Annotated in this window: 54 protein-coding genes and 1 pseudogene (2 of these 55 only partly in view); 20 read left to right on the forward strand and 35 right to left on the reverse strand. The window is 73.9% G+C overall.

Annotated elements, in window-relative coordinates; translation table 11 throughout:
- Positions 1-713: the 5' end (the start) of an ATP-dependent DNA ligase gene (locus ACGFQ9_RS02425; protein ID WP_393570316.1), read on the reverse strand. It extends 820 nt beyond the left edge of the window; the window shows 713 of its 1,533 coding nt (coding positions 1-713); it begins with the start codon at positions 711-713; the stop codon falls past the left edge of the window.
- A gap of 152 nt (positions 714-865) precedes the next feature.
- On the opposite strand from ACGFQ9_RS02425, the gene ACGFQ9_RS02430 reads away from it, so the two are divergent.
- Both ACGFQ9_RS02430 and ACGFQ9_RS02435 read left to right on the forward strand, forming a co-directional pair.
- Positions 866-3,643, forward strand: a complete 2,778-nt coding sequence (locus ACGFQ9_RS02430; protein WP_393570318.1) for an alpha/beta fold hydrolase — start codon at positions 866-868, stop codon at positions 3,641-3,643.
- Positions 3,640-4,500: an ABC transporter permease gene (locus ACGFQ9_RS02435; RefSeq protein ID WP_393570320.1), complete on the forward strand. Its 861-nt coding sequence runs from the start codon at positions 3,640-3,642 to the stop codon at positions 4,498-4,500. Before ACGFQ9_RS02430 ends, ACGFQ9_RS02435 begins: the two co-directional genes overlap by 4 nt.
- 207 nt (positions 4,501-4,707) lie before the next feature.
- On the opposite strand, the gene ACGFQ9_RS02440 is transcribed toward ACGFQ9_RS02435, so the two are convergent.
- From ACGFQ9_RS02440 to ACGFQ9_RS02460, 5 genes are all read right to left on the reverse strand, one after another.
- Positions 4,708-5,274 carry a DUF4291 domain-containing protein gene (locus ACGFQ9_RS02440; protein ID WP_393570322.1) on the reverse strand — a complete coding sequence of 189 codons (567 nt, stop codon included), beginning with the start codon at positions 5,272-5,274 and terminating at the stop codon, positions 4,708-4,710.
- Positions 5,275-5,417: 143 nt separating this feature from the next.
- Entirely contained in the window at positions 5,418-5,873 is a 456-nt protein-coding gene (locus ACGFQ9_RS02445) for an ankyrin repeat domain-containing protein (RefSeq protein WP_393570324.1), read from the reverse strand.
- Positions 5,870-6,871: a D-2-hydroxyacid dehydrogenase family protein gene (locus ACGFQ9_RS02450; protein WP_393570326.1), complete on the reverse strand. Its 1,002-nt coding sequence runs from the start codon at positions 6,869-6,871 to the stop codon at positions 5,870-5,872. The genes ACGFQ9_RS02445 and ACGFQ9_RS02450 overlap by 4 nt, the downstream gene beginning before the upstream one ends.
- Positions 6,868-7,824, reverse strand: coding sequence for an aldo/keto reductase (locus ACGFQ9_RS02455; RefSeq protein WP_393570328.1), 957 nt, complete (start codon positions 7,822-7,824; stop codon positions 6,868-6,870). Before ACGFQ9_RS02455 ends, ACGFQ9_RS02450 begins: the two co-directional genes overlap by 4 nt.
- 113 nt (positions 7,825-7,937) lie before the next feature.
- Positions 7,938-8,729, reverse strand: coding sequence for a sugar phosphate isomerase/epimerase family protein (locus tag ACGFQ9_RS02460; protein WP_393570330.1), 792 nt, complete (start codon positions 8,727-8,729; stop codon positions 7,938-7,940).
- A gap of 273 nt (positions 8,730-9,002) precedes the next feature.
- On the opposite strand from ACGFQ9_RS02460, the gene ACGFQ9_RS02465 reads away from it, so the two are divergent.
- Positions 9,003-10,100 carry a MerR family transcriptional regulator gene (locus ACGFQ9_RS02465; RefSeq protein ID WP_393570797.1) on the forward strand — a complete coding sequence of 366 codons (1,098 nt, stop codon included), beginning with the start codon at positions 9,003-9,005 and terminating at the stop codon, positions 10,098-10,100.
- A 191-nt stretch (positions 10,101-10,291) separates the two neighbouring features.
- Here the strand turns inward: ACGFQ9_RS02465 and ACGFQ9_RS02470 are convergent.
- Both ACGFQ9_RS02470 and ACGFQ9_RS02475 read right to left on the reverse strand, forming a co-directional pair.
- Positions 10,292-10,882, reverse strand: a pseudogene (locus tag ACGFQ9_RS02470) (MBL fold metallo-hydrolase); the annotation flags it as partial.
- Positions 10,883-10,947: 65 nt separating this feature from the next.
- Complete coding sequence (locus ACGFQ9_RS02475; RefSeq protein WP_393570331.1) at positions 10,948-11,529, reverse strand: TetR family transcriptional regulator; 582 nt, start codon at positions 11,527-11,529, stop codon at positions 10,948-10,950.
- 149 nt (positions 11,530-11,678) lie between these two features.
- Between ACGFQ9_RS02475 and ACGFQ9_RS02480 the strand changes: the two genes are divergently transcribed.
- A complete protein-coding gene (locus ACGFQ9_RS02480; RefSeq protein ID WP_393570333.1) occupies positions 11,679-11,921 on the forward strand; it encodes a hypothetical protein in 243 nt (80 codons plus the stop codon).
- 112 nt (positions 11,922-12,033) lie between these two features.
- On the opposite strand, the gene ACGFQ9_RS02485 is transcribed toward ACGFQ9_RS02480, so the two are convergent.
- Positions 12,034-12,621, reverse strand: a complete 588-nt coding sequence (locus ACGFQ9_RS02485) for a GNAT family N-acetyltransferase (RefSeq protein ID WP_393570335.1) — start codon at positions 12,619-12,621, stop codon at positions 12,034-12,036.
- A gap of 199 nt (positions 12,622-12,820) precedes the next feature.
- Between ACGFQ9_RS02485 and ACGFQ9_RS02490 the strand changes: the two genes are divergently transcribed.
- Positions 12,821-14,128 (forward strand): serpin family protein, encoded by a 1,308-nt coding sequence (locus tag ACGFQ9_RS02490; protein ID WP_393570336.1) that lies wholly within the window; start codon positions 12,821-12,823, stop codon positions 14,126-14,128.
- A 94-nt stretch (positions 14,129-14,222) separates the two neighbouring features.
- Here ACGFQ9_RS02490 and ACGFQ9_RS02495 read toward each other — a convergent pair whose 3' ends face one another.
- Positions 14,223-14,522: a PfkB family carbohydrate kinase gene (locus ACGFQ9_RS02495; protein WP_393570338.1), complete on the reverse strand. Its 300-nt coding sequence runs from the start codon at positions 14,520-14,522 to the stop codon at positions 14,223-14,225.
- On the opposite strand from ACGFQ9_RS02495, the gene ACGFQ9_RS02500 reads away from it, so the two are divergent.
- Both ACGFQ9_RS02500 and ACGFQ9_RS02505 read left to right on the forward strand, forming a co-directional pair.
- Entirely contained in the window at positions 14,512-14,886 is a 375-nt protein-coding gene (locus ACGFQ9_RS02500) for an IclR family transcriptional regulator C-terminal domain-containing protein (protein ID WP_393570339.1), read from the forward strand. The genes ACGFQ9_RS02495 and ACGFQ9_RS02500 overlap by 11 nt on opposite strands.
- A gap of 265 nt (positions 14,887-15,151) precedes the next feature.
- Positions 15,152-16,933 (forward strand): sigma-70 family RNA polymerase sigma factor, encoded by a 1,782-nt coding sequence (locus ACGFQ9_RS02505; protein ID WP_393570340.1) that lies wholly within the window; start codon positions 15,152-15,154, stop codon positions 16,931-16,933.
- 73 nt (positions 16,934-17,006) lie between these two features.
- On the opposite strand, the gene ACGFQ9_RS02510 is transcribed toward ACGFQ9_RS02505, so the two are convergent.
- Both ACGFQ9_RS02510 and ACGFQ9_RS02515 read right to left on the reverse strand, forming a co-directional pair.
- Positions 17,007-17,885: a hypothetical protein gene (locus ACGFQ9_RS02510; protein WP_393570342.1), complete on the reverse strand. Its 879-nt coding sequence runs from the start codon at positions 17,883-17,885 to the stop codon at positions 17,007-17,009.
- A gap of 45 nt (positions 17,886-17,930) precedes the next feature.
- Positions 17,931-18,521, reverse strand: a complete 591-nt coding sequence (locus tag ACGFQ9_RS02515) for a hypothetical protein (RefSeq protein WP_393570344.1) — start codon at positions 18,519-18,521, stop codon at positions 17,931-17,933.
- Between the two features lie 202 nt (positions 18,522-18,723).
- On the opposite strand from ACGFQ9_RS02515, the gene ACGFQ9_RS02520 reads away from it, so the two are divergent.
- Positions 18,724-19,497, forward strand: a complete 774-nt coding sequence (locus ACGFQ9_RS02520) for a maleylpyruvate isomerase family mycothiol-dependent enzyme (protein WP_393570346.1) — start codon at positions 18,724-18,726, stop codon at positions 19,495-19,497.
- A gap of 126 nt (positions 19,498-19,623) precedes the next feature.
- Here the strand turns inward: ACGFQ9_RS02520 and ACGFQ9_RS02525 are convergent, their stop codons facing one another.
- On the reverse strand, positions 19,624-21,012 hold the full coding sequence (locus ACGFQ9_RS02525; protein WP_393570347.1) for a glutamate decarboxylase: 1,389 nt from the start codon (positions 21,010-21,012) through the stop codon (positions 19,624-19,626).
- Positions 21,013-21,259: 247 nt separating this feature from the next.
- Between ACGFQ9_RS02525 and ACGFQ9_RS02530 the strand changes: the two genes are divergently transcribed.
- Positions 21,260-21,685 carry a tyrosinase family oxidase copper chaperone gene (locus ACGFQ9_RS02530; protein WP_393570349.1) on the forward strand — a complete coding sequence of 142 codons (426 nt, stop codon included), beginning with the start codon at positions 21,260-21,262 and terminating at the stop codon, positions 21,683-21,685.
- Positions 21,682-22,527 (forward strand): tyrosinase family protein, encoded by an 846-nt coding sequence (locus ACGFQ9_RS02535; RefSeq protein WP_393570351.1) that lies wholly within the window; start codon positions 21,682-21,684, stop codon positions 22,525-22,527. The genes ACGFQ9_RS02530 and ACGFQ9_RS02535 overlap by 4 nt, the downstream gene beginning before the upstream one ends.
- On the opposite strand, the gene ACGFQ9_RS02540 is transcribed toward ACGFQ9_RS02535, so the two are convergent.
- Positions 22,485-23,207, reverse strand: a complete 723-nt coding sequence (locus tag ACGFQ9_RS02540; protein ID WP_393570352.1) for a response regulator — start codon at positions 23,205-23,207, stop codon at positions 22,485-22,487. The genes ACGFQ9_RS02535 and ACGFQ9_RS02540 overlap by 43 nt on opposite strands.
- Entirely contained in the window at positions 23,204-24,907 is a 1,704-nt protein-coding gene (locus ACGFQ9_RS02545) for an ATP-binding protein (RefSeq protein WP_393570354.1), read from the reverse strand. Before ACGFQ9_RS02545 ends, ACGFQ9_RS02540 begins: the two co-directional genes overlap by 4 nt.
- Before the next feature lie 137 nt (positions 24,908-25,044).
- On the opposite strand from ACGFQ9_RS02545, the gene ACGFQ9_RS02550 reads away from it, so the two are divergent.
- Both ACGFQ9_RS02550 and ACGFQ9_RS02555 read left to right on the forward strand, forming a co-directional pair.
- On the forward strand, positions 25,045-26,403 hold the full coding sequence (locus ACGFQ9_RS02550; RefSeq protein WP_393570356.1) for a cation:dicarboxylate symporter family transporter: 1,359 nt from the start codon (positions 25,045-25,047) through the stop codon (positions 26,401-26,403).
- A 480-nt stretch (positions 26,404-26,883) separates the two neighbouring features.
- Complete coding sequence (locus ACGFQ9_RS02555) at positions 26,884-28,635, forward strand: S8 family serine peptidase (protein ID WP_393570357.1); 1,752 nt, start codon at positions 26,884-26,886, stop codon at positions 28,633-28,635.
- Here the strand turns inward: ACGFQ9_RS02555 and ACGFQ9_RS02560 are convergent.
- The 6 genes from ACGFQ9_RS02560 to ACGFQ9_RS02585 form a co-directional block, all read right to left on the reverse strand.
- Positions 28,632-30,053 carry an alpha/beta hydrolase family protein gene (locus tag ACGFQ9_RS02560; protein WP_393570359.1) on the reverse strand — a complete coding sequence of 474 codons (1,422 nt, stop codon included), beginning with the start codon at positions 30,051-30,053 and terminating at the stop codon, positions 28,632-28,634. The genes ACGFQ9_RS02555 and ACGFQ9_RS02560 overlap by 4 nt on opposite strands.
- A 147-nt stretch (positions 30,054-30,200) precedes the next feature.
- Positions 30,201-30,899, reverse strand: coding sequence for a (2Fe-2S)-binding protein (locus ACGFQ9_RS02565; protein WP_393570361.1), 699 nt, complete (start codon positions 30,897-30,899; stop codon positions 30,201-30,203).
- A gap of 12 nt (positions 30,900-30,911) precedes the next feature.
- Complete coding sequence (locus tag ACGFQ9_RS02570) at positions 30,912-31,385, reverse strand: SRPBCC family protein (RefSeq protein ID WP_393570363.1); 474 nt, start codon at positions 31,383-31,385, stop codon at positions 30,912-30,914.
- A gap of 69 nt (positions 31,386-31,454) precedes the next feature.
- Positions 31,455-31,868: a VOC family protein gene (locus ACGFQ9_RS02575; protein ID WP_393570365.1), complete on the reverse strand. Its 414-nt coding sequence runs from the start codon at positions 31,866-31,868 to the stop codon at positions 31,455-31,457.
- A gap of 85 nt (positions 31,869-31,953) precedes the next feature.
- Positions 31,954-33,195 (reverse strand): MFS transporter, encoded by a 1,242-nt coding sequence (locus ACGFQ9_RS02580; RefSeq protein WP_393570366.1) that lies wholly within the window; start codon positions 33,193-33,195, stop codon positions 31,954-31,956.
- Between the two features lie 86 nt (positions 33,196-33,281).
- Positions 33,282-34,082, reverse strand: a complete 801-nt coding sequence (locus ACGFQ9_RS02585; protein ID WP_393570368.1) for an alpha/beta fold hydrolase — start codon at positions 34,080-34,082, stop codon at positions 33,282-33,284.
- A gap of 140 nt (positions 34,083-34,222) precedes the next feature.
- Here ACGFQ9_RS02585 and ACGFQ9_RS02590 point away from each other — a divergent pair, with 140 nt between their 5' ends.
- Positions 34,223-34,912, forward strand: coding sequence for a GNAT family N-acetyltransferase (locus ACGFQ9_RS02590; RefSeq protein WP_393570369.1), 690 nt, complete (start codon positions 34,223-34,225; stop codon positions 34,910-34,912).
- A 69-nt stretch (positions 34,913-34,981) separates the two neighbouring features.
- On the opposite strand, the gene ACGFQ9_RS02595 is transcribed toward ACGFQ9_RS02590, so the two are convergent.
- Positions 34,982-35,992: a TolB family protein gene (locus ACGFQ9_RS02595; RefSeq protein ID WP_393570371.1), complete on the reverse strand. Its 1,011-nt coding sequence runs from the start codon at positions 35,990-35,992 to the stop codon at positions 34,982-34,984.
- Between the two features lie 194 nt (positions 35,993-36,186).
- Between ACGFQ9_RS02595 and ACGFQ9_RS02600 the strand changes: the two genes are divergently transcribed.
- A complete protein-coding gene (locus ACGFQ9_RS02600) occupies positions 36,187-37,278 on the forward strand; it encodes an alpha/beta hydrolase (protein ID WP_393570373.1) in 1,092 nt (363 codons plus the stop codon).
- Here ACGFQ9_RS02600 and ACGFQ9_RS02605 read toward each other — a convergent pair.
- Positions 37,250-38,890 (reverse strand): carboxylesterase/lipase family protein, encoded by a 1,641-nt coding sequence (locus ACGFQ9_RS02605; RefSeq protein WP_393570375.1) that lies wholly within the window; start codon positions 38,888-38,890, stop codon positions 37,250-37,252. The genes ACGFQ9_RS02600 and ACGFQ9_RS02605 overlap by 29 nt on opposite strands.
- Positions 38,891-39,015: 125 nt before the next feature.
- Between ACGFQ9_RS02605 and ACGFQ9_RS02610 the strand changes: the two genes are divergently transcribed.
- Positions 39,016-39,294 (forward strand): chaplin, encoded by a 279-nt coding sequence (locus tag ACGFQ9_RS02610; RefSeq protein WP_393570377.1) that lies wholly within the window; start codon positions 39,016-39,018, stop codon positions 39,292-39,294.
- Positions 39,295-39,383: 89 nt separating this feature from the next.
- Here the strand turns inward: ACGFQ9_RS02610 and ACGFQ9_RS02615 are convergent, their stop codons facing one another.
- From ACGFQ9_RS02615 to ACGFQ9_RS02630, 4 genes are all read right to left on the reverse strand, one after another.
- Positions 39,384-40,547, reverse strand: a complete 1,164-nt coding sequence (locus ACGFQ9_RS02615) for an amidase (protein WP_393570379.1) — start codon at positions 40,545-40,547, stop codon at positions 39,384-39,386.
- A 222-nt stretch (positions 40,548-40,769) separates the two neighbouring features.
- Positions 40,770-41,636 (reverse strand): tyrosinase family protein, encoded by an 867-nt coding sequence (locus ACGFQ9_RS02620; RefSeq protein ID WP_393570381.1) that lies wholly within the window; start codon positions 41,634-41,636, stop codon positions 40,770-40,772.
- A gap of 14 nt (positions 41,637-41,650) precedes the next feature.
- A complete protein-coding gene (locus ACGFQ9_RS02625; protein ID WP_393570383.1) occupies positions 41,651-42,019 on the reverse strand; it encodes a tyrosinase family oxidase copper chaperone in 369 nt (122 codons plus the stop codon).
- A 43-nt stretch (positions 42,020-42,062) separates the two neighbouring features.
- A complete protein-coding gene (locus tag ACGFQ9_RS02630; protein WP_393570385.1) occupies positions 42,063-42,602 on the reverse strand; it encodes a GNAT family N-acetyltransferase in 540 nt (179 codons plus the stop codon).
- A gap of 140 nt (positions 42,603-42,742) precedes the next feature.
- Between ACGFQ9_RS02630 and ACGFQ9_RS02635 the strand changes: the two genes are divergently transcribed.
- Positions 42,743-42,976 carry a hypothetical protein gene (locus ACGFQ9_RS02635; protein ID WP_393570386.1) on the forward strand — a complete coding sequence of 78 codons (234 nt, stop codon included), beginning with the start codon at positions 42,743-42,745 and terminating at the stop codon, positions 42,974-42,976.
- A gap of 19 nt (positions 42,977-42,995) precedes the next feature.
- On the opposite strand, the gene ACGFQ9_RS02640 is transcribed toward ACGFQ9_RS02635, so the two are convergent.
- From ACGFQ9_RS02640 to ACGFQ9_RS02650, 3 genes are read right to left on the reverse strand one after another with little or no spacing between them, the layout of a single operon-like run.
- Positions 42,996-44,117 carry an acyl-CoA dehydrogenase family protein gene (locus ACGFQ9_RS02640; protein ID WP_393570387.1) on the reverse strand — a complete coding sequence of 374 codons (1,122 nt, stop codon included), beginning with the start codon at positions 44,115-44,117 and terminating at the stop codon, positions 42,996-42,998.
- Entirely contained in the window at positions 44,114-45,310 is a 1,197-nt protein-coding gene (locus ACGFQ9_RS02645; RefSeq protein WP_393570389.1) for an acyl-CoA dehydrogenase family protein, read from the reverse strand. The genes ACGFQ9_RS02640 and ACGFQ9_RS02645 overlap by 4 nt, the downstream gene beginning before the upstream one ends.
- A complete protein-coding gene (locus ACGFQ9_RS02650) occupies positions 45,310-46,284 on the reverse strand; it encodes an NADPH:quinone oxidoreductase family protein (protein ID WP_393570391.1) in 975 nt (324 codons plus the stop codon). The genes ACGFQ9_RS02645 and ACGFQ9_RS02650 overlap by 1 nt, the downstream gene beginning before the upstream one ends.
- Positions 46,285-46,468: 184 nt before the next feature.
- Between ACGFQ9_RS02650 and ACGFQ9_RS02655 the strand changes: the two genes are divergently transcribed.
- Positions 46,469-47,521: a hypothetical protein gene (locus ACGFQ9_RS02655; protein WP_393570392.1), complete on the forward strand. Its 1,053-nt coding sequence runs from the start codon at positions 46,469-46,471 to the stop codon at positions 47,519-47,521.
- Between the two features lie 79 nt (positions 47,522-47,600).
- Here ACGFQ9_RS02655 and ACGFQ9_RS02660 read toward each other — a convergent pair whose 3' ends face one another.
- The 3 genes from ACGFQ9_RS02660 to ACGFQ9_RS02670 form a co-directional block, all read right to left on the reverse strand.
- Entirely contained in the window at positions 47,601-48,065 is a 465-nt protein-coding gene (locus tag ACGFQ9_RS02660) for an iron chaperone (RefSeq protein WP_393570394.1), read from the reverse strand.
- Between the two features lie 62 nt (positions 48,066-48,127).
- Positions 48,128-48,610: a helix-turn-helix transcriptional regulator gene (locus ACGFQ9_RS02665; RefSeq protein WP_393570396.1), complete on the reverse strand. Its 483-nt coding sequence runs from the start codon at positions 48,608-48,610 to the stop codon at positions 48,128-48,130.
- A gap of 43 nt (positions 48,611-48,653) precedes the next feature.
- The gene (locus tag ACGFQ9_RS02670) at positions 48,654-49,064 is read right to left on the reverse strand and encodes a VOC family protein (protein ID WP_393570398.1); all 411 of its coding nucleotides are present in this window, start codon (positions 49,062-49,064) and stop codon (positions 48,654-48,656) included.
- A 225-nt stretch (positions 49,065-49,289) separates the two neighbouring features.
- On the opposite strand from ACGFQ9_RS02670, the gene ACGFQ9_RS02675 reads away from it, so the two are divergent.
- Positions 49,290-51,005: a protein kinase gene (locus ACGFQ9_RS02675; RefSeq protein WP_393570400.1), complete on the forward strand. Its 1,716-nt coding sequence runs from the start codon at positions 49,290-49,292 to the stop codon at positions 51,003-51,005.
- 58 nt (positions 51,006-51,063) lie between these two features.
- Positions 51,064-52,014, forward strand: a complete 951-nt coding sequence (locus ACGFQ9_RS02680; protein WP_393570402.1) for an SDR family oxidoreductase — start codon at positions 51,064-51,066, stop codon at positions 52,012-52,014.
- Here ACGFQ9_RS02680 and ACGFQ9_RS02685 read toward each other — a convergent pair.
- Positions 52,004-52,609: a putative glycolipid-binding domain-containing protein gene (locus tag ACGFQ9_RS02685; RefSeq protein ID WP_393570404.1), complete on the reverse strand. Its 606-nt coding sequence runs from the start codon at positions 52,607-52,609 to the stop codon at positions 52,004-52,006. The two genes, ACGFQ9_RS02680 and ACGFQ9_RS02685, sit on opposite strands and share 11 nt — an antisense overlap.
- Before the next feature lie 63 nt (positions 52,610-52,672).
- On the opposite strand from ACGFQ9_RS02685, the gene ACGFQ9_RS02690 reads away from it, so the two are divergent.
- Positions 52,673-53,173: a hypothetical protein gene (locus ACGFQ9_RS02690; RefSeq protein WP_393570406.1), complete on the forward strand. Its 501-nt coding sequence runs from the start codon at positions 52,673-52,675 to the stop codon at positions 53,171-53,173.
- Positions 53,174-53,249: 76 nt separating this feature from the next.
- Here ACGFQ9_RS02690 and ACGFQ9_RS02695 read toward each other — a convergent pair whose 3' ends face one another.
- A protein-coding gene (locus ACGFQ9_RS02695; protein ID WP_393570408.1) for an enoyl-CoA hydratase/isomerase family protein crosses the window boundary here: on the reverse strand, positions 53,250-53,664 show its final stretch. Its footprint extends 419 nt past the window's final position; only the last 415 of its 834 coding nucleotides appear in the window; its start codon lies off the right edge, out of view — the gene reads right to left on this strand; the stop codon is at positions 53,250-53,252.

The following is a 53,664-nucleotide window of genomic DNA, read 5'->3' on the forward strand; positions in this document are numbered from 1 at the left end:
CGGCCGGTGATCTCGTCCAGGGACCGCGTGTACACGCGGACCGTGTCCCCGTCGCGGTGGACCTGTACGCGGATGCCGTCGAGCTTCTCCTCCACGCTGCACGGCCCCAGGGCGGCGAGGGCCTCCGCGACGGACCCGGCGGTGCTCGCCAGCATCGGCTGCACCGGGCGGCCCACGTGGAGGCCGACACGGGTGAGGGCCCGCTCGCCGTCGGCCAGCACGGCCGCGGCCACCCGGGGCAGCGAGCCCTCCAGCATCACCGCCCGCCGCAGGTCGGCGGCCGGCACCCCGGCCGCCCGGGCCGCGCCCTCCAGGGCGACGGCGTCCAGGGCGCCCTGCCGGACCTCCCCGGAGAGCAGGCTGCGCAGGAACCTCTGCTCGTCGGCGGTGGCCGCGCCGAGCAGGGCGTCCACGATCCGGTGCCGTTCTGCCTGGGCTCCCGGCCCCGCGACCCCGGTGAGCGCGGTGACGGCCGCGTCCACCTCGGGCACGGTGAGGAGGGGCCGGTCCGCCGGGGCCACGTCGCGGGCCAGGGCGCGCCAGCCGATGCCGGGCCGGCCCTGCGGGAGCCGCCCGGCCAGGTACGAGACCACCAGGGCGGCCTCCTCGGCGGGGGCGGCGGCGAACAGCTCCGCGAGGAGGGCGACCTTGCGCGACCGGGCGGGGGTCTCGGCGACCTCCCGGGACACGCGGGCGACCTCGGCCAGCAGCATGCCGCCATCGTCCCGCCCCCGTGCGGCCCGCGCAGGTCGGGCCCGTACCGCGGCTGCGGTACGCCGGGCGGCCCGGCGTACGCCTGGAGGAGGTGCGGGAGTTCCGACTGCGGGTGCTCCGGCCGCCGGGTCCGTCGCCGTAGGGTTCCCGTATGAAGCTCCGACTGCCCCGGCGCCGCCGCGACCGCCTGCTCGCCGGCGCCGCCGCGCTCGCCGTCCTCGCGGGCGCCGGTACCTGGACCGCGACGGCCGCGGGGGACGACCCGCCCGCGGTGCACCGGCAGGACCAGGTCCTGGACATGCCCGGCGCGCGCATCGACACCTCGTACTTCACGGCCGGGGACGCCCGGGGCGCGAAGGCCGGTGAGGGCGCGGGCGGGCCGGCGAAACGGCCCGCGGTGCTCCTCGCCCACGGTTTCGGCGGTTCCAAGGACGACCTGCGCGCGCAGGCGGAGCGGCTGGCGCGCGACGGGTACGCCGTACTGACCTGGTCCGCGCGCGGGTTCGGGCGCTCGGGCGGACAGATCGGCCTGAACGACCCCGAGTTCGAGGTGAAGGACGTCTCCCGGCTGATCGACTGGCTGGCGGCGCGCCCCGAGGTCGCCCTGGACGCCAAGGGCGATCCGCGCGTCGGCGTCGCCGGGGCCTCCTACGGCGGCGCGGTCTCGCTGCTCGCCGCCGGGCACGATCCGCGGGTGGACGCGATCGCCCCGCAGATCACCTACTGGAACCTCGCGGACGCGCTGTTCCCGAACGGGGTCTTCAAGAAGCTGTGGGCCGGGGTGTTCTTCACCACCGGCTCGGCCGGCGGACTGCGGTCCGCGGGCGCGCCCGCCGAGGGGCGGCCCTCCGACGGGCGGCCTGCGGACCCGGGCGCCGCGCCCGGCGGCCCCGCGCCCGGCTGCGGCCGGTTCCAGCCGGCCCTGTGCGCGATGTACGAGCGGGTGGCGGTGGCCGGCCGGCCCGACCCGGAGGCCCGCGCGCTGCTGGAGGCCCGCAGCCCCTCGGCGGTCGGCGGGCGGATCAAGGTGCCCACGCTGATCGTGCAGGGGCAGACCGACTCGCTGTTCCCGCTGGACCAGTCCGACGCGATGGCGCGGGCGATCACCGCGAACGGGGCCCCGGTCGCGGTCGACTGGGCGGCCGGCGGCCACGACGGCGGCATGCGGAACGGCTCCCGCGTGGAGGCGCGGACCGCCGCCTGGTTCGACCGCCACCTCAAGGGCGACACCTCCGCCGCGACCGGCCCGGCCTTCCAGGTCACCCGTACCGGCGGCATCGACACCACCAACGGGGACGTGCAGGTCCGCCAGGCCACCGCCGACGGCTACCCCGGACTGCGGTCCGCGCCGCGCGCGTTCGCCCTGGCCGGCCGGGAGCAGAGCTTCGCCAACCCGGCCGGCGGTGCCCCGCCGGCGCTGTCCGCGCTGCCCGGCATCGGCGGGCAGCTCGCCGCCCTGGGCACCGGGTTCTCCCTCGACTTCCCGGGCCAGCACGCCCGCTTCGACTCGGCGCCGCTGGACGGCGCGCTGCGGATCACCGGGACCCCGACCGTGAAGGTCCACGTGAGGTCGACGGCGGCCGACGGCTCGGCCGTGCTGTTCGGCAAGGTGTACGACGTGGGGCCGGACGGCCTGCAGCAGGTGCTGCCGAGTCAGCTCGTCGCCCCGGTGCGGGTGGAGAACGCCGGCGGCGGCACGGACGTCGACCTGGTCCTCCCCGCCGTCGACCACGGGCTGGAGGCCGGGCACCGGCTCCGGCTGGTGCTGTCCGCCACCGACCTCGGCTACGCCGGCCCGGCGGCCCCGGCGACGTACACCGTCGCCCTGCGGGGCCCGCTGTCGGTACCCGTGGCGGAGGGAGTGCGGACGGCGCCCGCGGCACTGCCCGGCTGGACCTGGGGGCTGCCGGCCGGCGCGGCCGTCCTGGCCGCCGTCCTGCTGACGGTGCGCCGGCGGCGGACGCCCGGCGCGGCCCCGGCGTCGGCGCGGCCGGAACCGGCCCCGGCCGGCGTACCGCTGGAGATCACCGGTCTGACCAAGCGGTACGCGAAGGCCAAGGACCGGTACGCGGTCCGCGACCTGTCGTTCCGTGTGGAGAAGGGCCAGGTCCTCGGCCTGCTCGGGCCCAACGGAGCGGGCAAGACGACCACCCTGCGCATGCTGATGGGGCTGATCACCCCGGACGCCGGGGAGATCCGGGTGTTCGGGCAGGCGGTGCGCCCGGGGTCGCCGGTGCTGTCCCGGGTCGGCGCGTTCGTGGAGGGCGCCGGATTCCTGCCACACCTGTCGGGGCGGGCGAACCTGGAACTGTACTGGCGGGCCACCGGCCGCCCGGCCGGGGACTCGCACATGGCGGAGGCCCTGGAGATCGCCGGGCTGGGCGACGCGCTGGAGCGGGCGGTACGGACGTACTCGCAGGGCATGCGGCAGCGGCTGGCGATCGCCCAGGCGATGCTGGGCCTGCCGGACCTGCTGATCCTCGACGAGCCGACGAACGGTCTGGACCCGCCGCAGATCCGCGAAATGCGGGACGTGATGATCCGCTATGCGGCCGGCGGCCGGACGGTGATCGTCTCCAGCCACCTCCTGTCGGAGGTCGAACAGTCCTGTACGCACCTGGTCGTCATGGACCGGGGGCGGCTGGTGCAGGCGGGCCCGGTGGCCGAGATCACCGGTGGCGGCGACACCCTGCTGGTGACGCTGTCGGAACAGGTTCCGCGGACGACCGTCGAGAAGGTGGCGGCGCTGGAGGGAGTGGGTTCGGTGGTCGGTTCCGAGGACGGGCTCGGCCTGCTGGTGCGGCTCGACGGCGCCGGCGCGGGCGAGCTGATCGCGGAGCTGGTGCGGCTGGAGGTGCCGGTGACCGGGGTGGGCCCGCACCGGAGGCTGGAGGACGCGTTCCTCACCCTGATCGGAGGTGCGGCATGAGCGTGGTGGAGGCGGCACCGGGGTACCGGGCGCGGCACACGCTGCCGCTGCGGGTGGAGGCGCTGCGCCAGTGGCGGCGGCGCCGGACGCTGGTGATGGGCGGGATCCTGGCCGCCCTCCCCTTCGTGCTGATCATCGCGTTCGCGGTGGGCGGCGAACCGGGACGCGGCGGGGACGGCGGTGACCGGATCAGCCTGATCGACACGGCCACCGCCTCGGCGGCGAACTTCACGGTGACCTGTCTCTTCGTCTCGGCGGGCTTCCTGCTCGTCGTACCCGTGGCGTTGTTCTGCGGGGACACGGTGGCCTCGGAGGCGAGCTGGTCCTCGCTGCGCTACCTGCTGGCCTCGCCGGTGCCGCGGGCCCGGCTGCTGTGGAGCAAGCTGGTGGTGGCACTGGGGTTCTCGCTGGCGGCGATCGTGCTGCTGCCTGCGGTGGCGCTGGCCGCGGGGACCGTGGCGTACGGCTGGGGCCCGCTGGAGCTGCCGGCGGGCGGCTCGCTGCCGGCCGGGGACGCGCTGTCCCGGCTGGCGGTCGCGGTGGCGTTCGTCTTCGTGTCGCAGCTGGTGACGGCCGGGCTGGCGTTCTGGTTGTCGACCCGTACGGACGCGCCGCTGGGCGCGGTCGGCGGGGCGGTCGGCCTGACGATCGTCGGGAACGTGCTGGACGCGGTGACCGCGCTGGGCGACTGGCGCGAGTTCCTGCCCGCACACTGGCAGTTCTCCTGGCTGGACGCGCTGCAGCCCCACGTGGAGTGGGCCGGGATGGCGAAGGGCGCGGCGGTGTCGGTGTCGTACGCGATCGTGCTGGTGGCGCTCGCGTTCCGCGGTTTCGCCCGCAAGGACATCGTCTCCTAGCCGGGCCGCGTCCTGGCGTTCGCGGGCCCTGGCCCGGCCGGTGAAACGGGGAATCCCCGGCACCGGGCGTCGGGGCCCACTCCCGGGCAGCGGCCGTTCCCGGCGAACCCCGCACGGGCGCGGCCGACGACCCAGACGGCTCCTGAGCCCTGTGTCGAAAGTGCTCGTGACACGGTGGGCCGTGGGTGTCCCCTCACGAGTTCCCCGTCATCTGCCTGGGGAAAGGGCATCCTGCAGTGTCTGAGGTATGGGGTAGGAGCGCTCCGTGGGAAACAGCCGTTGTGCTTTGGCGGTGTGCCCGGTTTGTATCAGTGCCGAGGCTTTGCGGACTTGGGGGGTGAGGTCGGTGAGACTGACGATCCAGTCGTCGGTGAACGTGCGGATCAGGCGGCGGCCGATGCCGACCTGGATGCTGTAGTGATTCAGTGCCGCTCCGCGCGGCGAGCGTTCCGGGTCCCACTGGACGTGTACGGGTGCCTGGGCGACGGCCGCCGGGTCGGCGGTCGTCAGCACGGCCTGGGACAGGGCCTCCTCCCAGCCCTCCCGGGTCATCCGCACTGCGAGAACACGGTCCTGACCCGGCTTGCGGGCCCAGTTGCTGCGGTGCATCAGCCACATGAACGACGGCTTGATCCACGTCATCCGCTGGAACGAGAACGGTGCGACGAAGCGGCCCGCCCGCAGTGCCGCGTCAGCGATGGCACATGAGTACGCCTGATAGACCACGATCGTGTGAGCGTCGTAGTCGGCACGAATCTGATGCTGGGGCGTCATGCGCCGCACCCTGCCACCTGGTCCGCCGGCGCGGCGAGCCGATTTCGCCCCCCCCTGGAGGCGGTTCGAACGCGCTGCTCAGAGCCACTCGTTGATGACAGCTACGAGGAGCCCGGTGTCTCTTGAGGCGGTTGACACCGCACTCAACCGTTTCGATTCACCGCCAAGGCCCCTGGCGGCCGCGGGCCGGCGCCGGCCGCGCGGAGGAGTGCGGCGGTTTCCGGGTGGGGGCCGAGCAGGGCCCAGTCGAGCGGGGAGAGGCCCGTTCCGCCGTCCTCCCGGAGGGTGGGGTCGGCACCGTGCGCGAGGAGTTCGCGGACGGCGTCGGTGTGGCCCCAGGAAGCGGCCGCGCACAGGGGTGTGCCTTCCGAACCGGTGCCACCGCTCTCCGAGTTCGGCGGGGCGCCGGCCGCCAGCAGCAGGCGGACGGCGTCGGCGGCCCCGTGGACGGAGGCGGCGTAGAGGGGTGTGATGCCGTCCGCGGCCGGCGTCGCCGGGTCGGCGCCGGCCCGGAGCAGGGCCCGGACACGTCCGGCGTCGTCGGTCCAGACGGCGAGGAGCAGGGCCCGGGTGAGCTTCTTCTGCCGCCTGCGGTTCACGTCTTCTCCTCCGCGTGGGGGCCGATCCGGCGGACCGGGGTGCCGGCCAGGAAGGCGGCGACGGCCTCGACCGCCTGGCCGTAGTACGTCGCGTAGTTCGCGCGCGTGACGTAGCCGAGGTGCGGGGTGGCCAGCAGGCGCGGGGCCGTCCGGACGGGGTGGCCGGGCGGGAGGGGTTCCTCGTCGAAGACGTCGAGGCCGGCGCCCGCGATCCGGCCCTCGTGCAGGGCGTCGAGCAGGGCGTCCTGGTCGACGATGGCCGACCGCGAGGTGTTGACCAGGTAGGCGTCGGGCTTCATCAGGGCGAGCTCGGCGGCTCCGACCAGCCCGCGGCTGCGTTCGCCCAGGGCGAGGTGGACGGAGACGAAGTCGCTGCCGGCCAGCAGGTCCTCCTTGGAGGCGGCCAGCCCGACCCCCACCTCCTCGGTGCGCTGCCGGGTGAGGTTCGGGCTCCAGGCCCACACCTCCATGCCGAAGGCGAGGCCGACCTGCGCGACCCGGCTGCCGGTCTTCCCGAGTCCGAGCAGACCGAGCCGCCGGCCGTGCAGGTCGGCTCCGACGGTGCTCTGCCAGGGCCCGCCGGACCGCAGGGCGTCCGCTTCGGCGACGAGCCCTCGGGCGAGGCCGAGCAACAGGGCCCAGGTGAGCTCCACGGGCGGGGTGGACGCGCTGGCGGTGCCGCACACCACCACCCCGTTGCGGTGGGCCGCCTCGTAGTCGATGACGGAGTTCCGCATGCCGCTCGCGACCAGGAGCCGCAGTCGCGGCAGCCGGTCCAGCAGGGCGGCCGGGAAGGGAACCCGCTCGCGCAGGGTGACGAGGATGTCGAACCCGGCCAGGCGCCGGACGAGTTCCTCCTCGTCGGAGAGGTGGTCGGGGAAGGTGACCACCTCCACCCGGTCCGTGACCGGCGACCAGTCGGCGAGCGTGGTGGCCGCTCCCTGGAAGTCGTCGAGGACGGCGCAGCGCAGCGGTCCGCCTTCCCGGCCGGTGCTCACGCGGGGACCCCGATGCCCGGGATCTCCTCGATCGCGGCGAGGAGTTCGGGCTCCAGGGGCCGGTCGGCGACGGCCGCGTTGGCGCGGACCTGCTCGGCCGAGGTGGCGCCCGCGATGACGGAGGCACAGGCGGGCTGGGCGGCGAGCCAGCCGATGGCGAGCTCCAGCACCGTACGGCCGGACTTGTCGGCGATCGAGGCCAGCGCCTCGACGACGTCCAGCCGCTCCTCGGTGACGTAGGAGTCGCGCCCCTCCAGCCGGGAGCCGGCCGGGACCGGGGCGCCGCGCCGGATCTTGCCGGTGAGCAGGCCGTTGGCGAGCGGGAAGAAGGGCAGGACGCCGACTCCGTAGTGCCGGGCGGCCGGGACGAGTTCGCGCTCCACGGAGCGCTCCAGCAGCGACCACTCGTTCTGCGCGGACACGAAGGGCACGGCGCCGGTCTCGCGGGCGACGTGCGCGGCCTCGGCGAGCTGCCAGCCGTTGAGGTTGGAGTGGCCGAGGTAGCGCACCTTGCCCTCGGCGACGAGTTCGCCGAGCGCGGCCAGGGTCTCGGCGATGGGGGTGGCCGGGTCGGGGCTGTGCAGCTGGAGGAGGTCGATGCGGTCGGTGTCCAGGCGGCGCAGGGACTCCTCGACGGCACGCCGGATGTAGGCGCGTCCGCCCTTGGACCCGGCGGCCGGGCCGTAGCCCATGTCGGCGCCGTCGTAACCGAACTTGGTGGCGAGGACGACCTCGTCGCGGCGGCCCTTGAGGGCCCGGCCGAGGTGCTCCTCGGAGGAGCCGCGGGGGCTGCCGTAGATGTCGGCGGTGTCGAGCAGGGTGATGCCGGCCTCCAGCGCGGCATCGACGACGGCGCGGGTGGCGGCGGCGTCCAGCCGGGCACCGAAGTTGTTGCAGCCGAGGCCGACCGCGGATACCAGCAGGCCCGAACTGCCAAGCGGGAGATAGCGCATGGGTACGTTCCGCTCCTCGTGTGTGGGTGATCCACACGCTATCCGCTGGATTCGCGGTGTGTCAGGACGGGCCGGGCGGTCCGTCACCTCGCGGCCGGCCGCAGCCGGGCACCTCAGGTGCCCGCGACGGCGGCGAGGCGGGCGAGGTGTTCCCGGCCGTGGGAGAGACGGCCGGGCAGTTCGGCGGCGTCGGGGTGCCAGCGCTTCTCGTACTCCCAGCAGAGCCAGCCGTCGGCGGGTGTGCCGGCCACGGCCTCGGCGAGCGGCACCACTCCCTCGCCCAGCCCGATCGGGGTCAGTTCGGTCGTCGATGCCACGTCCTTGACCTGCAGGTATCCCAGGTGTCCGGCGAGGGCCTGCCGTGAGGCGTCCGGTTCCTCCCCGGCGAGCCAGGTGTGCATTACGTCCCACAGTGCGCCGACGGCCGGATGGCCGACCCGGTCCAGGATCCGCCCGGTGGCGGCTCCGGTGCGGTGCGAGTCGTGCGTCTCCAGCAGGATGCGTACGCCGTGGCGCTCGGCGAAGGGGGCCGCCGCGGTCAGCCGGCGCACCGCGTGGGCGTCGGCCTCGGGCTCGGGGAGACGGCCGCCGCCGGGGAAGACCCGGACGAAGGGGGCTCCGAGGTCGGCGGCGAGGACGATCAGGGAGAGCAGCTCGGCGACCACGGGATCGTCCTCCCCGGCCGCGGCCACCTTGGCGTGGCCGGCGATGGCGAGCACGGTGACCCCGGCGGCGGCGAAGGCCCGGACCGCGGCGGCCCGGTCGGCGTTGGGGGTGCCGGGGTGCAGCGGTTCCTCGGCGTGGGCACGGAGCTCCACTCCGTCGAAGCCGTGTTCGGCGGCGAGCGCGGCTGCCTCGGCGACGGTGCTGCCGGGGAGGCCGAGCGTGGAGAAGGCGTACTTCATGGCGTCGTGGTCGCTTCCTCGCGGGGGCGGGCGGCCGGTCGGGCGGCGCGGCTCGCACGAAACGGCCGGCCCGGACGGCCGGGCCTCCGGAGGACGTCCGGCCGGCTCGGCGGGGACCGGCACCCGGTGCCGCGCCTCCTCGCGTTCCGCGCCATCGTCTCATCCGCCGGCGCCGGTCCTCGGCGCGCCGGTCCGGTGAGCCGTTCACCGGCGGCTCTTGACCCTCACGTGGCGTCAGGCTGCATAGTCGGGGCCGTGGAAGATCACTGGACCGTGGGACACGTGGCCGAGCTGGCCGGAGTGAGCGTCCGCACGCTGCACCACTATGACGAGGTCGGGCTCGTTCGGCCGTCGGCGCGGACAGCGGCCGGCTACCGGGCCTATGCGGCGGGCGACGTGGAACGGCTGCGGGAGGTGCTGGCCTACCGGCGGTTGGGCTTCGGCCTGCGGGAGATCGCGGAACTGGTCGGCGACCCCTCCGGCGACGCGGTCGCGCACCTGCGCCGGCTGCGCGGCCTGCTGCTGGAGCAGCGTGATCGCACCGACGCCATGGTGGCGGCCATCGACAGGGAACTCGACGCGCGGGCGAAGGGACGGGAAGTGACACCGGAGGAGCAACTGGAGATGCTCGGTGCACGGCTGTACGACACGATCGGCGGCGCGTACACGGCGACACGGCGTACCGAGCCGCGGATCGCCGCGCGGATCTGGGACGCGCTCGGGGACGCGCGGACGGTACTGAACGTCGGTGCCGGTACCGGCTCCTACGAGCCTGCCGATCGCGAGGTGACCGCGGTGGAGCCTTCGGCCGTCATGCGGGGGCAGCGGCCTGCCGGCTCGGCGCCGTGCGTGGCCGCCGCCGCGGAGAGCCTGCCGTTCGAGGACCTGTCCTTCGACGTCGCGATGGCCGTCTCCACCGTTCACCACTGGGCGGACCCGATGGCGGGGCTGCGCGAGATGCGGCGCGTGGCCCGGCGCGTGGTGGTGCTCACGTTCGACACCGATGAGCCCGGCTGGCAGGACCGGTTCTGGCTCACCCGCGACTACTTGCCCGAGTTCGCCGCCGTCCTCGCGGGGTTTCCCCCGCTTGCCGGGATGGCCGACGCGATCGGCGCCCGCGCCGAGCCGGTGCCCGTCCCCTGGGACTGCGCCGACGGTCTGTTCGAGGCGTACTGGCGGCGGCCGGGGGCGTATCTGGAGGAGCAGGTGCGCCGGGCGATGTCGGTATGGACGAGGGTCGGGCCGGAGGCCGAGCAGCGGGCGGTGCGAAGTCTCGCCGACGACCTCGGCTCCGGCCGGTGGGCGGAGCGCAACGGCGACCTCGCCGGCCTCGACGCGGCGGATCTGGGCCTTCGCCTGCTCATGACGTGAACCCGAGCGTGAAGGTGCGGTTCGGGGTGGCGTGGTGGACGGGTCCGGGGAAGCGGCCGGCGGCGCGGGTCACGGCCTCCTCGGGTGGGGGTCCCCCCGGACGGAGTCTGGGGGAGTGTGCCGCGGCCGACGTGGGTGACGATCAGGCGGGCGGCGCCGGCGCCGCGGGCGCAATCGCCCGCCTGTTCGGGGGTGTGGTGGCCGTCGGGGGTGCCGTCGGCCTCGCAGAGCAGCACCTCGCAGCCGGCGGCGAGTTCGGTCAGGGCCGGACAGGGCTCGCAGTCGCCGGAGTAGACCAGTGAGGTGCCCGGCGCATCGACGCGCAGGGCGAAGGCGGGCAGGCCATGGGTCACGGCCCGGCTGGTGAGGCGGAGCTGCCCGATGCGGACCGTGTGGCCGTCGTGGAGCTCGTGCACGGCGAAGGCGGACTCGACGGGGCTGCGGCGCGGGCCGTTGGTGAGGAAGCCGGCGAGCCGGTCGGCGATGCCGGGCGGCCCGAACAGCGGGAGCGGCGCGGCGGGTTCGAGGTCGGCGTACAGCAGGGCGTAGTAGGCCGTGAGCAGGTCGGCGCAGTGGTCGGCGTGCAGGTGGGAGATCCAGACGGCGTCGATCCGGTCGAGCCGGGCGTGCCGCTGGAGGGCGCCGAGGGTCCCGGTGCCGGCGTCGATCCACAGCCGGGTGCCCGCGTGCTCCAGGAGGTAGCCGGAGCAGGGGTTGTCCACGGCCGGGTACGGCGTGGCGCTTCCCAGGACGGTGAGGTGGACGGGTGCGGCGAGCGGCATCGGCGGTCTCCGGGGCGAGGACGGGATCGACGGTCAGGCGGGCAGGCGGTCAGGCGGTCAGGCGGTCAGGCGGTCAGGCGCCGTACGAGGGCCACCAGGGCGGCCCGTTCGGCGTCGGGGCCGGCGTCCACCGTCTCCGGGACGAGCATGCGGGCGAGCTGCGGCAGGGTGAACCAGGCGGAGACCAGGGACAGCACCGTGTGCACGAGCAGGCCGGGGCCGGGACCGCCCGCGGGTGCGTCGGTGCCGCGGGCGCGGGCGACGGCGGCGACCTTCTCGGCGTAGTGGTCGGAGCGCTCGCCCTGGGCGGCCAGCCGGTCCTGGCACATCAGGCCCTCCCACGCCTTGAGCCGCAGGAAGTGCGGGTGGGCGCGGTGGTAGTCGTAGATGCGGCCGGCGTAGTCGCCGAGGTCGGCGGCCTGTTCGTCGGTGAGGGGGACGGCCGCGGCGGCCTTCTCCAGCTCTGCCTCCAGGACGGCGTTGAAGAGCTTCTGCTTGTTGCCGAAGTACTGGTAGATCCGCTCCTTGTTGACACCCGCCCGCTCGGCGACGCGCGCGACCCGGGCGCCTTCCGGCCCGTGCTCGGCGAACTCCGCCACCGCGGCGTCGAGCAGGAGCTGTTTCGTGCGTGCTGTGTCCCAGGCCATGAGCTGCACCCTAGCTCCCGGAGCGGGCTCCGCGCCCACATCTCCAACCGAATGGTTGGACTTTGGATCGTGAGCCTGCAAGACTCCAACCATTCGGTTGGAGATACCCTCCGGCCGTCACCCGCGCACCGAGGATTCCGGGGGGAACCATGAACGCAGCACCGTCCGTCCACCGCCGCGCCTTCATCACCTGGCTGGCCGTCTACCCGACCATCACCCTCGCGCTCCTGCTGCTCGGCCCGCTCACGCAGGACCTGCCGCTCGCGGTCCGCACCCTGATCCTGACCGCAGTGGTGGTCCCGGTCGTGGCCTACTGGCTGATCCCGGCCCTGATGAAGGCCAACGCCTCACTCACACGGCGGGCACGCGAGGGCGGCGGGTCGGCCGCCTGACCGCGCGGACTCCGTCGCCGGAAACCTCAACCGGCTGGGCATCCGAAGCGAGAAGGACAACCGCTGCGGTGGCAGACCCCTGTCAACCGCGGCCAGACCACCCGTCACGGGATCAGATGTCGCCGTGAACCAGGGCGTGCAGGTGCTCGTCGTGCCATCCGTCTTCGTGCAGCAGGGCGCTACGCATCGTGCCTTCGAGGGAGTAACCGGCCTTCGCCGCCACTCGGCACGATGCCGAGTTGGCCACCGCGTGGCACAGCCGGAGCCGGTGCAGCCCAAGGTCGTCAAACGCCCACTGACTGACGCGCTTCACAGCCTCGGCCATGGCGCCCCGCCCGCGTCCTGCCGGCAGGATCCAGTACATGATTTCGGCACTGCCGCCACTGAGGTCGATGTCGCCCCAGCCGATCAGCCCCACCGCCTGACCGCCATCGGGCCCGGCGATCGCCCATATCGCGCTCTGCTCGTTCTCCCATCGCTCGCGCATGCGCTCGATCCGCATGCGCGCTTCCTCCTGCGACGTCAAAACGAGGCGGTTCCACTGACGAATGGCCGGTTCCCGGGCAGCAGCCACCAAGGCGTCGGCGTCTTCGACGCGCCAGGGGCGTAGCTCCAAACCACCGGTCAGAGCGAGCACGGGTTGTTCCATTTCGGCCATGTGGCCTGCGGGAACGACCCGCGGAACGGGTGAGGTGATCATCGCCGCATCGTGCCACAGCCCTGAACCGGACAGGAGCTGCTACATCCGGTTCCTGTCCATCAACCCGGTCAACCTGAGCGGTCACGGCACTCCCTGCTCCTCAACATCCGACAGGCCCCGTGCCGCCACCGCGGACCGGCGCCGCCGGGCCGGGGAAAACCGTTCCGGCCCGGCGGCGCCCACCACGTACCCTCCCGGCATGAGCATGAGGAACTCGACGGTCCGCGCGGTCAACCGGCTGACCGGCCGATGGGCAGAGGCCGCGGTCGCCCCCGACGGCCGGACGGGAACGGTGCTGACCGCGGCCGGGGTGTGGCCGCTGCTGGCCCTGCTGGCGGACGGCGCGGGCGGCCCGGCCAGGAAGGAGCTGGCCGAGGCCCTCGGCATACCCGCGGACCGGGCTGCCGCCGCTTCCCGGGACCTGCTCACCGCACTGGGGCGCGTACCCGGTCTCCAGGCCGCCGTCGGGCTCTGGTCCGACAGCGGCCTTCCGTTGGAGCCTGACTGGGCGGCGCTGCTGCCCGAGGGTGCGCACGGCACCCTGACCGGCGACGCGGCCGTGGACGGCGGGGCACTGGACGGCTGGGCCGCCGAGCGGACGGGCGGCCTCATCGAGCGGATGCCCGTGACACTGACCGAGGACACCCGGCTGGTGCTCGCGTCCGCCCTGGCCCTGCGGCTGCGGTGGATCCGGCCCTTCCGCGACTGGCCGACAGTGATCGACGGCGGTCCGTGGTCCGGCCGGAACGTCGTGGGGCTGTACCGCAGTACCTCGCTGCTGCACCGCGTCCGGGTCGCCGAGGCAGCAGGCGGACCTGTCACCGTACTGGAGGTGGTCGGCGACGGCGGAGTGGACGTCCACCTCGTGCTGGGCGAGCCGGAGGCCGCCGCGGGGCAGGTGCTGACCGGCGGCATCGCCGCCGTGACCCGCGCCCTGCCGTCGGTCGACGGCTTCTCCCTGCCCTGGGGCGCGGCAGGACCGGGTCTGCACGTCCGCCGGGAGGCCGCCTACCGGCCGGAACCCCGGCTCGACATCGGCACGGTGGCCTTCTCCGCGGAGGCCGAGCACGACCTCCTGGACCGCGCCGGACTGTTCGGCTTGGAGACCGCAGCCTCGCGCATCACCTCCGGCCACTTCCCGGGGATCAGCCGCGATCCGCTCCTCATCGGGTCGGGCAGCCAGGCAGCGATGGCCCGCTTCCACGCGAAGGGGTTCGAGGCCGCGGCCGCCACCGCCTTCGGGGCGGTGGCGGCCGGGATTCCGCCACCCCCTCCGTACCGCGTCCGGACCATCGGCCTCCGCTTCGACCGGCCCTTCGGCTTCCTCGCGGTCCAGCGCTCCTCGCGGCTCGTCCTGGCCGCGGGCTGGGTGGCCGACCCCCTCCCCCACACCCCGGAGATGGAGAAGTCCCAGGAGGAGAAGGAACGCGAGGAGGCCGAGGCCTGGGAGAACGAGGACCGGGACGACGAGGACCGGGACGACGAGGGCTGGGGCGACGGGCGCTGAAGGAGGGCCTCGACAGCCGCGCGGGCCCGGTCCGACGCTCAAGGCCGCCTGGCCGGGCTCGCGCGGGGCCGGCACGACAGCCGTGTCCGATCGATCAGGGCGGGGGCGGCGACCAAGCGGGCTGACGCGCTGCCAGGGCCGACGTCTCCGCGAAGGGCGGCACGCGTCCGGTGCCTCCGCTCCCCGACACCGACAGGGACGCGGCCGCCGCCCCGTACGCGACGGCCTCCTCCAGGCGGTCGCCCAGCGCCAGCCGGGCCGTCGCGGTCCCGGTGAAGCAGTCCCCGGCACCGGTGGCATCGACCGGGCGCGGGTTCACCGGGACCGGGAGGAACCGTGCCGGGCCGGCACCGTCGTGCAGCAGCAGCCGGTCGGGGCCCGCCGTGACGGCCACCGCCCGCGCGCCCAGCGCGCGGTACCGCTCGGCGGCCTCGCGCGGGCCGGCGGTGCTCCCGGCGGCGGAGGCGCGGACCCTGACCGATGCCGCCGGGCTGCCCGGCCGAACGCCGAACACCCTGACCGGCCCGGGGGAGCTGGAAGCGGAACTGGAGCGGGTCCGGGCGCGGGGCTTCGCCGTGGACGACGAGGAGAACGAGCCGACCATCCGTTGCGTCGGCGCGGCGGTATCCGGTCCGGCGGGGCGGCCGGTCGGCGGGGTGAGCGTGACCACCGTCACCTTCCTGACCGGCCTTGACGAGCTGGAGTCGTACGCCCCGGCGGTACGGGCGGCGGCTGAGGCCCTGGCTCCGCTGCTCTGAGGCGAGTTCACCCGAATGCAGCCGTGGCCCGTCGCCGCACCGGCCCCTTTTCGCGGAGCCGGTCCGGCCGCACCGGCCGGACCGGGCGCCGGTTTCCGGCCACCGAGTCCCGGATGTCCGGCCCCGGCGGGCCGGTGCGGCCGCACGCATTCGTCCGCTCGCCCTATCGTTCCGATCCGACTATCGGATAAGTGTTATCCAGTCCCCTCTCGCGGGTCTCCCGGGCATTGGGCATCATCGGCCGGCGGCAAGACAGGGAAGTTCCATGAGTACACAGCACACGGCAGGATCCGCGGGGTCGGCGGGGTCGGCGGAGTTCGCGGCACTCGTCGTGGCGGCCCGCGAGGGGGACCCGCGGGCCCAGGACGACCTCGTCAGCGCGCACCTCCCGCTCGTCTACAACATCGTCGGCCGGGCGCTGGGCGGGTCCGTGGACGTCGACGACGTGGTCCAGGACACCATGCTCCGCGCGCTGGACGGCCTGGGCGGGCTCCGCTCCGCGGACAGCTTCCGGTCCTGGCTGGTGGCCATCGCCATGAACCGGGTGCGGGCCCACTGGCAGGACCGGCAGACCGGTCCGTACGGCCTGGAAGCGGCCGGGGAACTCGCCGACCCGGGTGCCGACTTCGTCGACCTCACGATGGTCCGGCTGCAGCTGGCCGGGCAGCGCCAGGAGACGGCCCGCGCCACCCGCTGGCTGGAGCCGGACGACCGTGGGCTGCTGTCGCTGTGGTGGCTGGAGTGCGCGGGCGAGCTGACGCGTGCCGAGGTGGCAGCCGCCCTGGAGCTGACCCCGCAGCACACCGCGGTCCGCGTCCAGCGGATGAAGGCACAGCTGGAGGCGGCCCGGGTGGTGGTCCGGGCGCTCGACGCGGTCCCGCCCTGCGAGGACCTGCGGGCGCTTCTGACGGGCTGGGACGGGCGGCCCTCCGCCCTGTGGCGCAAGCGAATAGCCCGGCACGCCCGCGAGTGCATGCGCTGCTCGGGCCTGTGGGCGGGCCTGGTCCCGGCGGAGGGTCTGCTGGCCGGCCTGGCGCTGGTCCCGGTGTCGGCGGCCCTGCTGGCGGGCGTGCGGTCGGCCCTGGCGGCTTCGACGGCCACGGCTCCGGGCATGGCCCCCACGGCGTGGGGCGGCCCGGCCGGCACCCACGACACGGCCGGTGCGCACGCCACGACCGGTGCGTACGCCACGGCCGGTACGTACGGCACCGCCGGTGCCGCCCAGGACGGGGACGCGGGCACCGCCGCGACCGTGGGACACAGCAGCGATGGATTCCGCGTCGGAGCACGCAAGGCCCGTACCGGTGCCCGCAGGCGGCGGGCCGTGGGCGGGGCCGTGGTGGCGGCCTGTGTGGCCGGCGGAACGTTCTGGTACCTCGGGACCCCGGATGGCGAGGAGGCGGCGGACCGGGTCGTGCAGGGGGCCGCCGCTTCCCCGCTCGTCGCTCCGGCGGCCTCGGACCCCGCCGCATCGCCGTCGTCCCCGGCATCCGCATCCGCTTCGGCTTCCGCTTCCGCCTCCGCTTCCGCTTCCGTGTCGGCCTCGCCCACCGCGAGTGCGTCCAGGAGCGCCTCTCCGGCCAGGACCCCCTCGCCGGCGCGGAGCACGGCCAAGCCCGCCCCCAGCCCGTCCACCGTGAAGCCGAACGGCGGCGCCACGCCGTCCGGCCTCGCGGCGCAGGTGGTGGCGCTGGTCAACAAGGAGCGGGCGGCGGCCGGCTGCGGACCGCTCAAGGAGGACGCCCAACTCCGGAACGCCGCCCAGCGGCACTCCGACGACATGGCGGCCCGGGACTTCTTCGACCACACCAACCCCGACGGCCAGGACCCCGGCGACCGGACCACCCAGTCCGGCTACCGGTGGTCCACCTACGGCGAGAACATCGCACGCGGACAGCAGACCCCGGACTCGGTGATGAACTCCTGGATGAACAGCTCCGGGCACCGGGCCAACATCCTCAACTGCTCGTTCAAGGACATCGGCGTGGGCATCCACAAGGGCTCCGGCGGCCCCTGGTGGACGCAGAACTTCGGCGCCAAGCGGTAGGACGCCCCGTCCGGACGGGGGAAGGCGACCGTCACAGGACCCGGACCCCCGCCGGCCGGCCGGCCGGCGGGGGTCAGAAGGCCCGGGCCAGCACCTCGCCGCCCGAGCGGATGAGCATCCACACGCCCCCTCCTGCGCAGGCGACCGCCAGCACCCACGCGCAGAGCCCGCCGACCAGGGAGGAGCCGATCCGCCCGGTCGTGTGCACCGACGGGTCGTGCGGATCGAAGGTGACGTCGATCCGGTCCTCCCCCCACCCCGCCTCCTCCCAGCTGTGGGTCGAGCCGTCCGCGGTGGTGAACCGGTAGCTCGCACGCCAGTCGCCGTCGCCGTCCCGGCTGTTGTCCCACTTCTCGGCCTCAACGGCGAGACCCCGCTCGCTGAGCGCCCGCCACTTGCGGAGGGATTCCCAGCCGATGATCGGTGCGACCACCGCGGCGACGAGCAGGAAAGGGGAGAAGACCCACAACGCGACCGCCTCGTCGGTGGGCACCGCCGACGGACGGTCCGATTCCGGCAGAGACAGCAGCAGCGCCGGTCCTGTGAGGAAGCCGGCGACCACCAGACCGGCCAGGGCGAGCCGCAGCCACCTCCAGTCGGAGACACGGGGCTCGACCGTCACCCGCCTCGCCCCGGCCGACAGCGGGGGTTTCCGGACGGGCAGCGCGCTGCGCACCTCCTCGGCAAAGGCGCGCGTCGAGTGCGCGTTGCGGCCGGTCACCCTGTACGAGGAGGGCGAGGGCACGGGCTCGGTGCCTTGGGCCGGCCCGGCGAGCACGACCAGCAGCTCCCGCTCCAGGCCGGCCGGGAGGTCCACTCGTTCGATCACGGCCAGGGGTATGCGCCGGGTCTCGCTCCGGGAGCGCAGCACCAGCGCCCCGTCCTCGATGCGTGCCGTGCGCCCGCGCCGGCCCAACAGGACGGCGGGGGAAGGTGCGTTCGACGAGGTCACGAGCGTCACCCTAGGGCACGCCCCTGGGCGCGGACCCGGGCGGTCTCAGCCTGCGGGATCCGTCCGCGACCGGGCCCGGGCCCGGTCGCGGAACCAGGCGACCGTGCCCACCAGCACGGCCACGGCCACCCCGTACAGCGGCAGCCACAGGGTGGTCGTCGCCGCGAGGCACTCGGCGACGGCCTTACGGGCCTGGGACTCCCGCACGAACGCCAGGGCCGCGCCGTCGCCTCCGGCCAGGTCCCCCAGCGACGCCTCCGCCTGGAGGGCCTGGTACCGGCCCAGCAGCGCGCAGTCACGGCGCGTCCCGGGCATCGGGAACAGCCAGGCCCGGCGCTGCAGCAGGGGGGCGAGGGCGATCGCCACGCACAGGCCGACGACCAGCGAATACGCGACCAGGCCGCGCATGTACGAGGAGCCGATGCGCGGCGTCCACTCCGCCCGTGCCTGGAAGGCGAGCATCACCGCGAGGAGCGTCACCCCGACGAACGTCGCGAACCACTGCCACGAGCCCTGGGCGAGCGCGAAGGTCAGCACCGCGGCGAGTCCGATGCCGATGACACCGGGGGCCGGAAGGTCGTCCCCCGCCACGGTGGATGCCGGCTTCGGGGTCACTCGGGGGCTGGGATCGCTCACGGGCCTCTCCTGGACGGGGGGTGGGGGGCGCCTCAGGATCCTCCGCGGGGCGCCACCGCCCCAGGCGCCATGCCGCCGGGTCCGGGCGTCCCGCCCGGATGGCCCGGTCCTTGTCGGCGCTGACGCTGTCGGGTGTCGTGCGAGGCCGGTCGTCCGACAAATTCGCTACCCGGCGGCCGGAACGCCGTGATACACAACCGCCGTGCAAAAAATCTTGGAGTTTCCCGAGGTCCTGCGGCTGATCGAAGACCGCTCGGCCGCGTTCCGCGCTGCGATCGCGTCCGCCCCCGACCTTGACGTCCAGGTCCCGGCCTGCCCGGACTGGACGCTGCGCGAACTGGCGCAGCACCTCGGTGACGGCCGCCGCCGCCAGGCCGCCATCGTCGCGGCGGGCCCGGACGCTGAGCCCCCGGCGAGGACGGACCCGAAGGGCGCCCCGACCGCGCCCCGCGACCGCGAAGCCCTGGACGCCTGGCTCGCCGAGTCGACCGAGCTCATGCTCGACGCGATGCGCGAGGCCGGCCCGGACCGCAGCTGCTGGACCTGGTGGGGCCGCTCGCAGGCCCCGGAGACCAGCGGAGCCGTGGCCCGGCACCAGATCCAGGAGATCGCCGTCCACACCTACGACGCCCAGCTCACCCAGGGTGTGGAACAGCCGCTGCCGACGGAGGTCGCGGTCGAGGGCGTCGACGAGTTCCTGACGACCGTCTCGGCGACGTCCGTTCCCTGGCCGTTCAAGCCGGCGACCATCGACCTGCACACGACCGAGGGCCGCTCCTGGCGCCTGACCCTCAACGCCGACGGCGTCCGCTGCGAGGACCTCGCCGCCGACGCGGAGCCGGGCGACATGGCGATGCGAGGCGCAGCGAGCGAACTGGTCCTCTACTTCTACGAGCGCGTCCCGCTCGACGGCCTGGAGACCACCGGCGACACCGAGCCGATGGAGCAGCTCGCGGACTGGGACCCGAACGCGTAGAACGCGCACTTGGCACTCGCCATCCGGCTCCGCTCATGATCGCGGGGACAGCCCCCAGGGGGATGTCCCCGCGATCGAGCCCGGCGTGATCGGAGGGACACCCCCTAAAGGGTGCTGCAACACCCTTTAGTGGTGGAAGCCGGACTGCCGGTTCTCGACCGGCGGCGGGGGCGCCGCGGCGAGGTGGTCGACGGCCCGCTTCATGTCGTCGACCAGGAGGGCGATCTGGTCGCGGGTCACCCCGTGGCGGATCAGCACCCGCTGGATGACGGTGTCGTCGCGGGCCGGGGGCAGCGGGTACGTGGGGACCTGCCAGCCGCGCATCCGGAGCCGGTCGGAGAGGTCGTACAGGGCGAACGGGCTGTTCGCGGGGTCGGTGAGCGTGTACGAGACCGCGGGAAGCCCGCCGGCGCCGTCGTAGAGAAGGGTGAACGGGCCCATCTCGGCGATCTTCGCGGCGAGGAAACCCGCCGTGTCGGCGCAGGTGTGCTGGACCCGGCGGTACCCGTCCCGGCCCAGCCGCAGGAACAGGTAGTACTGGGCGATGACCTCGCCGCCGGGGCGGGAGAAGTTCAGCGCGAAGGTGGGCATGTTCCCGCCGAGGTAGTCGACCCGGAACACCAGCTCCTCCGGCAGCAGGTCCGCGGTGCGCCAGACGATCCAGCCGACGCCGAGCGGGGCGAGGCCGTACTTGTGGCCGGAGGTGTTGACCGAGGCGACGCGGGGCAGCCGGAAGTCCCACACCACGTCGGGGTGGAGGAACGGCGCGACGAAGCCTCCGCTGGCGGCGTCGACGTGGACGGGGATGTCCCAGCCGTGCTCGGCCTGGATCCGGTCGAGTTCGGCGGCGATCTCGGCGACCGGCTCGTAGTCGCAGGTGTACGTGACGCCGAGGATGGCCACCACGCCGATGGTGTTCTCGTCGACGTACTCGGCGAGCTGGTGGGGGCGCAGTCCGGTGGAACCCGGCTCCACCGGGACCTGGCGGAGTTCCACGTCGAAGTAGCGGGCGAACTTGTCCCAGCAGATCTGCACCGGGCCGCAGACCAGGTTGGGCCGGTCGGTGGGGCGCCCGGCGGCCTGCTGCCGGGCGCGCCAGCGCCACTTGAGGGCGAGTCCGCCGAGCATCGCGGCCTCGCTGGAGCCGGTGGTGGAGCAGCCGGTGGCGCTGGTGCCCGCCGGGGCGTTCCACAGATCGGCCAGGATGTTCACGCAGCGCGCCTCGATCTCGGCGGTCTGCGGGTACTCGTCCTTGTCGATCATGTTCTTGTCGAGGCATTCGTTCATCAGCCGGTGGACCTCGTCGTCCGACCAGGTGGTGCAGAAGGTGGCGAGGTTCTGCGCCGCGTTGCCGTCGAGGAGCAGTTCGTTGCGGAGCAGCTGGTGGACCACCCGCGGGGACGAGGGGCCGTCGGGCATCCGGTACTTCGGCAGCACCTGGTCGCTCAGGGCCGAGGTGAAGACGTCGGCCTCGGGGTCGCTCTTGCGGGGGTCCTTCATCTCATGAAGTGCCATACCGGGACTATATGGGACATTTGATCTCGGAGGGTTCCGGACGACTCGACAGTGTGAGCCCGCTCATCACCACCCCGCCGGAACGGAGAATTTCCGGTCGAGTAAGCTTTCGAAGCAAGATCTTCCCGTCCGGGCCACTGGAGCCGGCGCGGACGGGAAGATCATCAATTGTGTTCAATGCGCAACATATCCGGCGATGTCCGAATCTCGGCCACTCCCTGTGCAGGCGCTGGTACTCCTTGCGGTCATGAACAAGATCACCAGACGTCGTGCGCTGAGCACCTCGGCCGCCACCCTCACGGCCCTCGGACTCGCGACCACGGCCCACGCGGTCACCACCGCGCGCACCGCCCCGTCCCCCTTCCCCGCTCCGGCTCCCGCGCCGGGAACCGTCGACGAGGTGTACCTCGGCCGCCGGATACAGATCACGTCCGCGCCGGCGGACGGCCACGGGGGACACGGCGGGCACGGAGGCCACGGCGGACACCAGTCCCCCGGCTCCCCGTCCGTCCGGATCGACGGGCGCGAACTGCACGTGATGCGCAACGCCGACGGCAGCTGGATCAGCGTCGTCAACCACTACGAGACCTACGCCGACGTCCGCTCGCTGGCCCGGGCCGCGGTCCGTGAGCTCCAGGGCGCCGCCCTCGTCCCGTTCGGCGGTGCGGCATGACCGTCCGCAAGAACCAGGCGACCCTGACCGCCGCCGAGAAGAAGGCCTTCACGGGTGCCCTGCTGGAGCTCAAGCGCACCGGCACGTACGACCGCTTCGTCACCACCCACAACGGCTTCATCATGGGCGACACCGACTCCGGCGACCGGGTCGGCCACCGCTCCCCCTCCTTCCTCCCCTGGCACCGCCGCTTCCTGATCGAGTTCGAGCAGGAGCTCCAGAAGGTGGACGCCTCCGTCGCCCTGCCCTACTGGGACTGGACCGCCGACCGGACCTCCCGCTCCTCGCTGTGGGCCGCCGACTTCCTCGGCGGCACCGGCCGGGCCCGCGACGGCCAGGTCCTGGACGGGCCGTTCGCCTACGCCGGCGGCAAGTGGGAGATATCGGTCCGTGTCGACGGACGGCCCTACCTGCGGCGGGCGCTGGGCACCGGCGTGGCGCAGCTGCCGACCCGGGCCGAGGTGGAGAACGTGCTCGGCATGGCCGAGTACGACCGGGCCCCCTGGAACAGCTCCTCCGACGGGTTCCGCAACCACCTGGAGGGCTGGCGCGGCGCCAACCTGCACAACCGGGTGCACGTCTGGGTCGGCGGGCAGATGGCCACCGGGGTCTCCCCCAACGACCCGGTGTTCTGGATGCACCACGCCTACGTCGACAAGCTCTGGGCCGAATGGCAGGCACTGCACCCGCGGTCCCCGTACCTGCCCGCGGCCGGCACCTCGAACGTGGTCGACCTGAACGACACGATGCGCCCGTGGAACGACGTGACCCCGGCGGACATGCTGGACCACCGGAAGTTCTACACGTTCGACACCGAACCGGCCGCCGCCAGCCAGCGGTAGGTCAGTTCCGGGCGGCCCACCTGGCCGTAGCGGGGTGCGCGGGCCGCCCGGCCCGTGTCGACCAGGTGCTCCAGGTAGCGGCGGGCGGTGATCCGCGAGATGCCCGCGGCCTCCGCCGCCCCCGCCGCGGTCAGCCCCTCCCCGGCGGCCCGCAGCAGGGCGCACACCCGGTCCAGGGTGGGGGCGCTCAGCCCCTTGGGGAGAGCGGCCGGGTGAGGGGCGCGCAGGGCCGCCAGCGCGCGGTCCACGTCCTCCTGCCCGGCCGCCTCGCCGGCCGCGGCGGCCGCGCGGAACTCGGCGTAGCGGAGGAGGCGCTCGCGCAGGGTGGGGAAGGCGAAGGGCTTCAGTACGTACTGCACCACGCCGAGGGAGACGCTCTCCCGGACCACGGCGAGGTCCCGTGCGGAGGTCACCGCGATCACGTCGGCCGGGTGGCCGGAGGCCCGCAGCTTGCGTGCGAAGCGGAGCCCGTGGCCGTCGGGCAGGGTCAGATCCAGCAACAGGAGGTCCACCGGGGTACGGTCCAGCACCCGGGTGGCACCGGCCAGCGAGTGCACGGTGCCCACCACGGTGAAACCGGGCACCCGGCCGACGTAAAGCGCGTGCGCGTCGGCGGCGACCGGATCGTCCTCGACGACCAGCACCCGCACCGCCGGGGCCACCGGATCCCTTCCGCTCATGCCTCGCCTCCCTGGCCGGGCACCGCGGCGCCCGTACGGATCGTCCCGTCAGCGCCGGGCGCACCGACCATACCGGCGGTGCCGTCCGCCGTGCCGGGCGCCGCCTCCGGCGCCCCCGCCGGCGCGGCTGCCCCTCGCAGGGGGATCCGTACGGTGAACTCCGCGCCCCCGCCGGGCGCTTCGGCCACCGACACACTGCCTCCGTGCCGCTCGGCGGCCTGCCGGACCAGGGCCAGGCCCAGTCCGCGCCCCTCCCCCTTGCCCGACCAGCCGCGCCGGAACACGTCCACGCCGGCCGGAAGTCCGGGGCCGTTGTCGGCGACCCGCAGGAGCAGGCCCTCGCCGTCCCGGCGGGCGGTCACCGCGATCCGCCCGCCCAGGGTTCCGGTCAGCGCGTCGACCGCGTTGTCGATGAGGTTGCCGAGCACCGTGACCAGGTCCCGGGCGGGAGGTCCGCCGGGCCCGGCCGGCAGGCTGCGGCTCCCGGGGGTGACCAGCAGCTCCACGCCCCGCTCGTGGGCCTGTGCGGCCTTGCCCAGCAGCAGCGCCGCCAGCACCGGTTCGCCGACGGCGCCCAGCACCTGGTCGGTGAGGGCCTGGGCGAGCTCCAGCTCGGCGGTGGCGAACTCCACCGCCTCCCCGCTCCGGCCGAGTTCGATGAGCGAGACCACCGTGTGCAGCCGGTTGGCCGCCTCGTGCGCCTGGGAGCGCAGCGCGCGGGTGAAGCCCCGCTCGTGGTCCAGTTCTCCGGTGAGCGACTGGAGTTCGGTGTGGTCGCGCAGGGTCACCACGGTGCCGCGCCGGCCGCCGCCGGCCACCGGGGAGCTGTTGACGACCAGGACCCGGTCGGCGGTGAGGTGGACCTCGTCCACGCGTGGCCGGTCGGCGAGCAGGGCTCCGGTCAGCGGGGCCGGCAGGCCGAGGTCCGCGACGCGCGCGCCGACCAGTTCGCCCCGCAGGCCGAGCAGTTCCCGGCCCGCGTCGTTGACCAGAGAGATCCGGCGGTGCCCGTCGACCATCAGCAGTCCTTCGCGGACGGCGTGCAGCGCGGCCTGGTGGTAGTCGTACATGCGGCTCAGGCCCTGGGCGTCCAGCCCGTGGGTGTGGCGGCGCAGCCGGGCGTTGACGACGTAGGTGCCGGCGCCGCCGAGGGCGAGGGCCCCGCCGGCGACCCAGCCGAGCGCGGTGAGCTGCCCGCCTAGCCGGTCGCTGATCGCGCGGACCGTGATGCCGGCGCTGACCAGCCCGGTGATCCGGTCGCCGTCGCGCAGCGGGGTGACCACGCGGATGGAAGGTCCGAGGGTTCCGGTGTAGGTCTCGCTGAAGGTCTCGCCGCGCAGCGCCGGGCCGGTGTTGCCCAGGAAGCGCTCGCCGATCCGGCGCGGGTCGGGGTGGGTCCAGCGCCGCCCGTCCGGCGCCATGATCGTGACGAAGTCCACGCCGGAGTCGGCCCGGACCCGGTCGGCGTAGGGCTGGAGCTCGGCGGAGGGGTCGGGTCCGCGGACCGCGTCCCGCACCGACGGCGAGTCCGCGACGGCCCGGGCAACGGCGCCCGCCTGGCGCTCGGCGGCCTCCTCGGCCTGCCGGCGGGCCCCGGCGTACGCGAAGACGGCACAGCCCGCGACGACCACCGCGACCAGCACCACCTGCATGGCGAACAGCTGGCCGGCCAGGCTGCGCGGACGGGGGATGCGGAACATGGCGCTCAGTGTGCCCCGTGCCGTGAACTCAATGAACGCAACGGTGACCGGGGTCACAGACTGCGACATGGTCTCCCGGAACGCGTCCGCCGGACAGGAGCGGCGCGGGGCACGACCACGCAACACCAGGAGGCACCGTGACCGCCGGACGGGACAGAACCCATTTCCTCTACATCGCGGTGATCGCCGCGGTGGTACTCGGCATCGTGACGGGCTTCGCCGCGCCCGGCGTCGCCGTCGAGCTGAAGCCGCTGGGCACCGGCTTCGTCAACCTGATCAAGATGATGATCTCGCCCGTGATCTTCTGCACGATCGTGCTGGGCGTCGGCTCGGTCCGCAAGGCGGCCAAGGTCGGCGCGGTGGGCGGGCTGGCCCTGGGCTACTTCATGGTGATGTCCACGGTGGCGCTGGCCATCGGCCTGCTGGTGGGCAACCTGCTGGAGCCGGGCAGCGGCCTGCACCTCACGGAGGCGCTGCGCAGCGCGGGAGAGGCCCAGGCGAAGGCGGGCGGCGCCGAGTCGACCACGGACTTCCTGCTCGGGATCATCCCCAAGACGCTGGTGTCGGCCTTCACCGAGGGCGAGGTGCTGCAGACCCTGCTGGTGGCGCTGCTGTGCGGGTTCGCCCTGCAGGCGATGGGCCCGTCGGGCGAGCCGGTGCTGCGCGGCATCGGGCACGTACAGAAGCTGGTCTTCCGGGTCCTGGCGATGATCATGTGGGCGGCCCCGGTGGGTGCGTTCGGTGCGATCGCGGCGGTGGTCGGCTCCACCGGTGTGGACGCGCTGAAGTCCCTCGCGGTGATCATGCTGGGCTTCTACGCCACCTGTGTGGTCTTCGTCTTCCTGGTGCTGGGCACCCTGCTCCGGGTGTGCGCCCGGATGAGCATCTTCGCCCTGCTGCGCTACCTGGGCCGGGAGTTCCTGCTCATCCTCTCCACCTCCTCCTCGGAGTCGGCGCTGCCGCGGCTGATCGCCAAGATGGAGCACCTGGGCGTGTCCAGGCCGGTCACCGGCATCACGGTGCCGACCGGGTACTCCTTCAACCTGGACGGGACGGCGATCTACCTGACGATGGCCTCGCTGTTCATCGCGGAGGCCATGGGCAGCCCGCTGTCGATCGGCGAGCAGGTCTCGCTGCTGGTGTTCATGGTGATCGCCTCGAAGGGCGCGGCGGGCGTCACCGGGGCGGGACTGGCCACGCTGGCGGGCGGTCTGCAGTCGCACCGGCCCGAACTCGTCGACGGGGTCGGCCTGATCGTGGGCATCGACCGGTTCATGAGCGAGGCCCGGGCGCTGACGAACTTCGCGGGCAACGCGGTCGCGACCGTGCTGATCGGGACCTGGACGAAGGAGTTCGACCGGTCCCGGGCGGCCGAAGTCCTCGCCGGACGGCTGCCGTTCGACGAGAAGACGCTGCTGGACGACGGGCACGGGGAGATTCCGGCCGCGGTCCCGGCGCAGACCGCCGAGGACGGCAAGGACCCGGTCCCGGCCTGATCCCGGCCGACCCGGCCTGATCCTGGCCGACCCGGCCCGATCCTGGCCGACCCGGCCCGATCCAGCCCTGCCGCCCCCTCCGGCACCACGCCCCTGCGACTCCTCCGCGGCCGGCCGGCCGACCCGAATCACGGCCCCGCGGAGGCGGGTGCGCCGACCCCACTCCCCCACCCGGGGGCGGCGCACCCACCCTCCCGGCCGGGCAGGGCTCGCCCCCATGGTGCCCCGCCCGGCCGGCCCGGCCACACCGGCCGAACCCGTCAGGAACAGATGGTTTTCGGCCATCCGGCACGTAACGCACGTGCTGGGAAAGGTACTTCCCTCGCGGGGTCTCTCTCTGCAATCTTGCGTCCACCACTCGTTTCGTACGACCCGGTACGTGCCACCAGCACCGCCGGGTCATCGGAGGACGCATTGATACCCCACATATCCAGTCGCCCCCGACGTTCCCTCGCGGCCCTGGCCGCGTTCGGCGCCGCCATGACGTTCGCGGCTCCCGCCGCGTTCGCGGACACGGCGCCCGTCTCCCCGTCCGGCGCGCCCGCCGCTGCCAAACAGCAGAACCGGGCCGCCCTCAACAACGCCTCGCCGAACGCCAGGAGTGCGACCTGGGCCGCCGGCACCCGTGCCTACCTCGTGATCACCGCGCCCGGGGACACCTCGGCCGTCCGGTCCGCGATCGCCTCCAACGGCGGCACGGTCTTCTCCTCGTTCGACGCCATCGGCGTGATCGTGGCCCACTCCACCTCCGGCACCTTCGCGTCCACGATGCGCGGGGTCAGCGGGGTGCAGAAGGTCGGCGCGACCCGGACCTCCGACGTCCCGGCCGACGCCTACAGCCCGGCGCTCCCGGCCAACCCGGCCCAGTCCGCCGCCCCTTCGACCGAGCCGGTTCGCTCGGACATGACCCAGATCAAGGCCGACCAGGCGTGGGCCGTCAACCCCGGCTCCGCCTCGGTCAAGGTCGGCATCCTGGACACCGGTGTGGACGACCAGCACCAGGACCTGGCACCGAACTTCAACGCCGCGGACTCGGTCTCCTGCGCGTACGGCAAGCCGGACACCCGTGCCGGTGCCTGGCGCGACGTGGACCAGCACGGCACCCACGTGGCCGGTACGGTCGCGGCGGCCAAGAACGGCAAGGGCGCCATCGGTGTCGCGCCGGGCGTGAAGATCTCCTCGGTGCGCATCGCCGAGCCCGGCAGCACCCTGTTCTTCGCCGAGAACACCGTCTGCGGCCTGGTGTGGGCCGGTGACCACGGCTTCAAGGTCACCAACAACAGCTACTACACGGACCCGTGGCAGTTCAACTGCCCGAACAACCTCGACCAGGCCGCCATCCTGGAGGGCGTGGGCCGTGCCCAGGCCTACGCCGAGAGCAAGGGTTCGCTCCAGGTCGCCGCGGCCGGCAACGCCAACTACGACCTGGCGAACAAGACCACCGACACCTCGAGCCCCAACGACTCGACGCCGGTGACCCGGAACATCACCAACGACTGCCTCGACATCCCGGCCGAGCTGCCGGGCGTGGTCACGGTCGCGGCGAACGGCACCAACGGCTCGTCCAAGGCGTCGTTCTCCAACTTCGGCCGCGACGTCATCGAGGTCTCGGCTCCCGGCGAGTCGGTCTACAGCACCGTCCCCGGCGGCAAGTACTCCTCGCTGAGCGGCACCTCGATGGCCTCCCCGCACGTCGCGGGCGTGGCCGCGCTGCTGGCCAGCGCCAACCCGGGCTACACCCCGGCGGACATCCGGGCCAAGCTCGGCGAGCAGGCCACCGACCTGGCGTGCCCGTCGGACAGCCGCTGCACCGGCACCACGGCGAAGAACAGCTTCTTCGGCGAGGGCCGCGTGGACGCGCTGAAGGCGGTCGGCACCACCCCGCCGCCCGGCAAGTACTTCGAGAACACGGCCGATGTCGCCATCGCGGACAACACCACCGTCGAGAGCGCCATCACGGTCAGCGGTGTCACCGGCAACGCGCCGGCCACCCTCAAGGTGGGCGTGGACATCAAGCACACCTACATCGGTGACCTGAAGGTGGACCTGGTGGCCCCCGACGGCTCCGTCTACACCCTGCACAACCGCAGCGGCGGCGGCACGGACAACATCGCGCAGACCTACACCGTCAACGCCTCCTCGGAGGTCGCGAACGGCACCTGGAAGCTCCGCGTGAACGACAACGCCAACGCCGACACCGGCAGGATCGACGCCTGGAACCTCACCTTCTAGAGGGTCTGGTCCAGCCAGTCGAACACCACTTCACAGTGCTGTTGCGGGGCCATCGGGGAGCAGTGCAGCTGCGCCCCGGTGGCCCTGGTGAACTTGAAGTACTCCTTCGGGGCCTTCAGCAGGTCGAACAGCTTCTGCGGCTGCCCCGGGTAGAACTGCTCGTCGTCATAGTCGAGGACGAGCGTCGGGGCCTTGATCCTCGGTGCGACCGAGGTGATGTCCAGGCCCATGGCGACCTGGGACGGGGTCCACACGTCCGTGAGGACCTTCCCGGCCCTGGCCTGCCGCAGCGCCTCCGTGGAGAAGATCTCGAACCGCTTCTTCACCGTGAAGGCCAGCTCCGGGGTCAGCTCCGGGACCACGTCCTCGTTCCACACCCGGTTGGTCTCCGCCTTGTCCGGGGTGACGATGTCCCGCAGTTCGGCGTCGAATCCCAGCCACGGGCTGACGCAGCCGGGTTCCGCGACCACGGCAGCGATCCGGTGCTCGAACGCCGCCGCCCGCGGGGCCAGGTTGCCGCCCATGCTCAGACCGGTCAGCGCGATCTTGTCGCCGTCCACGTCCGGGCGGCGTTGCAGCCAGTCGACGATCGGGGCGATCACCTGCTCCCAGCGGGTGGTGAACGGCACTTCGTGGACGAACAGCAGCTCGCCCTGGCCCGGGCCGTCGTAGACGACCGCGTTCCAGCCCCGGTCGAGGGCGGCGGAGACCCCGTAGGTCCACATGTCCACGTTCTGTCCGTCGCTGCCGTTGCCGACGATCACCGTGCGCCGCCGCCGCTCCGGTCCCTCCGGGCGGAAGAACCACACCGGCAGCCGGTGTTCGCCGTACGGGACCTGCGCGCGGACGGCAGCCGGCCGGCACAGGCCGGCGAAGGTGTCCCAGGCGCCGCGGGCGGCCAGGTACAGGTCCTTCTCGTCGGCGGGCCGGCTGGTGCCCAGGACGTAGAACAGCGCCTGGGCGTAGTACTGGGAGGAGCGCAGGGCACGGAACCGCTCGGTCTCCGGGGCGGGTTCCGCGCTGCTCCGGCCGGGAGAGGCAGAGGGAGAGGGAGAGGGCGGTGCCTCCCCGAGCCGCTTGCCCCATTCCCTGAAGGTGTCGGTGTAGCTCTGCTCCGACAGGCCCGCGGCGTTGATCGCGTTGACGGCGGTGAGGACCTCGCCGACCTCCGAGGCACGCATTCCGGCGGCGCCCAGGGCGAGGAGGCCGGCGAAGTTGAAGCCGGGTTCGGCGAAGAGCTTCATGGCTCCGGGTGTTCCTTCCTCGCCGGCCCGGGCCGGTCGTGCCCCGCCCGGGCCGAGGGCCACGGCCTGGGGAATTCCGAGGGCGAGCGCACCGGCGCCCGCGGCGAGGCCGGCGAGCGTGGTGCGGCGGCTGACGGCGGAGGACGACGGGTCCGGCGCGGGCACGTTGCTCATGCTGCGGAACCGTAGGCGGCACGACGGCCCGGCAGTGGCTGCGACACCGGCCGCTGACCCGTTCGGCTCACGGCACGGCGTCGAGGACACGGCAGCGCACCGGCGGCGGGAACGCGGTCGGCAGGAGGGCGGTCGGCGGGAGAGCGGTCAGCGCGTGCGCAGGACGCAGTCTCCGCACAGGCCCCCGCCCGGGGCACGGTAGTAGAGGCAGCAGCTGCGGCGTACGAAGGCCGCGCCGAGACCCTCCTCGTAGACGAACCGGCCGGTTCCGGCGAGCGGCCCGGCCTCATCCAGCAGGGCGGCGACCACGGGCGCGGCCACGGGTCCCGCGCCCGGCACCCGGCCGGCCAGTTCGCGCAGCGCCCCGACCAGCCCCGAGGCGGAGTTCCCGCGCAGGGTGTGCGGCGAGACGCCGTACCGGCGGCGGACCGTTTCCTGGAGGCCTGCCAGGTGCGCGAGCACGGTCTCGCCGAGAGCCGCGCCGGGCCGGGCACCGGGCTCGGGCAGCCACAGCTCCACGGACTGCCCGGCGGGCAGCCGCCACCACACCCGGTCCGGTGCCAGGTCGGGCACCCGGCCGGTCAGGACGTACGCGCCCAGTCCGATCGACCACAGGCGGGCGGCCAGCCCGAACTGCAGCGTGGACGCAGCGACCCGGTGGTCTGCCCCGCCCATCCGCCGCCCGACCTCGGCGACGTACGCCTCCAGCGCGGGTCCCCCGGCGTACAGCCCGGCCAGCGGTGCGAAGCCGCCGCCGGCCGGCTCCTCCCCGGATCGCACGGCGAAGAACCCTCCGACGTCCGCGAGCCGGTCCAGGGCCTGGTGCATGTCCGCCGGAATGGTCATGGAGGCATGATGTCAGGCGGTGGAGTTCCGGCGGATGGCGGCCAGGGTGCCGGTCACGCCCGAGACCATGCCGGCGCGTGCCCGTTCGGCCTCCGGCTCGTCGAGCTCGTACCCGAACTCACCGGTGAAGGTGAGGGTGAGGGCGCCGGAGTCGTCCTCACCGATGACGTTGAGGATGGTCCAGGCGGCCCCGGGGCCGGTACGGCGGAAGGCGACCCGGCGGCCGGTGTCGAACTCGACCTCCTCGCGGAAGCGTTCGCCCTGGGCGACGACCTCGCGCAGCAGGCCCTGCGGCGTCTCAGCGAGGACGGTGCACTCGGTGATGACGGCGAGGTACGGGCGCGGGTCGCGGGCCTTGGCGACCAGGCCGGCCCAGACCTGGTCCCGGGTGAGCCGCGGCTGCCCGGGATCGGCCGGGTCGTTGACGGTCAGGGTGTGCGAGATGCGTGTGACGGCGGCGGTGCCGTTCCCCTCGTTGTCGCTCATACCGCTGCCAACCGGCCCGGGCCCCGGGCGTATTCCACGGCGGGAGGGGCGACCGGGCCGCGGCCACTCCTACGCCGGCTCGTCCGGGAGGTCGGGGCCCAGCACGTCGAGGTAGTGCGGGTTGGTCATGATGCCGAGGACGTTGCCGAAGGGATCGGTCACGGCGGCGGTGACGAAGCCGGAGCCGCGGTCGACCACCGGCTGGTACTCGGTGGCTCCCAGGTCCAGCAGCCGCCGGCGCGCGGCCTCCAGATCGTCGACGTGCCAGTAGAGGACGGCGCCGCCCGGGCCCGGGGCCGCTTCCCGGGGCGAGGCGAACCCCGCGTCGGTGATGCCGAGTTCCTGCTGGTGGTCGCCGATCCGGAACTCGGTGTACCCGGGCCGCTCGGAACAGGGCGGGAACCCGAGCAGTTCGGTGTACCAGCGGGTGGCGGCCGCCAGGTCCTCCGCCCGGAAACCGATCGTCGCGACTCCGCGCAGCATCCGCGGCCTCCTCGTGGTCGTGGGTTCCCGGTGGCCGTGGTTGCCCGTGGTCGCGGGTTCCCGGTCTTCCGCCCGGATCCCTCGATCATCCCGGCAGCACGGCGGGCTCGCCCGGCGTGGCGGCCGATCGGCGGGACGCCCACCGGACCGCCGGCCCCATGGCGTACGAGGCGGCCGTGAACACCCCGCCCAGCAGCAGCCACCCCGGGACGCCCCAGAGCAGCAGCAGGGAGGTCAGCAGCAGCGGACCCAGGGTGCGGGCGACCGGCACCCCGGTGCCGAAGAAACCCTGGTACTGCCCGATCCGGTCGGCCGGCGCCAGCGCGAAGCCGATCTGCCAGGCGCCCGCCGACTGGCGCATCTCCCCCGCCACCTGGAGGACCGCGCCCAGCACCAGCAGCGCCCCGGCGGCCCACCGGGAGCCGGGCAGTGCCGACAGGGCGAACACCGCACAGCACGCCGCCATGATCCGCCCGGAGGAGCGCACGGCCCCGTCCGCGCTCCCCAGGTCCGTCACCGGCCGGGCCATCCGGACCTGGAAGAGCATGACCGCGCCGGTGTTGAGCACGAACAGCGCCGACACCAGCCAGCCGGGGGCGTGCGTACGCTCCGTGATCCACAGCGGCAGGGCCAGGCTGAGCAGCGGCATCCGGAGCAGCAGCACCGCGTTGAGGAAGGTCACCAGCGCGTACGGCCGGTCGCGCAGCACGGCGAGCCGGGGCTCCCCCGCGGCCGGCGCGGGCACCGGGGCGACCGCCGGAAGGCGCAGCACCACCCCGGCGCAGGCCAGGAAGCCCAGCACGTCCATGGCGAACACCAGCCGGTAGGCGGTCGCGGTGTCGGCGGCGATGGCCAGTCCGCCGGCCGCCGCTCCGAGCGCCAGCCCCGCGTTGAGCACGGCCTGCAGGTACGCCAGCACCCCGGTGCGTTCCTCCGGCCCCACCAGCCCGGCGAGCAGGGCCTGCCGGGCCGCCGAGAGCCCGCACTGGGCGGTCGCGTAGCCGCAGGCGGCCAGCAGGAAGGGCCAGAAGGAGTCGATCACCAGGAAGCCGGCGACCGTCGCGGCGGTGGCGAGGGCGAGCAGCACGGCGGTGCCGCGCGGGCCGCGGCGGTCGGCGAGCGCCCCCAGGGGGACGCCCGCCACCGAGCCGACCGCCCAGGCGACCGTCAGCCCCAGGCCGATCTCGGCGGGCGAGAGTCCGACCACCCGGGTGAAATACAGCACCGAACACACGTAGTACGCACCGTCACCGACGGAATTGGCCAGCTGTGCGGCGGCCAGGCGGCGCGGTGCTCCGGGCGGGGGCAGGAGTCGTGTTGTCGTCACGCCCCCATCCCATCAGCGGAGTGGCCCGATCAGGAGGTCCATTCCGTTGCCTCCGACCTGGGCCATTTCGCCGTCTCAGGGCATGCTCAGAGATCCGCCAGGAACTCCAGCAGCGCCCGGTTGAACGCCTCGGGCTGCTCCACCCCGGGCAGGTGGCCGGCGTTCTCGACCACCGCCAGGCGGGAGCCGGGGACCAGGGCGTGCAGCCGTTCCGCTTCCGCGACCGGCGTGTACACGTCGTCGGCGCCGACCACCACCAGGCAGGGCACCCGGCAGGCGGCCAGGACCGGCCGGTAGTCGGGGCGCTCGGCGCGTCCGCGCAGGGCGGCGGCGGCCCCCTGCGGGTCGGTGCCGCGCATCATGCCGTCCACCAGGGCGGCCGCCTCCGGCTTCGCCGTGACGTTGTACGGCGCGAGCATCTTGTCGAGCACCTCGTCGGCGTACGGGCCCATGCCCTCGGCGACCAGCCGTTCGGCCGTCTCGCGCCGGAACTTCCGGCCGTCCTCGGTCTCCGGGACGGGCGAGGTGTCGGAGAGCACCAGGGCGCGCACCCGGGCCGGGTGGCTCCGCAGCATCTCCATGGCGATCTGCCCGCCCATCGACACGCCGCAGACCACGGCGCACCCGGTGTCGAGGTGGTCGAGCACGGCGATCAGGTCGTCCGCGAACACCTCGAACGGGGTGACCCCGGGAACTACCCCGCTCCGTCCATATCCTCGCAGGTCAGGGGCGATCACCCGGTATCCGGCGGCCGCCAGTGCGGCCGTCTGGGCGCCCCACAGGGTGCGATCGAAGGGGTGTCCGTGAACCATCAGTACGGGTGGCCCGGCCTCCGGACCGTGCTCCTCGAAAAAGAGTGTTGTGCCGTTCGCAGCAAGGGGGTTCATGGGATCAAGGTAAACGGATACATTGAGCCACTCGCGCGTTCACCTGACCGCCGATTCCCTTTCATCCCCGTTTTCCTCGGGGAGGGCTGTCAGCAGCGCAAGATGTTCCACCACCCATCATTCGAAGGACCGAAGGCTCCGTGCCCGTACCCGTACTCCTCGCCGGCCGCACCACGCGGCTCGAGCCCCTCGCCCCCCACCACGCTGAGGCCCTGGCCCTCGCCGGGGCCGAGGATCGTACGACTTACGCCTTCACTCCGGTACCCCACGGTCTGGAGGCGGCTCATTCGTACATCAATCGTGCCCTCTCCGATCAGGCCGCGGGCCGATCGCTTCCGTTCGCCGTCGTCAGAGCCGCTGACGGCGTGGTGGTCGGATCGACCCGCTTCCTGGAACTCGACTACTGGCAGGGCCCCCTGGTGTGGCCCGCCGTGCCCGGAGTCCCTTACGGCGATCCCATGACGGCGGTGCCGGACGCCGCCGAGATCGGGAACACCTGGCTGGCGCCGGGCGCCCAGGGCACGGGGATCAATACCGAGGCGAAGCTGCTCATGCTCCGCCATGCCTTCGAAACCTGGGGCGTCCGCCGGATCTCGCTGCGCGCGGACGCCCGTAACACCCGGTCCCGGGCCGCGATGGAACGGCTCGGCTTCACCTCCGAAGGGGTCCGCCGGGCCCATTCGCGGGGGCTGGACGGTGTCGTGCGCAGTACGGCCTTCTACTCGATCCTCGACGAGGAGTGGCCGGCCGTACGGTCGATCATCGAGCTGCGGCTCGCCGCCCGGGCCCCGGCCCGCCGGCGCCGCCGCAAGACGCTGGTTCCGGCGTAACGGTCCTGCAGGCGGCCGCCCGGCCGTCTCCGGACCCCGCCGCGGTCTCCGCCCCGGCCTTCCTCCGCCTCATCGCGGACCCAGGAAGGCCGGGGCGAGCGCGGAGGACATCAGCCGGCGCGGGGCACCGCTCCCGTCGGCGGGGACGGTGTACAGGTCCGCGCCGAAGTCACCCGGCAGGGCGTAGGCCACGGTGTGCGCGTCCGTCCACACCACCTGGTCGTCCACGCTCCGGGTCTCGGCGAGCGGGGTCTCCCGGCCGGAGGCCAGGTCCAGCGCGTGCAGCCGCCAGGGCGCCTCGGCGGGCAGGCCGGGCACGCGCTTCTTGAAGACCAGGCGGGTTCCGTCGGGCGAGAGGGAAGGGCATTCCACGTTCTCGCGGAGCGTGGTCACGGTTCCGGCCGCCAGGTCGCCGCGGACCAGGTGGGTGCGCCCGCCGGTGGCCAGGGTCGCGTAGAAGCCCCGCTCGTCGGGGGTGAAGGTGACCCCCCAGAAGTTCACGTCGGCGGCCCGGTACTCCCGGCCGTCCCTGAGGACGGTGAATTCCTCCAGGGAGGCCACGAGCCGTCCGGTGCGCAGGTCCAGCACCGAGGTGCGGGTCGAGAAGTCCGTGCCGGCGTAGGAGTCCCCGCCGACGAAGACCGTCCAGGCGGCCAGGTGCCCGCCCGGCGACACCCGGGCGCGGGTCGGCAGGCCGGCCAGCCGGTGGGCCGAGACCTCCTTCAGCGAGGCGTCGAGCACCGCGGCCCGGCCGCCGGACTGCAGGCAGACCCCGGTGCCGGCGGCCGCGTGGAAGCGCAGGCAGGAGACCCCGGAGGCGGTGCGCGGGCCGTCCGGCCGGTCCGCCGGAACGGTGGTGAGCTCGTCCCGGTGAGGTCCCCAGGCCATGTTCCGGAAGGCGATGCGTCGCTCCCCGCCCGCGGTGAGCGAGACCGGGCCGCTGCCGACGCTCGGGCCGCCCTCCTGCACGCGGTCCTTCTCCGCGGCCCGGTCCGCCGCACGCAGCACCGCGGTCCCGGCCAGTACGGCGAGCAGCGAGACGGCGGCGAACAGGACGAGCAACCGGCTGCGAGTCGTCATGGCGGGCAAGGTAAGCCCTGCCGCGGATCAAGAGAAGGAAAAGTGCGGAACCCGGGCGGCCCTGTCCGCATCCTCCCTCCGGAAGGGCACCACGGGCCACACCGGCACCAGAGCCCCCATGAACACCAGGGCCCCACCTGCACCAGGGCCGCCCCCGCACCAGAGCCACCCGGCACCAGGAGAGAACACCGCACATGTCGTACCCGCCGCACTCGCCCGAGCAGCACCAGCCGCCGCGCCGCAAGAACCGAGTCCGCCGTGGGGTGATCGCGGGTGCGTCGGTCGCCGCGCTGGGCCTGGGCGCCGCCGCCACGATGGCGTACTACGAGATCCCGCCGTTCACGGACAAGGGTGACCCGGTGTCCTTCGGGCAGACCAGGGATGGCGGGGCCAAGCAGCAGCCGGCGGACTCCAAGGTGCTGATGCCGACCGGCCCGGCGGCCTCCTTCAAGAACACGATGACCCTCCCGGACGGCACGCACGTGGCCGTCACCGAGCTGGACGGCAAGAAGTCCGGCTTCAAGGGCAAGGTGTGGGTGTGGGCGCCCAAGGAGTACGGCGACCCCAAGTTCGCGAACAGCGGCTTCCCGGTGCTGATCGCCCTGCCGGGCGGCGCCGGATACCCGAAGAACTACTGGATGGGCACCGACCTGGGCCTGCAGAAGAGCATCAGCCAGTGGTACGCGGAAGGCAAGGGCAAGCCCTTCCTGCTGGCCATGCCGGTGCTGAACCCGGGCCCGGACGACAAGGGCGTCTACTGGGACGGCTCCGACATACCCGGCCAGCCGAGGATGGGCACCTGGCTGACCGAGGACGTCCCGGACCTGATGAAGGCGAATTTCCGGACGGTCAAGTCGCGCGACGGCTGGGCGTTCATGGGCTCGTCCACGGGCGGGTTCGCGGGCCTCAAGGCGGTGCTGAAGCATCCCGACAAGTTCAAGGCGGTCATCGCCTCCGGTCCGGACATCGTCCCCGACTCCCCGCTGTGGAAGGGCCACGACAAGGAGAAGGCCGAGAACAACCCGGAGGTGCTGGCGCAGCGGCTGATCCAGCACAAGGGCCCGGACGTCTACCTCGCCTTCCAGGTCGGCACCGACGAGAGCAACAAGAAGACCCTGCCGGAGGTGAAGAAGTTCGTCGCCACCTACGGCAAGGGGCCCATCCACACCGACCTGAACATCATCCAGGGCGGCCGGCACAACGCGAAGACCTACGTCCCGGCGATGGGGCAGCAGGCGATCGAGTTCATCAGCAAGGTCATGGAAGGACCCGTGCCGGCGTCGTAGCCTCCCCGTCGCCCTCGAAGACCTCCTCGGGCTCGCCGAAACGCTTCGGCGGGCCCGAGCCGTCCCAGGCCGGCCAGCCGGGGCTGCCGGTGGCCGCGAAGGACACCCAGGCGGAGTGCATCTCGTCGGCGAGGGCCTGCGGGGTGGCCCGGCCCGCCAGCCAGGAGGACTCCGGCACGCCCAGGGTGTCGAACACGAAGCCGAGCTCCAGGGCGTGGCAGGCACCCATGCCGGGCAGTCCCGACAGCCAGGCGAACTCGTAGACGTGGGCCGGGGTGCCGGCCGACCGGGTGTCGGCGAGCCTGCGCAGCGGGTCGCGCAGCAGCCGGTCGGTGAGCAGCTGGCCGAAGACGTCCCCGGGACCCGCGCCGGGGCGGGCGGTGCGCAGCGCCCGTACGGCGGTCCGGTCCTTCCCCGACATGGCCCGGCCCAGCACCACGGTGAGCGGCCCGAGCCGGTCCAGCAGCCGCAGTGTCCCGGTCGGCGCGAGCCAGAGCCGGTACTCCTCGGTGGTCCAGCCCAGCAGCAGGGGTACGCCGGAGGAGGCGCCGCCCCCGGCCAGCGCGTCGAGCGGGTGCTCGGGGATCGTGTCCGGGTCGGTCACCAGGCCGAAGGCCGGGCCGCCGAGCAGCGCGTTGGACCGCTTGAGCTCGGCGCCCTGCGCAGCCAGCAGCGCGGCGCGGTCCACGGCGGCGAACGCGGCGGCGGTGGCGGGCACCTTCAGCCGGGCGGCCATCCGGCGGACCATGGTCCGCACCCGGTCCCGGGGCAGCACCTCCGGGGCGCCGCTCTGCAGCACCGCCCGGGAGAACAGTCCGGCGGCGCGCGGCGCGGCCAGCAGCGAGCCGATGCTGATGGCCCCGGCCGACTCACCGAAGACGGTGACCCGGGCCGGGTCGCCGCCGAAGGCCGCGATGTTGTCCCGGACCCATTCCAGGGCGGCGATCTGGTCCAGCAGTCCGCGGTTGGGCGGGGCGTCGGGGAACAGTCCGTAGCCGAGGACCCCGAGCCGGTAGTTGACCGAGACCAGCACCACGCCGTCGCGGGCGAAGGCCGCGCCGTCGTACACGGGGCAGGCCGCCGAGCCGCGGGTGAGGGCCCCGCCGTGGATCCACACCATGACGGGGAGGCGGGCCGAGGGTGCCGGGTCGGGGGTCCACACGTTGAGGTTGAGACAGTCGTCGCCGGGCACGTCCGGGTCGGGCAGCAGGCCGGCGAACGGCTCGGGGTAGGGCACCTTCGGTGCGGTCGGCCCGTAGGCGGTGGCCTCGCGTACGCCGTCCCAGGGCGCCGGGGGCACGGGGGCGGCGAGGCCGAGCGGGCCGACGGGCGGGGCGGCGTAGGGGATGCCGCGGAAGACGGCGACCGGCCGCCCGGACCTGGCCTCGGCCTCGATGCGGCCTGCGACGGTGCCGTAGCGGGTCTGTACCTGTACGGCCCGGCCGGTACCGGAGGAAGGCCGGCCGTTCCCGGTCCCGAAAGAACGGGAACCGCTGCCGTTCCCGCTGCCGTTCCCGTTGGCGTTCGCGCTGCCGCTGCGGTGCCCGTTCTCGCGCCCGAGTGCCATCGTGTCCTCCCGCCTGCCCCGCCGGTCGGTCACGGGGAGGTCCATCCTCTCCTACGGCGGCGACTTCACCGGGTAGGTGGACGGACCGTGACCACTTGGCGCCGCCCGCGTTGTACGCCATGTCCAATGCCGCAGTGCTGCGGCGCCCCACATGTGTCGAGGAGATTTTGATGTCGCGTATCGCGAAGGCAGCCGCTCTCACCGCCGTCACCGGCTCCGTGCTGGCCGCCGGTGCCGGTATGGCCGTCGCCGATGCAGGAGCGCACGGTGTGGCCGCCGAGTCCCCCGGTGTCCTGTCGGGCAACCTGGTCCAGGTTCCGGTGCACGTCCCGGTCAACCTGTGCGGCAACACCGTGAACGTGATCGCGCTGCTGAACCCGGCCTTCGGCAACACCTGCGTGAACGCGTCGGGCGGCGGCGACAGCCACACGGCCGGCTACGGCCACTGAGCGACGCTCTCCGGCAGGGCCCCCGCCATCGGCGGGGGCCCTGCCGTGCGTGCTGGTCCGCCTACGGCCCGTGTGCGGCCCGTGCCTGCTCAGTGAGCCGCCGTGCGGTACCAGCGTGCTGCGGCGTCGAGCAGCGCGTGGTCGGCGTGGTGGCGGGCGACCAGGTGGAGGCCGACGGGCTCGCCGTTCGGGGTCCGGCCGGCCGGCAGGGTGAGTGCCGGATGGCCGGAGAGGTTGAACGCCCAGGTGAGCGCCACGCTCATGCGCGTTCCGGGGCCCTCGTGGCCGTGCGGGGGGTGCGGCGTGGTGGGGGTGGCGATGAGATCGGCCTCCTCGAAGACCTCGTGCAGGGCCCGTGTGTTGGTCTCGATCAGATCCTCGGTTTCGCGGTCGGGAGTACCGGCGCGCAGAGCGGTCCACGCCGGAGCCGGGTCACGCAGCTCCACCGGCCGCTCGACGAGGCCGCACAGCCCGGCGCGCGCGATCCGGTGCAGGGAACGCCGGGCGGTCCCGGCGACCTCCGGGTCGGTGGCCGCGTACCCGAGCGTGGGCGTCCAGGCCACCCTCGGCGTTCCGGTCCCGGCGGAAGCGGTCCAGGCGGGAGCGGAGCCGGCGGGCGCGACGGCACGAAGGTAGGCCGCGGCATCGGCCGGCGTGCGGGTGAGCACGCCCGGGCTGTTGAGCCCTGCCCGGTCCCGGGCGGGCAGCAGGCCGTTGGTGGGCTTGAAGCCGATGATGCCGCACCAGGCGGCGGGGATGCGCACCGATCCGGCTCCGTCGGATCCGGTGGCGAGCGGGACGAGCCCCGCGGCGACCGCGGCCGCGGACCCGGCCGATGATCCGCCCGGGGACCAGGCGGGATGGAGAGGATTGAGGGTCGGGCCGCGGTCGGTGGAGCCGTACGTCTGCCAGCCGGTGCCGGCCCGCGGCACGGCGGTCGCTCCGATCGGCACGCATCCGGCGGCGACCAGGCGCTGGTTCTGTACGGATCGGGCGCCTTCGCTCGCCTTGACGGCGATCGGTACCCCGGCCAGGGGCAGGACCGCCCCGCGGGCCACCGCGGCGTCGACCTCGACGGCCAGGGCCCGGGCCGAGTCCGCCCAGAGGGCGGTGAAGGCGCGCAGGGCGCCGTCCCGCCGGCCGGCCACGGCCAGCGCGGTGTCGACGACCTCGCCGGCGGTGACCTGGCCCTGGTTGACCAGGTCGGCCACTTCGGCGGCGGACAGCGACGTGTACAGGTGATCGTCGAGCATGCGGACCCTCCCGGGGACGGGGCCATCAGCACGTGCCCCGTCCGTTCAGGCCAGTTGATCACTTTCGAACGAGGTGGCGAAGCCGGTCTGTCGCGCCGCCACCGGCCCGTCCCGCCGTTGCAGAGGGCAGCGCATGCACAGCAGGCGAACCCTCACACACGGAGTTCGCCGGCGCTCGGCGGCTTCACCATCGACGCGAACGACCTCGGAAAGGAACGCCGTCTAGCTCTCGTAGCGGTAGATGCCCTGGTGGCCGAGCATGTCGCGGGGCGGGATGTTCCACGGCGGCATGGGCTCGTCCAGGGAGATCACCCGGCCGCGCTGGAGGTCGCCGAGCCGCAGCGGGCGGTCCGGCAGGTAGCCGGAGCGGGGGTGCCTGCGCTGCCAGCGGTCCCAGAGCAGGTCCACGAAGGAGTGGTGCAGCCAGAACACCGGGTCATTGGGCGCGGCCCCGCCGGTCATGTGCCCGCCGATCCACTGGTGGACCTTGTTGTGGTTGCGCCACCGCTCGCTGCGGGGCGCCGCCCAGCCCTCCAGTTTGTTGCGGAACCCGCCGTCGCGGGCGGTGGAGTTCCAGGGGTCGGTGTCGTAGACCGGGTCGTCGATGGCCCACTGGAGTTCCTCGGCGGTGGGCAGGGTGATCGGGTTGTTCGGCCGGCCGAGGTTGCGGGTGAGGAAGCGGCCCTCGGTGACGCCCACGGTGATGTTCCAGTTGCCGTTGTCGTGGGCGAACGGGCCGGTCATCACCTTCCGGTCGGACTCCCGTCCGGTGCCGCCCATGAAGTCGTCGGACCACAGGCCGCCGACCGGGCTGCGGTCGGCGGTCCAGTCCCAGTAGGGGATGGCGATGCCGGGGTCGAGCTCGCGCAGCTTGGCCTCGAAGTCGAGCAGGTACCGGCGGTGCCAGGGGAAGAACGACGGGGACATGTGGCCGACTCTGAGCTTGCTGTCCCGGTCCGGCACGAAATAGCGGTCGTGGGTCCGGACGAAGGCGTCGTACGTACCGTTGCGCTTGAGCTCCAGGAGGGCCGCCACGAACCGCTTCTTCTGCGCGGAGGTGAGGTTCTTCTGGTTCTGCCGGGTGTACAAGCGGGTTCCTCCGGTCAGGCGTGGTGCAGGGCGGGCACGGGGGCGAGCCGGCCGGTGCCGAGCTCGTCGACGGCGGCCCGGGCGAGTTCCAGGGGCGTGGCGAAGGACTCGAAGTGGTTGACCGCGCTGAGGTAGCTGCCGTCCGCGCGGCGCATCACGTGCAGGGTGCGCCCGTCGATCCGGACGCCGGTGTGGTCCACCGCGATGTGCCGGCCCCGGTAGGACTCCTCCACGACCGGGACGACGCCCTCGGCCGGGGCGGTGACGGGACGGGGACGGCGGGCCCGGAGCAGCGGGGAGAGGGCGGCGCCCGTGCCGGCGAGGACGGTCGCGGTGAACGCGGTGCGCAGGAACGCGCGACGGGTGAACAGGCTGGCTCTCATACCGGGTTAACGCGGTGCGGCGGGCGAGGTCACCCGCGCCGGGTCAGCTCGGGTGCTTCCAGAAGAGGGTGGTGGGGCGGAGGTTGCCGGCGGGGTCGGTGGCGTAGTCGGGGATGGTGCCCGCTTCGGTCCAGCCGGCGTTGCGGTAGACCTGTTCGGCGCCGCTGCCGGTCTCGGTGTCGAGGAAGAGCAGGACGACGCCGGCCCGGGCGGCGGCCGCCTCGGCCTCGGCGAGCAGGGCCCGACCGGTGCCGCGGCCGCGGGCCTCGGGGTGGACCATCAGTTTGCGCAGTTCGGCGCGGTGCCGTCCGTTGGGCTTGGACTCCCGGTACCAGCTGACGGTGCCGTCGACGGGACCCGGGCCGTCAGGGCCTTCGGTACGGGACACCCAGAGGGCGAGCGCCCCGTCCGTGACGGCGGGCTCCAGCGAGTCCCACCAGGCGGCGGCGCCCGCGTGGTCGAGGCCGGCGAGGAAGCCGAGAGAGGCGCCGCCGGCGACCACGGCGAGCAGGAGTCCGGCGAGTTCGTCCCGGTGGGCACGCAGTCCGGCTGCGTCCAGCGGGGTGATCGTGACCGTCGTCATCCGGCCAGGGTAAGGATCACGCGGGCCGCGTCCGCGGGCGGGGGGCGGACGGCCGGCGTCCGGATGACCGGCTCCGGCGGCCCCACGCCCGCGTCCCCGTCCGATTGCGGGAGCGGCCGCGGCGTGGAACCGTTCCGAGCATGACCGAAGGCACGATGCCGTACATTCCCTCCGCGCGGGTCACCGTGCTGGGAGTGCAGGACGGCGACCCGCCCTTCCGCATCGTCGAGATCGACGGCGAGGTCGTCGGCTTCGCGAAGTCCATGACGGACGTGATCCTCATCGCCGCGGACGCGGGCGTGACGATCCGCGACCTGGACGACCCGGAATCCGTCCGCTGGGTGGGCGGGGGCAAGTTCCGCTGGCGCCATTAGCGGATCGCGGAGCAGCGGGTCAGGGCGGCGGGAGGCGGGTGAGGGCCGCGACCCGGGTGCGGTGGAAGGCGGCGGAGCCGAACGCCGACGCGTCCGCCTTGGCCCGCTTGAGGTACACGTGTGCCGGGTGCTCCCAGGTCATGCCGATGCCGCCGTGCAGCTGGACGCATTCCTCCGCCGCCCGTACGGCGACGCCCGAGCAGTACGCCTGGGCCACCGAGACGAGCAGCGGCGCGTCCGGTGCGCCCGTGGCGAGGGCGTCCGCCGCGGCGCGGGCCGCCGCGCGGGCCGAGGCGGTCTCCAGCCAGAGCGCGGCCACCCGGTGCTTGAGCGCCTGGAAGGAGCCGACCGGGCGGTTGAACTGGTGCCGGGTGCGCAGGTGCGCCACGGTCTCGGTCAGGCACCAGTCGGCGAGCCCGAGCTGTTCGGAGGCCAGCAGGCCCGCTCCGGCGAGCAGCCCGCGCTCCACGGCGGCGCGGGCGGTCTCCGGGCCGGCCAGCCTGGTGCCCGCGGCCTCCCGCGGGGTGACCGCGGCGAGCGGGCGGGTCAGGTCGAGCGGGACCTGCGGGGACAGGGTGACGGCCTCGGCGGGCACCGCGTACAGGCCGCTCGCGGAGTGGACCAGGAAGGTGTCGGCGGCCACCGCGTCCGCGACCGCCTTCACCGTGCCGCCGGCGGGCGGGGTGGCGTCGGCGGGCAGGGGGCCGCCCGGGCCGAGGGTGAGCGGCAGCGCCGCCACGCACAGGCCGCGCCCGCCGGCGAGCCGGCCCAGCAGGTCCGCCGCCTCCGCCGATTCCGGCACGCAGGCCAGCAGTATCTCGGTGGCCACGACCGCGCTGGTCAGGTACGGGGCCGGGGTCGCGGCCCGGCCGAGTTCCTCCAGCACCACGGCCGCTTCGCGGTGGCCGGCGCCCTGTCCGCCGAGCTTCTCGGGGATCAGGAGTCCGGCGGCTCCGATCCCGGCGGCGAGGGTCTGCCAGAGCCCCTCGTCGTACGGCTGCGGGTACTCCAGCCGGGCCACGACGGCCGCCGGGCCGCCGTGGTCGGCGAGCAGGGCGCGCACCGCCGATCGGAGTCCGTCCTCCGTGTCCGTGTAGAGCAGGTCCGGGGCGGTGCTCTCGGTCATCGGGCTCTCGGTCATCGGGCCAGGTCCTTCCAGGGGAGGTCCTTGTCGTCGCGTGGTTCGGCGGGCAGGCCGAGGACCCGTTCGGCGACGATGTTGAGGAGGACCTCGCTGGTGCCCCCTTCGATCGAGTTGCCCTTGGCCCGCAGGTAGCGGTAGCCCGCGTCCCGGCCGGTGAAGTCGACCTGTTCGGGCCGCCTCAGGGTCCAGTCCTGGTACAGCAGCCCGTCCTCGGCGAGGAGTTCGACCTCGAAGCCGCTGATCTCCTGGTTCAGCCGGGCGAAGGCGAGCTTCATGCCGGAGCCCTCGGGGCCGGGGGCTCCGGCGGCGAGCTGCTGGCGGAGGCGTTCGGCGGTGAGGCGGGCGACCTCGGCCTCCACCCACAGGGTGAGCAGCCGGTCGTGCAGGGCGTGGGTGCGCAGTCCGGGGCGGTCCCGCCAGACGGCGGCGGCCTTGCCGATCATGCCGCCCTCGCGCGGGAGGCGCATGCCGCCGATGGAGACGCGTTCGTTCATCAGGGTGGTCCGGGCGACCTCCCAGCCCTGGCCGACGGCGCCGAGCCGGTGCGCGTCGGGGATCCGGACCCCGGTGAGGAACACCTCGTTGAACTCGGCCTCGCCGGTGATCTGGCGGAGCGGGCGGACCTCGACCCCCGGGTCGGTCATGTCGCACAGGAAGTAGGTGATGCCCCGGTGCTTGGGCAGGTCGGGGTCGGTGCGGGCGATCAGGATGGCCCAGCGGGCGGTGTGGGCGCTGGAGGTCCACACCTTCTGGCCGTCCACCACCCAGAAGTCGCCGTCCCGGACGGCTCGGGTGCCGAGGGCGGCGAGGTCCGATCCGGCGCCGGGTTCGCTGAACAGCTGGCACCAGACCTCCTCCCCCAGCCACAGCGGCCGCAGGAAGCGGCGTTTCTGCTCCTCCGTGCCGTGGGCGAGGAGGGTGGGCGCGGCCATGCCGAGGCCGATGCCGATGCGGCGCGGGTCGTTGTCGGGCGCCCCCGCGGCTTCGAGTACGGCGTCGACGACGGCCTGCAGGGCGCGGGGGGCGGCCAGTCCGCCGAGGCCCTCGGGGTAGTGGACCCAGGCCAGTCCGGCGTCGAAGCGGGCCCGGAGGAACTCCTCCCGGCCGGTGGCGGCGGGCGGGTGGGCGGCGAGGAACTCGCGGGTACGGGCGGCCAGTCCGGCCTCGGTGAGGGGCTGTGCGGTTGCCATCAGGCGCCTCCCCCGTCCGCGCCCGGTACGACGACCAGGCGGCCGGTGGTGGTGCCGTCCGCCACCCGCTGGACGGCGTCGGCGGCGCCGGAGAGCGGGACCCGTTCGCCGACCAGGGGTTTGACGACCCCTTCGGCGGCGAGCCTGGTGAGTTCGGCGTGGCAGGCGAGGACCGCGGCGGGGTCCTTCGCCGCGTAGAGACCCCAGTGCAGGCCGACGATCGAGTAGTTCTTGATCAGTGCGTGGTTGAGGGCGGGGCTGGGGATGCCGCCGCTCGCGAAGCCGACGACCAGGATGCGGCCCTCGAAGGCCACGCACTTGGCGGAGGCGGCGTACGCGTCCCCGCCCACGGGGTCGTACACCACGTCGGCGCCGCGCCCGCCGGTGAACTCCTTCACCCGCGCCGCCACGTCCTCGGTCGTGCGGTCGATCACCAGGTCGCAGCCGAGCGCCTGGGCGGCGGCCGCCTTGTCCTTGCCGCCGGCCACGCCGATGACGGTGGCCCCGGCCGCCTTGCCGAGCTGGACGGCGGCACTGCCGACCCCGCCCGCGGCGGCGTGCACGAGCAGGGTCTCGCCCGGCTGGAGGCGGGCCCGCCGGTGCAGGCCGAACCAGCCGGTCTGGTAGCCGATGTGCAGGGCGGCCGCCTCGGCGTCGTCGAGGGCGTCCGGGGCGGGGAGCAGCGCGGCCTCGGGGGCGGTGACGTACTCGGCGAAACCGCCGTGCGGCAGGGCGGGGTTGGCGATGACCCGGCGGCCGTCCTCGGTCTCGCCGCAGATCTCCACACCGGGGGTGAAGGGCAGCGGCGGGCGGATCTGGTACTGGCCGCGGCAGAGCAGGGCGTCGGGGAAGTTGACGCCGGCCGCCCGTACCCGGAGTCTCACCTCGCCGTCGCGGGGTTGCGGCTCCGGGACCTCGTCGAGCCGCATGACCTCGCGGGGCTCGCCGTGGGTGTGTACGCGCCATGCCTGCATCCGGGGCCTCCAGCCGCCGTCGAGGGGTCCGTGCGGGGGCAGTGCGGGGTCCGCACCCGTCGGCATACTAAGCGGTCGCTTGCCCCTCTGGGAACCACCCGGCCGCAGCGCGCCGGTCGCCGCCGGAGGCCGAACCGGTCGCGGGGGCCGACCGATTGTCGGAGGGCCTTCCTATGCTGGCGCCATGGAGATCACCAAGCGGACACTCGCGGAGGCCTGGCAGCGGGCGGCCGCCGGACACACCCTGCTCGACGGGGTCGGGCTGCCGCCCGTGGCACTCTCGGACGACGAGCTGGAGGAGTGGGCCGATCGCGCGGAGGAAGCAGAGGAAGCGGAGGAAGCAGAGGACGGCGGCCTGTTCCTGCTGCTGGGCGAGGACGGCACCGTGCACGGCCGCCACGGCCCCTACCGGGAGGTCTTCGCCACCCGCGATCTCGAGCAGGCGGTGTACCTGATCGCCGAGGCCGCGATGCGCCGGCGCGGCGGCAGCCTCGAGGAAGTGGCCGACGCGCTGGACCGGATCGATCCGGTGTGGGGCAGACGGTTCCGGAGCGGCGGCCTGGACGACACGGGGACGGTCGAGGCGTGCGGGCGCGACCCGCTGGAGGGGCTTGCCTGGATAGCCCGCTCCTGGCGTGACCAGGACCCGTACACGACCCTTGCCTTCTACCGCGCGGAGCCCGGGCGAACCGTCGACGCCGAGCGGCTGGCCCTGCTCTACGGAGCCGATCCCGCGCAGGTCGCGGCCGGTACGCGCCTGAAGGACCTGCTGGCCGGGGACGGCGGCCGGGCCCACTGGGACCGGCAGTGGGAGAGCTGCTGTTTCGGGGAGGCGGGCGGGTGGACGTACCTGCTCTACCACGACACGCCGTCGGGGTCCTTCGCCGACCGGGAGGCGTACGCGGCGCTCGGGATCAAGGAGAGCGTGTGGCTGACCGCCACCTCCGCGAAGGCCATCTACACCTTCGACTACATGAGGGACGGCCGCCGGGTCGACGACGACTGGGGCATTCTGGAGCTGATCTGGTACGAGCGCGGCCGTGCCCCCTATCTGCGGGGCGGCGAGCTGGACTTCCTCAACCGTGCCGTGCGCCGCGCCGAGCTCGACCACCCCGAACTGACCAACACGTACGAGCTGTACTTCCACGCCTTGGAGGAGTCCCTCGGCCTGCGGCTGCCGCGCCGGGACTTCGCGGAGGGGGAAGTGCGGGCCGCGTACTGGGCCGGGGAGCGGTGACGGGGACGGCGAGGGGCCGCCCGTCCCGCGGGATCCCGGCCCCCCGGCCCGGCGTTCACGACCGCTTGCCCGGCCGGTCTCAGCCCACCGCCGTCTTGACGAGCGCGCTGATGCGGTCTTCGTCGGCCGGTGTCAGTTCCCGCACGGCATAGGAGGTCGGCCACAGGGCGCCGTCGTCGAGCGCCGCCTGGTCGCTGAAGCCGAGCGTGGCGTACCTCGACTTGAACTTCTCCGCGCTCTGGAAGAAGCAGACGACCTTGCCGTCCCTGGCGTACGCGGGCATCCCGTACCAGAGCTTGGGCGCGAGGTCCGGAGCGGCGGTCCGGACGATCTCGTGGATCCGCTCGGCGAGGAGGCGGTCCGCCTCCGCCATCTCGGCGATCTTCGCGAGCACCTCCCGCTCCGCCGCCGCCTCCTTCTCCGCCTTGGACGCACCGCGCCGCGCCGCCGCCTGCTTCTGCTCGCGCGCGTGCTCCTTCATCGCGGCCCGCTCCTCGGCGGTGAATCCGTCGTACTTGTCCGCGGGCGAGTTCGTGTTCGGCATGGCGGGTTTCCTCTCGTACGGGGTCGGGTGGGGCGGAAGTGAAGTGGTGGTCGCCATGACCATCACGCCAGGGGCTGGGCGGCGGCCGGGGCTTCCCGATTCCTGGCCGGTCCGGGGAGATGTCTCGCCACGCACGCCGGCATCCCCTCCCCCGCGGCCGCCGCGGTCGCCGCGGCCGCCGCCCGGCGCCGGAAGGCCCCCGGCGGCATGCCGGCCAGCTCGGTGAAACGGGTGGTGAACGTGCCCGGCGAGGCGCAGCCGACCGCGAAGCACACCTCGTTCACGGTGAGATCGCCCCGCCGCAGCAGCGCCGCCGCACGTTCGATGCGACGCGTCATCAGGTACCCGTAGGGCGAGTCGCCGTACGCGGCCCGGAACTGCCGGCTCAGGTGCCCGGCGGGCACGTTCACCTCGCGGGCGAGCGCCTCCACGTTCAGCGGCTCGGCGTATTCCCTGTCGATCCGGTCGCGGACGCGGCGCAGCAGCGCGAGATCGGCCAGACGCTGTGCCTGGACGCGTGCCCGCCGCCATTCGGGCTTGCACATGAGAACCCTCCCCTTCGTCTCTCGCCGTACCGGCCAGTGCGGCTCAGCGGAGCTCTTGGATACGGACCAGGTTGCCCGCGGGGTCGCGGAACGCGCAGTCGCGGACGCCGTACGGCTGCTCGGTCGGCTCCTGGACGACCTCGGTGTCACCGGCCTGCACCTTTTCGAACACCGCGTCGAGATCCGGGGTGGCCAGCAGGATCCAGCCGTAGGTGCCCTTGGCCATCATCTCGGTGATGGTGCGGCGCTCGGCCTCGGTGATGCCGGGATCGGCGGCGGGCGGCGCCAGCAGGATCGACGTGCCCGGCTGACCGGCCGGGCCGACCGTGATCCAGCGCATCCTGCCCTGCCCGACATCGCTGCGGACCTCGAAGCCGAGGACGTCCCGGTAGAACGCGAGCGACGCGTCCGGGTCGTCGTGCGGGAGGGAGGTCGTGTGAATGGTGATGTCCATGTCGAGCAGGCTAGAGGCGGTTGCCCGCGCCGCGCTTCTCGAATCCTGATCACTGTTCGTGCGGCGCCCCCGCGGTCGTTCCCGGGGGCGCCCCCTGTGCCGAGTCGCGTACCCCGGGGAGGAGGTCCGCGCGCCGGGGCCGCCAGACCCTGCGTGGACTGGCGGTCGGCCGGTGCGCTGGATAGTCTCCCGCCCCGGTGGGTCGGGCGGTACGGGGGGATGAGCATGACGGTGGGCGCTGCCCTGGAGGCAGGAGATCCGCGGCAGGTGGGGCGGTACCGGATCGTCTCCCGGCTCGGTGCGGGCGGCATGGGCCGGGTGTACCTCGGGCACTCGCCGGGCGGACGCGCCATGGCGGTCAAGGTCGTACGGCCGGATCTGGCGGGGGACGGGCACTTCCGGCGCCGGTTCGCACGCGAGGTGGCGGCCGCCCGCCGGGTGAACGGCGTCTTCACCGCCGCCGTGGTGGACGCCGATCCGGACGGGGACCCGCCCTGGCTGGCCACCGCCTACGTCCCCGGCCTGTCCCTGGACGATGCCGTGACCGCGCACGGGCCGTGGGCGCCGGACTCCGTCCTCGCGCTGGGGGCGGGGCTGGCCGAGGCGCTGGAGGCGATTCACACGGCCGGGGTGGTGCACCGGGACCTGAAGCCGACGAACGTGCTGCTGTCGGCGGACGGGCCGCGCGTGATCGACTTCGGGATCTCCGTCGCCGGTACCGCCGAGGCGGACAAGGTGACCAAGACCGGGGACATCATCGGGACCCCTGGGTTCATGTCCCCCGAGCAGGTGACCGGAGGTCCGGTCGGGCCGGCCGCCGACGTCTTCGCGCTGGGGGTGGTCCTGGCCTGGACGGCCACCGGAGAAGGCCCGTTCGGGTCGGGCCCGGCCATCGTGGTGGCCTACCGTGCCGTGCACGAGGAGCCCGACCTCGCGCGGCTGCCGGCCGGGCTGCGGGACGTGGTGCGACGCTGCCTGTCCAGGGAGCCGGAACGGCGGCCGGGTGTCCCGGAGCTCCTGGAGCTGCTGACGGCGGCGCGCGGCGACCGCCCCGCCACCGCCCGGCTCTCGGTCCCCGAACACTGGCTGCCCGCTCCGGTCGCCCGTGCCGTGCGGAGGACGACGGCGGTCACGGGTCCGGAGCCCACGGTCGTGGATCCGGCTCCGGGACTCCTGCCGGAGCCGGTACCGGCCCCCGCACCGGGACGGGTGCCGGACGTCCCTCCGGGGGCCGCCGGGACGGCCGGTGCGGAAGCGAGCACCCGAGCCGGTGCGGTGGCCGGCCGGGACGGCCGAGCGGTGGCCGGCGGAGACGCCCGTGCGGAGGAAGGCCAGGGCGGCCGTACGGACGCCGGGACGAGGGCCGCTCCCGGCTCCGCCGGGACGGCCTGGCTGCGCCGTGCCGTGCTCGCGGGCAGCGCCGTGCTGTCCGCCGCGGCCCTCGCCGTCTCGGCCGTGCTCTACGTCAGCTCCCAGCGGGAGGACAGGGACACCGCGTCCACCGCGGGCCCGGGGTCCGTCGTGCCGTCCACGAACCCCACGACCAGCCCGTCGCAGACCCCGACGCAGACTCCGAAGCCCACGGCTCCCACGACGACACCGCCGCCACACACCGCCACACCCGGGGCCGACGTATCCAAGGTGCCGGTGACCTTCGTGCTCGCGGGTGTCATCCGCAGCGAGCCGTCCAAGTCCGGCACCGATCTCGGCGAGTTCGGGGCCGGCCGCGCCCACGTGTACTGCCGCACCCGGGGCGGGAACGTCAACGGCCTGGGCGATATCTGGAACTCGTGGTGGCTGTTGACGGACATGGGCCCTAACGGCAGTAGGGCCTGGGTGTCCGCCTACTACCTCAACGGCGACGAAGAGGCCAAGGCGGCGGACGGCTCCGACGTCCCCGACTGCACCGGCAAGGTCCTGGACCGGGCCGGCGCCCGCTGAACACGCGCCACGGTCATGACCATGGCCATCTGCGGCCGGGCGCGCTATCGATGCCCGCATGACGGACACGGAACAGCCGGTTGACGGAAGCGACGGAGGCCGCGCGAGCGGCAACGGGCTGCCGGGACTGCCCGCTCCACCCCCGCCCGGAGCCGCGGCGCTCCCCGCCGGTACCTACGCCGGGCAGCTGGTGCTGGTGACCGGCGGCGGTACCGGGCTCGGCCGGGCCGTGGCCGCCGAGTTCGCCCGGCTGGGCGCTGACCTGCTGATCGCGAGCCGCCACGAGGAACATCTGCTCGGCGCCCGGGAGGAGCTGGCGGCCGTGCCGGGCTCGGGCCGGGTGGCGGTCGCGGTGTGCGACATCCGGGACCCCGAGCGGGTGGCGGAGGTGTTCGACGAGGCCGAGGCGGCGGCCGGGCGCACGCCCGACGTGCTGGTGAACAACGCCGCGGCGAACTTCCCCTGCCCGGCTGAGGACCTCTCCCCCAACGGCTGGCGCGCGGTCGTCGACATCACGCTCACCGGCACCTGGTTCATGACCCGGGAGTTCGGCCGGCGCCACCTGGCGGCTGGCACGCCCGGCTCGATCGTCAGTCTCGGCGCCTCGTACGCGTGGACCGGCGGTCCCGGCTTCGCGGCGTCCGCCGCCGCCAAGGCGGGGGTGAAGAACCTGGTGGAGACCCTTGCCGTGGAGTGGGGCCCGTACGGCATCCGGATCAACGGGCTGGTGCCGGGCCTGTTCCCGCACGAGGACATGACGGAGGCGATCCGTGACGGGATGGCACGGGCCGGGCAGGGGGCGGCCGCGGACCGGCGGCAGCCCGCGCTGCGGGCCGGGCTGCCACGCGAACTCGGCTGGGCGGCCACCTTCCTGGCCTCGCCGTACGCCCGCTACATCACCGGACACACGCTCGTGGTGGACGGCGCGAACTGGCAGCGCCGGGCCGTGGTGAACCCGGAGGTCGTGCCGGTCCGCACCCAGCTGGGGCGGGAGCCGTTCAGGCGCTGACCCGGCGGCGGGCCAACCTCGGGTAGTCGACCACCAGGCCGTCCGCGTCGAACTCGACGTCGGCGGTGAAGTCCCCGGAGGAGTAGCGGACGAGGGCGCCGCCGCCCTCGGTGGCACGGAGGTGGGTGTAGGTCTGCCGGGACGGCCGGACGGCCAGGTCGGGCACCGACACCCAGGCCATCAGGAACGTGTGCTCGCCGGGCCCGCCGAGCAGGCCGTGCCGGAGCACGGGCATGGTGTTGGTGAGCGGGCACAGGCCGAGGTCGCAGTCGAGGGCGCCCTCCAGGTCGGGGCGCGGACGGCCGTCGGCGGTCCAGTGCCCGGCCGTCGACCGGCGCAGGTCCAGCTCCCGGACCCGGGAGGCGTCCTCGACGCGCACCGTGAGGTGCCGGGTGACGAGGCTCTCGTCGGTCTCCAGCGCGTACGACAGCCAGTACGGCTCCGGCTCCGTGCCCACGGCCCGGCCCCGCGCCCGCAGCCCGCCCGGCGCCGGCGGCGCCGCGCCGAGCTCGACCCAGGAGGTCTCCAGTCCCCCACTGGCCGTCACGTCCCAGGTCAGGACGTGGTGTTCGGTCACTCCGGTGCGTTCGGTCACCGGACCACGCTACCCGCCACGCGGGCCGTCCCCGGGGAGGCGGCCCGCACGTAGGATCCCGGCATGAGGGACACAGGGGGCCTGGCCGAGCTGGAAGCGCGCTTGGCGGAGCTGTGCACGCCCGGGCGGGTGTACGTGGCGGCCGGCCGCTTCACCGAGCCGGAGCCCGACCTGCCGGAGCTGGCGGCCCGCGTGCGCACGCTGCTGGCCGCCGTCGCGGCCGACGAGCCCTGGGAGCGCTACCTGTCCGGGTACGTTCCGCCGCCCGTCCACGTGCTCTGCGCCGGCCTGGAGCCGGTGGAGACGGAGGAGGCTGCGGCGTTCCTGGCCCGCCTCGCGACCGTGGACCTGGTCTGGCCGGACCACCGGCACCTGCCCACGGGGACCGCCGAGCGCGCGGCGGACCGGGTGGTCGCCCTGCTCGGCCCCGAGGGCAGCTGGTGGACCAACCACGACGACGCGGGCGGCGCCGTGTACGGGCTCACCCCGACCCTGTTCGACACCCTGCTCGCCGGGACGGACGGCGAACACTTCGCGCTGGCCCTGCAGATCGCCGACGACTGAACGGACTCGCCCTCAGGAGCGCGGGGAGAGGGCCGGCGCCGCGTCCCGCCGACCCTGCCGGCCCCGTCGGCCCCGCCTAGCGACCCCCGAAGCGGGGTGGGCGGCGGGCGGTTTGGGCCGTGTAGCCCTCGCGGCAGTCGTCCGAGGTGAGGGTGAGGGCCGCGGTCATCGCCACGCGGTCCAGGGCGGCCGGCAGGGCGGCGTCGGCGAAGGCGTCCACCGAGCGTTTGATGCCCTGGACGGCGAGCGGGGCGTTCGCCGCGATGCCGGCCGCGAGTTCGCGGGCGGTGGTGTCGAGGGCGGGCCGGTCCACGACCTGCTGCACGAGGTGGAGGCGCTCCGCCGTGCGGGCGTCGATCCGGCGACCGGTCAGGGCCAGGTACTTCGCCCAGCCGGCGCCGGCCTCGCGGGCGATGCGCAGGTCGCCGCCGGCGTCGACCGCCACGCCGAGCCGGGCCTCGGGCAGGGCGAACACGGCATCCTCGGCGGCC

This window comes from Streptomyces sp. NPDC048603 (assembly GCF_043199475.1).
In the GTDB taxonomy this organism is placed as follows: Bacteria; Actinomycetota; Actinomycetes; order Streptomycetales; family Streptomycetaceae; genus Streptomyces.

What these genes read in the sequence shown, in the direction of transcription:
- ACGFQ9_RS02595 (WP_393570371.1), bottom strand. Translation starts at nt 35,992, where the DNA reads ATGACGACTCGCAGCCGGTTGCTCGTCCTGTTCGCCGCCGTCTCGCTG.
- ACGFQ9_RS02610 (WP_393570377.1), top strand. Translation starts at nt 39,016, where the DNA reads ATGTCGCGTATCGCGAAGGCAGCCGCTCTCACCGCCGTCACCGGCTCC.
- ACGFQ9_RS02535 (WP_393570351.1), top strand. Translation starts at nt 21,682, where the DNA reads ATGACCGTCCGCAAGAACCAGGCGACCCTGACCGCCGCCGAGAAGAAG.
- ACGFQ9_RS02665 (WP_393570396.1), bottom strand. Translation starts at nt 48,610, where the DNA reads ATGTGCAAGCCCGAATGGCGGCGGGCACGCGTCCAGGCACAGCGTCTG.
- ACGFQ9_RS02570 (WP_393570363.1), bottom strand. Translation starts at nt 31,385, where the DNA reads ATGAGCGACAACGAGGGGAACGGCACCGCCGCCGTCACACGCATCTCG.
- ACGFQ9_RS02690 (WP_393570406.1), top strand. Translation starts at nt 52,673, where the DNA reads ATGAGGGACACAGGGGGCCTGGCCGAGCTGGAAGCGCGCTTGGCGGAG.
- ACGFQ9_RS02565 (WP_393570361.1), bottom strand. Translation starts at nt 30,899, where the DNA reads ATGACCATTCCGGCGGACATGCACCAGGCCCTGGACCGGCTCGCGGAC.
- ACGFQ9_RS02530 (WP_393570349.1), top strand. Translation starts at nt 21,260, where the DNA reads ATGAACAAGATCACCAGACGTCGTGCGCTGAGCACCTCGGCCGCCACC.
- ACGFQ9_RS02460 (WP_393570330.1), bottom strand. Translation starts at nt 8,729, where the DNA reads ATGAAGTACGCCTTCTCCACGCTCGGCCTCCCCGGCAGCACCGTCGCC.
- ACGFQ9_RS02605 (WP_393570375.1), bottom strand. Translation starts at nt 38,890, where the DNA reads ATGGACCTCCCCGTGACCGACCGGCGGGGCAGGCGGGAGGACACGATG.
- ACGFQ9_RS02645 (WP_393570389.1), bottom strand. Translation starts at nt 45,310, where the DNA reads ATGGCAACCGCACAGCCCCTCACCGAGGCCGGACTGGCCGCCCGTACC.
- ACGFQ9_RS02540 (WP_393570352.1), bottom strand. Translation starts at nt 23,207, where the DNA reads ATGAGCGGAAGGGATCCGGTGGCCCCGGCGGTGCGGGTGCTGGTCGTC.
- ACGFQ9_RS02440 (WP_393570322.1), bottom strand. Translation starts at nt 5,274, where the DNA reads ATGACGCCCCAGCATCAGATTCGTGCCGACTACGACGCTCACACGATC.
- ACGFQ9_RS02455 (WP_393570328.1), bottom strand. Translation starts at nt 7,824, where the DNA reads ATGCGCTATCTCCCGCTTGGCAGTTCGGGCCTGCTGGTATCCGCGGTC.
- ACGFQ9_RS02640 (WP_393570387.1), bottom strand. Translation starts at nt 44,117, where the DNA reads ATGACCGAGAGCCCGATGACCGAGAGCACCGCCCCGGACCTGCTCTAC.
- ACGFQ9_RS02525 (WP_393570347.1), bottom strand. Translation starts at nt 21,012, where the DNA reads ATGGCACTTCATGAGATGAAGGACCCCCGCAAGAGCGACCCCGAGGCC.
- ACGFQ9_RS02625 (WP_393570383.1), bottom strand. Translation starts at nt 42,019, where the DNA reads ATGAGAGCCAGCCTGTTCACCCGTCGCGCGTTCCTGCGCACCGCGTTC.
- ACGFQ9_RS02670 (WP_393570398.1), bottom strand. Translation starts at nt 49,064, where the DNA reads ATGGACATCACCATTCACACGACCTCCCTCCCGCACGACGACCCGGAC.
- ACGFQ9_RS02675 (WP_393570400.1), top strand. Translation starts at nt 49,290, where the DNA reads ATGACGGTGGGCGCTGCCCTGGAGGCAGGAGATCCGCGGCAGGTGGGG.
- ACGFQ9_RS02485 (WP_393570335.1), bottom strand. Translation starts at nt 12,621, where the DNA reads ATGATCACCTCACCCGTTCCGCGGGTCGTTCCCGCAGGCCACATGGCC.
- ACGFQ9_RS02555 (WP_393570357.1), top strand. Translation starts at nt 26,884, where the DNA reads ATGACGTTCGCGGCTCCCGCCGCGTTCGCGGACACGGCGCCCGTCTCC.
- ACGFQ9_RS02435 (WP_393570320.1), top strand. Translation starts at nt 3,640, where the DNA reads ATGAGCGTGGTGGAGGCGGCACCGGGGTACCGGGCGCGGCACACGCTG.
- ACGFQ9_RS02545 (WP_393570354.1), bottom strand. Translation starts at nt 24,907, where the DNA reads ATGTTCCGCATCCCCCGTCCGCGCAGCCTGGCCGGCCAGCTGTTCGCC.
- ACGFQ9_RS02475 (WP_393570331.1), bottom strand. Translation starts at nt 11,529, where the DNA reads ATGGCCTGGGACACAGCACGCACGAAACAGCTCCTGCTCGACGCCGCG.
- ACGFQ9_RS02480 (WP_393570333.1), top strand. Translation starts at nt 11,679, where the DNA reads ATGAACGCAGCACCGTCCGTCCACCGCCGCGCCTTCATCACCTGGCTG.
- ACGFQ9_RS02585 (WP_393570368.1), bottom strand. Translation starts at nt 34,082, where the DNA reads ATGAACCCCCTTGCTGCGAACGGCACAACACTCTTTTTCGAGGAGCAC.
- ACGFQ9_RS02655 (WP_393570392.1), top strand. Translation starts at nt 46,469, where the DNA reads ATGGAGATCACCAAGCGGACACTCGCGGAGGCCTGGCAGCGGGCGGCC.
- ACGFQ9_RS02635 (WP_393570386.1), top strand. Translation starts at nt 42,743, where the DNA reads ATGACCGAAGGCACGATGCCGTACATTCCCTCCGCGCGGGTCACCGTG.
- ACGFQ9_RS02660 (WP_393570394.1), bottom strand. Translation starts at nt 48,065, where the DNA reads ATGCCGAACACGAACTCGCCCGCGGACAAGTACGACGGATTCACCGCC.
- ACGFQ9_RS02575 (WP_393570365.1), bottom strand. Translation starts at nt 31,868, where the DNA reads ATGCTGCGCGGAGTCGCGACGATCGGTTTCCGGGCGGAGGACCTGGCG.
- ACGFQ9_RS02600 (WP_393570373.1), top strand. Translation starts at nt 36,187, where the DNA reads ATGTCGTACCCGCCGCACTCGCCCGAGCAGCACCAGCCGCCGCGCCGC.
- ACGFQ9_RS02680 (WP_393570402.1), top strand. Translation starts at nt 51,064, where the DNA reads ATGACGGACACGGAACAGCCGGTTGACGGAAGCGACGGAGGCCGCGCG.
- ACGFQ9_RS02490 (WP_393570336.1), top strand. Translation starts at nt 12,821, where the DNA reads ATGAGCATGAGGAACTCGACGGTCCGCGCGGTCAACCGGCTGACCGGC.
- ACGFQ9_RS02650 (WP_393570391.1), bottom strand. Translation starts at nt 46,284, where the DNA reads ATGCAGGCATGGCGCGTACACACCCACGGCGAGCCCCGCGAGGTCATG.
- ACGFQ9_RS02630 (WP_393570385.1), bottom strand. Translation starts at nt 42,602, where the DNA reads ATGACGACGGTCACGATCACCCCGCTGGACGCAGCCGGACTGCGTGCC.
- ACGFQ9_RS02560 (WP_393570359.1), bottom strand. Translation starts at nt 30,053, where the DNA reads ATGAGCAACGTGCCCGCGCCGGACCCGTCGTCCTCCGCCGTCAGCCGC.
- ACGFQ9_RS02505 (WP_393570340.1), top strand. Translation starts at nt 15,152, where the DNA reads ATGAGTACACAGCACACGGCAGGATCCGCGGGGTCGGCGGGGTCGGCG.
- ACGFQ9_RS02615 (WP_393570379.1), bottom strand. Translation starts at nt 40,547, where the DNA reads ATGCTCGACGATCACCTGTACACGTCGCTGTCCGCCGCCGAAGTGGCC.
- ACGFQ9_RS02430 (WP_393570318.1), top strand. Translation starts at nt 866, where the DNA reads ATGAAGCTCCGACTGCCCCGGCGCCGCCGCGACCGCCTGCTCGCCGGC.